This window comes from Rhizobium gallicum bv. gallicum R602sp (assembly GCF_000816845.1).
Lineage (GTDB): Bacteria > Pseudomonadota > Alphaproteobacteria > Rhizobiales > Rhizobiaceae > Rhizobium > Rhizobium gallicum.
Genome location: NZ_CP006880.1, coordinates 1,777,108 through 1,832,568, shown reverse-complemented (window position 1 = coordinate 1,832,568; position 55,461 = coordinate 1,777,108). Strand labels below are relative to the sequence as shown.

Genomic DNA, 55,461 nt, shown 5'->3' with positions numbered 1-55,461 from the left:
GAGCTCTTTCTCCGGTATTTGTCGATAAGGCACAAATTCCAGGTGGGCTCGTGCAGGTCGGGACAGACAGGCCATACCTGACGGCGGACGGGGAAGGCCCTGCCCGGAAGCTGCGGCTCAAGCCGTTCCTGTTGGCCAAGGCAGCTGTCAGCCATTCGCAGTTCGCCGATTTCATTGCGGCCACGGGTTATATCACCGAGGCCGAGCAGTTGGGTTGGTCCTATGTGTTTTATCGGCACGTCGCTCCCAAGCTTGCGACCTCAGGCGTCGTCGGCGCTGAATGGTGGCGGCGGGTCGAGGGCGCATGCTGGCGCGCGCCATTTGGGCCCTGTTCCAATCTCGAGGCATTCAAGGATCATCCTGTCGTTCACATCTCATGGCGGGACGCGGCCCAATTTGCCGCTTGGGTGGGCGGACGGCTTCCGAGCGAAGCCGAATGGGAACACGCAGCCAAGGGCGGACTTAGCGGCGCGATCTACCCGTGGGGCGACCGCCATCCGGATGATGACTTTACCCCCTGTAATATCTGGCAGGGGCGGTTTCCGGAATTCGATAGCGGGGTAGACGGTTACGAGGGGCTCGCACCCTCGGTCTCGTTCGAGCCCAACGGATTTGGACTGTATAATATGGCCGGGAACTGCTGGGAATGGACCGCGGACGCGTTTCGCGTGAGGTCCTTGCGCAAGACCTCGCAGTCTCTAAACGCCACGGCTTTGCAGGAAAGCCGCCGCGTTCTCAAAGGCGGCTCCTACCTCTGCCATGCATCCTATTGCCACCGATACCGCATCGCTGCTCGCATGGGCAGCACCGGTGACTCGACGACCGGACATATTGGCTTCCGGGTCGCTTTTGACATTTGATCGGGACTTCGATTGACTTGAAAAGCCCGGTAGGTTAATCCATTAACCTACCGGTTTCATCGGGCCTTGAGGAGGGATCCGGTGATGAATGCGCCGGTTTCTGAGTTGTCTTTGGGAGAAGACCCATGAAACTTGCCGATCGATTGAGCCGTTGCATTGCCGTTGCGTTGTGCCTGTATGGAGTTGGAGGCGCTGCTCGGGCCGAAACGCTTAAGGTTTATTGGAACGCTGGCCATGCCTACCAAGCCTATGCCGACGTCATCAAAAAATTCGAGTCAGACCACCCCGGCTGGACGGTCGAATGGGGTCGCTTCCAATGGCCGGACATGCGCACCAAGCTGGTGGCCGACCTTTCGGTTGGAAATGCGCCGGACCTCGTTGCCGAACCTGGTGGCTGGGTACCCGAATTCGCTTTGCAGGGCATGATTACGCCGCTCAACGACTTTGTCGCAAAAGACGGCAAAGACTTGGGTTATCCACAGGACTGGCAGGATTTCTCGGTCGACCGGAACACGATCGACGGCAAGTACTATGGCATCCAATTACACCTGACCTGTGCGACGCTGGTCTATAATGTGGACATGTTGAAGGAAGCCGGCTTCCACAAGCCGCCGACCAATTGGCAGGAATTCCGCAAGGTCGCGATTGCAACCAGCAAGCGTGGAAAATTCGGATTTGCTCCCAACCAGGTTGCAACATACTACACGCCATGGATTTACCAGAATGGCGGCGCTTTATATGACTCGGCGGCTAACAAGGTCGCTTTCGACAGCCCGCAGTCCGCACAGGCGATCCAGTTTGTGGCCGACCTCATCCACAAGGACAAAGCCGCACCTTTGCCGGTGGCGGGTGCCGACTACGAAGGCCCGCAGAAGCTCTTTACGGCTGGCCGGGCTGCGATGATCCTAACGGGTCCATGGGACGTCAGCCCGATCAAAACGGGCAATCCCAAACTGAACTGGGACGTCGCACCGTCGCTGACGGAAAAGCAGCAGGCGACGATGTCCGGTGGCGTGAGCCTTTTCATCCCCAAGACGGCCAAGCATCCAGCCGAAGCGTGGGACCTGCTCAAACGGTTCGTTACGCTTGAGACGGAACTTGCAGCCTCGTTGCCCAACGGCATGACCATGCCGCGCAAATCCTGGGCTGCGGATCCGAAAGTCAAGGCAGATCCTGTGCTCGGAAAATTCAGCCAATGCCTGCCTTACGCCGTAGATTCATCCGCCAAGCTTTCGCTGACCGGCAAGAATGCTGCCGTACAGGATCTTTTCAAGGCGGCCATCCAGGACATCCTCTATAACGACAAGCCTGCGCAGGAGGTTCTCTCCGACTATGCGGGCCGGGCAAACGCCGCACTCGGGCATAAGTAACAAAGAGCAGCGGCTGCGCGTTTTGGCGTCGTCACTGCCGTCCGCAATCATTGTTCTGACGGAGGTCGTCGGCATGAGGCTGCTTAACAGCCGCAAGGCCCGGGAGGCCGGATTCGCCTACATCGTTCTGCTGCCTGCAATCGCATACTTCCTGGTCTATTTCTTCTATCCGATCGGGGTGGAGCTCTGGGCCAGCTTCTTTCGCGGGCAGCCGCTCATCGGCCAATCTGAATTTGCAGGCTTTGAGAATTATCGCCAGGCTCTGATGGACCCCCGTGTGCGCGCTGCCTTCGGCCGCACCATCGTGTTCGCGACTCTGGGAACATTCTGCACCTTGGTGCCGGCGCTCTTTCTGGCGGCCATTCTCAGCGGCCCAATCAAGGCCGCTACGACCATTCGCGCCATCATCTTCTTCCCCTATATAATCTCCTTCGTGATCGTTGCCCTGATGTGGAAGAGCCTGCTCGATCCCTATACCGGCATGCTGAACGTCTTGCTCTCTTTTCTGGACCTTCCCACGCAGAACTGGCTGAGCACACCATCGACAGCCCTTCCGACAATCATCGCGATCACCGTATGGAAGGACATCGGCTACGCGATGCTGATCTACATCGCCGCCATCCAGGGCATTCCCAAGGAGCTCTACGAGGCTGCCGAGGTCGATGGCGCCTCGCCCGCTCAACGGTTCAGGCGAATTACAATTCCGTTGCTGATGCCGACGACACTCTTTCTTGCCGTTATCAGCATGATCGCACACCTTCAGGATCTTTCTGCACCCTATCTGCTAACGGGCGGCGGTCCAGCAGAGGCGACCCGTCTTTACGCATTGCATGTCTACGAGGTGGCATTCCTGGAGCTAAACATCGGATACGCATCGGCGCTCTCGTTCCTGATGTTCATTGCGATCCTGGCAATCACGTTCGTGCAATTTCGATTCCTGAACCGGGAGGTGGTCTACTGATGTCGACCGGCTCCTCCCACCGCGCCCCACTTGCCGTCTTTGCCGTCTACGGCACCCTCGGGTTCTTTGTCATCCTTGCGCTCTTTCCATTCTTGTACATGATCTCTCTATCGCTGCAGACTGACGCCGATCTCTTCAGCGGCGTGCCGATGCTGGTCCCCTCGGTGCTGCAGTTTTCGAACTACGTGGCAATCTGGGAGAAGGCGCCGTTTGCCCGGTTCATACTCAACAGTTTCATCATCGCCGGCGGCATAACTGCGCTCCACCTCTTCTTCGATCCGCTCGTCGGCTACGTGTTTGCAAAGATGGAGTTTCCGGGAAAGCGGGCAATGTTTGCAGCACTGCTCTCCACGCTGATGCTGCCCTTCTTCATCCGGATGATCCCGCTTTACATTCTGACCGCAAAAATGGGCTGGCTGAATACCTATCAGGGTCTCATCATGCCGTTCGCCATGAGCGCCTACGGAATTTTCCTCATGCGGCAATTTATCCGGCCAATTCCGAGCGACCTTCTTGATGCTGCGCGTCTCGACGGTGCCTCGGAGTGGCGCATTTATCGATCGGTTGTCTTGCCGCAGCTTGGCGCACCGATGGCAACGCTTGGCCTGCTGACCTTCGTGTTCCAGTTCAATGAATTTCTCTGGCCCTTGGTGGTTGTAAGCTCGGTCGAGATGCGGCCGATTACGACAGGGCTGACGTTGTTCAATTCGGAGTTCTTCACACAATGGAATCTGACGGCAACGGGCGGGGTGATCCTGTTTCTCCCCAGCCTCCTGCTGTTTGTGTTCATGCAACGCTATTTCGTGCGCTCGGTGATGATGTCCGGAATGAAATAAGCCATGGAAAGGTAGATAATGAGTGCTTCTCCCAACGTCATCGTCTTTTTCACCGACCAACAACGCTGGGATACGGTCGGGCTTCACGGTCATCCAATGAAGCTGACGCCAAATTTCGACCGCCTTGCCGAAGCCGGGATGTTCGTGCCGAATTCTTTCACCTGCCAGCCGGTGTGCGGACCGGCGCGCTCGGCGCTGCAGACGGGCCTTTACCCCACGACGACGGGATGCTTCCGCAACAGCATTCCCTTGCCGAGTGGCCAGAAGACGCTCGCACACTGGTTCCGCCAAGGGGGCTACGAGACCGGCTATATCGGCAAATGGCATCTTTCAGGCAGCGAGCCGGTGCCTGCGTCTGAACGCGGCGGCTACCAATATTGGCTGGCGTCCAACATTCTCGAATTCACGTCATATGCCTACGATACAGTCGTCTTCAACGGCAAGGACGAGCGCGTCAGGCTTCCCGGCTACCGTGTCGACGCCCTGACTGACGCAGCGATCCGCTTTGTGGCGGCCGACCGTGAAAAGCCATACTTTCTTTTCCTGTCCTTCATCGAGCCGCACCAGCAGAATGAATTCGACAGCTATCCTGCGCCGATCGGCTACGAGGAGCGGATTCGAAAACAAATGGAATTGCCGCCTGATCTTGCGGCCCTTGGCGGATCCTCGAGTGAGCACTATGCGGGCTATCTCGGAATGATCCAGCGCCTGGACGAGGCGCTTGGACGACTGACGGATGCATTGACAAGCCTCGGCCAGCTCGAAAACACGATCATTCTCTTCACCTCGGACCACGGCTGTCATTTCAAGACACGCAACAACGAATACAAGCGCTCGTGTCACGAGGCGTCGATACGGGTGCCGACTTTCTTTCATGGGCCCGGGTTCATGGGGCGGGGAGGCCATCAGGGTCTGGTCAGCCTGATCGACCTGCCGCCAACACTTCTTGCGGCGGCCGGATTGCAGGTGCCCGCTTTAATGCAGGGAAGGTCAATCCTCGATCAACAGGGTGCTGGCGAAGAAGACGTGCTTGTGCAGATCAGCGAGCATCATGTGGGCAGGGCACTGCGGACGCGAAGATGGAAATACGAGGTCACCGCACCGGATCTCAGCGGTTGGAACGACATGGCGAGCGCCCACTATGTCGAGACACATCTCTACGACCTTGAAAACGACCCTTACGAGCTGGAAGATCTCTGTGGCCGGGATGGCTATGAGGATATAAGGAAGCGGCTGCGCGAGCGGCTTCTGAAGCGCATCGTTGCGGCCGGCGAGAGATGTCCTAGGATTACGGCGACTTGAATGAGCAGTGAAAACATGCGTGACGGCGAAAGGCTGGCGGCCAGAACCGAACGATCCGCGACCGTTGCCGACGTTGCTCGACTTGCCGACGTATCCACGGCCGCCGTTTCCTTCTATTTCAGCAGCCGCCAGGAACATTTAAAGCGCGTTGGACCGGAAGCACGCGAGCGCATCCGCGCCGCCGTCGAAGAACTGGGGTACATCCAGAACAAAACCGCCCGCCATTTGCGTCGCCAGCAGAGTGAACGCATTTGCATTGTCCTGCCGAAGCTCGGAATACCCTATGCCGACAAGATGGTTCACGATCTCGGATCGGTGGCTGCGCAGCAGGGATTGCTGCCGATTGTCTTGACGGGCTCCACGATCGGTGCAGTCCAGAAGATCCTGGGGGAGGTTGAAGCGGGTCTTGCCGATGGTGTGATCGCTGAAGTCGGTTTTCTCACCGAAGAGCAGGTCGAGCAGACATTTGCGCCATTCAATCGACCCTGTCTCGTCATCCATCCCACAGCACAACCGCGATCCTATTCTGTTCTTAACAGCGGCTTGATCGACGCGCTTGAGTGTGCTTTCGACGATCTTCTGCACAAAGGACATCGCGATTTCGCCTACATTCAAAACGCCGAAATGCAGCACAATCCGCGAATTTCTGCGCTGAAGGCGCGTGCGGTGAGGGCAGGTCTGTCAGTGCTGATTACCACAATGGTGGGCGCAGATGCGCGTGAGGCTACCGCTGGGTGCGCGCGAAATATCGCTGAAATGGCAAAGCGGCCGACAGCGGTCTTGCTCGACTCCGACTACACGGCTGTGACACTGATCGAGGAGTTTGCTCGCCTCGGCATTCAGGTGCCCAGCGAAATTGCCGTCGTAGGGTGTGGCAATGCCGAGGAGGGCTTTTACTGCAATCCCCGCTTGACGACCATCGGCCCGGAATGGCTTTCGCTACTTGAAGCTGGCCAGCACCTCATTGACAGTCTCTCCGCGCAGAAGCCCTTGGAAGCGAAGGCGTTCTATACACCTTGGCGGTTCATCGTGCGAGAGAGCGCGTGACTGGGGCGGTTGCGGGGCCGGCTCCGATCGCGCAGATCCATTCCTCGTCCTTGCGTAAATTTTCTCCGCAGTGCTGACAGCGCGGCTGAGCTTGACCGGTCGATATTGCAAAGATCTTGGTCTTACCCGTCTGGCGGCCGACGAGCGCTCAGGGCTTCTGCTGGCTGTCCCTTTCCAAAACGTTTTGGCTTGATCTCCAAAACGTTTTGGTTCATATTGACCCTGTATCTGGGAGGTACGCAGTGTCCAATTTAAAACAGTTGGCCCAGTCGCTCGGCCTGTCGATCACCACGGTATCGCGCGCCCTTGACGGCTATCCGGACGTCTCGCCGGCAACCCGCGAACGCGTACGGGAAGCGGCAGCGCTCACGGGTTATCGCCCCAATGCTTCTGCACGACGCCTTCGCAAACAGCGCGCCGAACTTGTCGCCGTGACACTCCCGAGCGATCCGGGCCATATCGGCCCGCCGCACTTTCTCGATATGCTCTCCGGCTGCGCAGAACATCTTGCGACCGCCGGCCTTAACCTCGTGATTGCCCCTGTGCCGCGCGGCGAGAGCGAGCTCGACATGTGCCGCCGTTTCGTCGACGGGCAAAGGGTCGACGCCATGCTGCTCGTTCGCACGAAACGCAGGGACGAGCGCGTGGAATTTCTGCAGGCGCGGGGCGTTCCGTTCGTCACCAATGGACGGACCGAGTCGGCGTTGCCGCATCCCTATCTCGACGGCGACGGCTTTGCCGGGTTTCAAGCGGCAAGCCTTCGCTTTCATGCCGATGGTCATCGGCGGATCGCTCACATTGCCGGCCCCCAGGATTATTATTTTGCCCATGTCCGCTGCATGGGCTGGCAGGCAGCCATGGAAGAAAGCGGCCTTTCGAGCGAACTTTGCGCCGAAGGCGCGCCGACCGAGCAGGGTGGATACCTGGCGGCGCTGGAATTGCTGCGCCATCCACGCCGGCCAACCGCGATCGTCTGCGCGACAGACGAAATGGCGATCGGCGCCCTGCGGGCGCTCCGTGAGATTGAGGGCGGGGAGACGATCAGCATCGTCGGCCATGACGATCTTCCCACCGGTGCCTATACCAGCCCACCGCTTTCCACCATGCGCATGGCGGGCGAGAACCTGGGCCGCAGCTTTGCCTCGCTGCTGCTTCGCGCCATCGCCGGCGAGCCTTCGGAAGAACTTCAGGAACTGCACCCGATCGAATTCGTCGACCGCGGGAGCCATCGGCGTGCACTGCCAAATGCATAGAGAAGAACCAAAGAGGAGGAGAAAATGAAACATCTAGCGTCACTTGGAATTCTGGCATCGACCGTCCTTTTGGCCGCAACGCCGGTGCTTGCCGACACGGTGTTCCTGTCCACGCAACTTCGTCCGATCGCAGAAGCGACAGTGGTTCGCGAAGAACTGCTCAAGGGCGTCCAGAGCCCGGTCGACTACGTAGTCGAGGAGCCGCCGCAATTTGCGGTCCGCATGGAGGCCGAGCGCCAGGCCGGAACGCACACGATCAGCCTTGTCGGCGCCTTGCACGGCGAACTGTCGCCGCTTGCCGACAAGGACGGCCTTGAGCCGCTCGACGACGTCGCCAAGGCGCTCGCCTCGAAAGGCATGCCGCAGCCTCTGCTTGATCTCGGCAAGCTCGGAAAGTCCAGCCAGCAATATATCCCCTGGATGCAGGCGACCTATGTCATGGCCGCCAGGAAGGACGCCCTGCAATATCTTCCCCAGGGCGCGGATGTGAACAAGCTCACCTACGATCAACTGATCGAATGGGGAAAGAAGATGCAGGAAGCCACCGGCCAGCCGCAGATCGGCTTTCCGGCCGGGCCGAAGGGGCTGATGTCCCGCTTTTTCCAGGGTTACTTCTATCCCTCCTTCACAGGCGGCGTCGTGCGGCCCTTCCAAAGTGCTGATGCTGCAGCCGGGTGGGAGAAGCTGAAGGAGCTCTGGTCGGTCGTCAATCCGAACTCCACCAACTACGACTTCATGCAGGAGCCGCTGCTTGCCGGCGAAGTCATGGTCGCCTGGGATCACGTCGCCCGCCTCAAGGAGGCGATCTCCTCCGAGCCTGATCAATATGTCGTCTTCCCGGCTCCCGCCGGGCCGAAAGGCCGCGGTTACATGCCCGTTGTCGCCGGCCTCGCCGTTCCGAAGGGGGCACCTGACAAGGCAGGCGCGATCGCCATCATCGAACACCTGACGATGCCCGATACGCAATTGCTGACAGCGCAGAAGGTGGGGTTCTTTCCGACGCTCGACGCCAAGCTTCCTTCCGATATCGATCCTGGAGTAGGCTTGCTCGCGGCTGCCGTCAACGCAACCCAGACCGCGCCGGACGCGCTGATTTCGCTGCTTCCCGTCGGCCTCGGCGACAAGGGCGGCGAGTTCAACAAGGTCTATATGGACAGCTTCCAGCGGATCATCCTGCAGAACGAAGCCGTCGGCGACGTCCTGAAGGCGCAAGGCGCAACGCTTGCAAAGCTGATGGCCGATACGAAGGCCCCGTGCTGGGCGCCGGACGCCAAGAGCGACGGAGCCTGCCCGGTCGAATAAGCCTTTCGGCCCGGGCGCCTAGGCCCGGGCCGCTTCCCGAAAAGCCACGAAGTCAAAGCCAATGCCGAACAACCGCACGTGGATCCCCTATCTGCTGATCTTGCCCTCGGTGGCGTTCCTGGCGCTGCTGTTCGTCGTGCCGCTTGTGCAGACGATCTGGCTTGCCGTCTCCGACAATGGCACGCCCTCGCTTACCAATGTCCAGCGTATGGTGGGCGATCTCAATTTTACGCGCTCGGTACAAAACACGTTTCTTCTGACGCTTGCCGTTGTGCCGGTGCAGATCGTCATTGCGCTCGCCATGGGAACGATGGTCGCGAAAGTGGCAGCCGGCCGGGAAACGATCCTGTGGATCTGGACCATTCCGCTCGGCATTTCGGATCTCGCAGCCGGTCTCGTCTGGTTGTCGATCCTGCAGAACAGCGGTTATCTCAATTCCTTCCTTTACGGCCTCGGCATCATAGAACGGCAGGCGAGCTGGCTTTCCTACCAGACGCCGTTTCCACTTTTTCTCGGCATAGCCGCCGCCGAGATATGGCGGGGAACGGCCATCGTCATGGTCGTCATCGTTGCCGGCCTCAACCAGGTGCCGAAGGAATACCGGGAAGCGGCAGAAATCTTCGGCGCAGGTCCGTGGACGCGCTTCTTCCGCATCACCTTGCCGCTCATCCGGCCGGCGCTGCAGTCGGCGCTCATCCTGCGCACTGTTTTGGCCTTCGAGGTTTTTGCCGTCGTCTATGCCCTTGGCGGCCGCAATTTCCCGGTGCTCGTCGGCGAGGCCTACAATTGGCAGAACCAGAACCAAAACTATGGCGTTGCCGCAGCCTACGCGGTTCTCATCATGCTCGTCTCGCTTGCGGCCACCATGTTCTATCTGAAGGCCATCAAGGTCGATCCGGAGCGTCTTCCATGAGCACGGCCCGCGCCGCAAACTTCGTCTCGTCCCGCCGCATTCTGCTCTGGAGCGGGATCGCCGTCCTTTGCGCCTGGGTTCTCGCACCGATCTATCTGGTCGCGCTCGGCGCCTTCGGCGGACGCAGCGCCGTCTACCTCTGGCCGAAGACCGGTCTGCCGACAGGCCTTTCCTTAGAGCCCTTTCTGCTTTTCCTGAGGACAGAAGGCGTTCTCGGCTCCTTCCTGAACTCACTCGGAGCTGCAGCGATCACGGTTGCCCTGTCCCTGCTTCTCGGAGCGCCCGCCGGCTATGCGCTGGCACGCTATAATTTTCACGGCAAGGATTCCTTTCGGCTGATGGTCCTTTTGACCCGCGCCTTTCCTTTGGCAATCCTTGCTCTGCCGCTCACCGTTTCCTTCATCCGTCTCGGCCTCTACGATACGGTAACGGGCGTCGGGCTCGTTCATACCGTCCTTGCCCTTCCCTTCGCCGTGCTGGTGACGCAAGGCATCTTTCTTGGCGTTCCGAGAGAACTCGAGGAAGCGGCATGGGTCTTCGGGTGCTCGCGTATCCAGGCATTCTTCAAGATCGTCGCTCCTCTCGCCCTTCCAGGTATCGCCGCGACCGCCGTCTTTGCCTTCGTCATCTCCTGGAACGAGGTTTTCGCCGCGTCCGTGCTCACCGTCAGAAATCGGACGTTAACGGCCTATCTGCTGACCGTGCTGGCGGAAAGCCCCATGCATTACCGCTTTGCGGGCGGCCTCATGCTCATCCTGCCATCCGTGGTCTTCATCTTCGCGGTCAGGCGCTACCTTTTCGCGATCTGGGGCATTTCATCCAAGTAACGGGTCATCCAAGTAACGGGAACAGTTTCATGGCCAACATCATCATCGACCGCATCCGGAAGAACTTCGGGACCTTCCAGGCGCTGAAGGAGGTCTCGCTGACAGTCAACGACGGGGAATTCGTTTCCCTTCTCGGCCCCTCTGGCTGCGGAAAGACGACGCTGCTACGCATCATCGCCGGTCTTGAATCCGAAAGTGCCGGCGACATTCGGATCGGAGACCGCTCGGTAGTCGGGCTTCAGCCGAAGGACCGCGGCCTTGCCATGGTCTTCCAGAACTACGCCGTCTTCCCGCATATGACCGTCTTTGAAAATGTCGCCTTCGGCCTCAGGATGCAAAAGGCCGATGAGGCGCGCGTCAGCCAGCAGGTGAAAAAAGCGGCAGCTCTTCTGCATATAGAGCCCTATCTCGACCGCTATCCGAACAAGCTGTCGGGCGGCCAACGCCAGCGCGTAGCCGTGGCTCGGGCGCTCGCTGTCGAGCCGAAGGTCCTGTTGATGGATGAGCCGCTTTCCAATCTCGATGCGCTGCTGCGCCTGGAAATGCGTACGGAACTAAAGACGGTCCTGCAGTCTTCCGGCACGACGACGATCTATGTGACGCACGACCAGACCGAGGCGATGGGCCTTTCGGACAGGATCGCCGTCATGCACGACGGCCAGATCGAGCAGGTTGGCCATCCCGTCGACATCTACAACCATCCCGCCACGCGGTTCGTCGGCGGCTTCATCGGCAATCCGCCGATGAATTTCATCCGCATGCCCGTGACCGACGGGCACGTGATCGCGGGCAGCGAGCGCTTTTCGGTGCCGCCGCAATCCGGGCCCGAGATCATCCTCGGGCTGCGCGGCGAAGCCGTGGTGCTTGCGCCGCCGTCAGAGGGATTTCAAATGCGCGTTCGCGTCGCCGAGCCAATGGGTTCGCATCTTCTTTTGACGGGATTGATCGAAAACCAACCCGTTCGCGTCATTCTGCCCGCCGCCGAAAAGGTTGCAAGCGGCGACGTCATCGGCCTGAAACCTGATCCCGCGCGCATTTCTTGGCTCGCACCCGATAGCGGCAAGGCCTACCTGGCGGCTGCTGCCTGACAAATATCTGGAGTAAATGGAATGACGAAATACATCGATGAAGCCAAGGCGATCTTGGCGGCGAATGACCGCGGCGGCTACACGGTACCGACCGATCGGCTTTATCCTTTTCAGTGGAACTGGGATTCGGCCTTCGTCGCCATGGGGTTTGCCGCCTACGACATCGACCGCGCCTATCGTGAACTCGAACGGCTGGCCGAGGGACAATGGACCGATGGCATGATCCCCCATATCGTGTTCCATCAGCCGAGCGACAGCTATTTCCCCGGCCCCGACGTCTGGCGCACGAACCATGTCATTCCGACCTCCGGTATCACGCAGCCACCGGTCTTCGCTATGGCTCTTCGCAAGATTTACGAAACAGCGGTCGCCACCGGCTCGGTCGAAAACAAGCGAACCCTTACGCTCTACGAAGCCGCCTTGAAGTGGCACCGGTGGTGGTACAGCGCGCGTGATCCGGAAGGCACCGGTCTCGTCGCCTTGCTGCATCCTTGGGAAAGCGGCAGCGACAACTCGCCTGCCTGGGACGTCGCCCTTGCGCGTGTTGCGACGACAACCGAAACGCCGGTTGTGCGAAAAGATATAGGGCATGTGAACCCGCAAATGCGCCCGCGCGACGAGGACTATGGCCGCTTCATCCATCTCCTGGATACCTATGCGGCCTGCGGCTGGGACCCCGTCGAGCAATGGCAACAGGCCGAGTTCAAGATCGCTGATATCCAGACCAGCGCGATCCTGCTGAAGGCCGGTGAAGATCTGCATTATCTGGCAGCTGTCCTCGGGCGCGCAGGCGAAGCCGATGAGATTGCAGTGCTGAATGAGCGCACACGGCAGGCCCTGAAGGCGCAGTGGCGTTCTCATCTTTCGCGTTTCGTCTCGCGGGATCTGCTGGCCGGCGAGGATGTCGTCGCAGCCACGCAGGCCGGCTTCATTCCGCTTCTTGCGCTCGACCTTGACGAGGCGACAGCCGACGCTGCAGCCGCCGAAATGCGAAGATGGTGCAAGGGTATGAAAGTCGTCTTCCCGACGACCGAGCCTCTTTCCGCGAGTTTCGAGGCCAAGCGCTATTGGCGCGGTCCGGCCTGGGCGATCATCAACTGGCTCCTGATCGAGGGATTACACCGCAACGGCCACGCAGGATTTGCAGCGGAACTGCGCCAATCGACGATCAGCGCAATCGAGACCGAAGGCTTTGCCGAATATTTCGATCCGAAAACCGGGGAAGGATGCGGTGGGCTCGGATTCTCATGGACGGCAGCGGCTTACATTGCTCTTGAAAAGGCCGATAGTTCCGCAATTCAGTAGGAGCCAGCACCAAAACCGCGATATCCCGTGCCCGGCTGGAGGAGGCCGACATGGTCCGTGGTCGCGGATTGCACACGAAGCTGGAACCAAGCCGCTCTCGGCTTTGTCGATGCTCTTCAAGCTGCTTATGATCTGATGGCCAGCCATCCGGAGGCCGGTCATTGCGGTATGCATATGAGTTGGGATTTCCTGACCTGCGGAGCGTTTCGATGAAGGCCATCGCTATCTCATCCTTTGTCATGACCAGCCAGATCATGTCGACCTATGGCATGTGCTTCATGCCAAACCCAGTGGATGCAGGCACCGGATAGTCATTGAATTCGAACGTTCCGCACCTGTGGACTTTGAAAGATGGTGGGAGATCGGCCGTCGCCTATCCTTGGGCTTAGGCGCCTGCTGTCTTCATCCGGCGGTAGTCCTCCATCAGACAGCTCAACGTCTGGTGCTGCAGTATATCAGGAGCCCAATGCCGCCGAGCCCGAAGAGCGCGCCAATAATTGAGGTCCCCGAATAGGTCGTGATGGAACTGCCAATGGCGAAGACGAGTGCGCTCACGCCTGCGCTGAGAAAAATGTTGACGGATATCAGGGCGCTGCCAAGACCTGGCCTCTCTGCAATGAGGTCCTGGAGGTAGGTGATGGGGATGCTGATCAGCGCTGCAGCGCCAATACCGCTGATGACTGTCAGGGCGTAAGCGTGCCAGGGCTGTGAAGCAAGCCCGAGCAGCAACAGGTAGGCGGCATATATGATGGTGCCGGTCACCAGTGCTGCGACCTGACCCATCTGCCTGAGAAGTCGCGCCCAGACGATGATGAAAATGATCTCGAGGAAGGCAACGATGCCGACGAGAATGCCGACATCGGCTACCGTCCCGTGAACCGCGCCGGTGACGATCAAGGGCAGGATCGCCCCGTTGACATGGAGCGTGCTCGTAATGAGCGCAACGGCAATCAAGGGCGTGAAGATTCTCGGCGAGACCACTTCTGCGAGGGCAGCAAGATGAGAGAGATGATGCGTTGCTGCTTTGTCCGTGCCCTTCTGGCGCGGCAGGACCGCGCTGATCAGGGCAAAACAGAATATGCAGGAGAGACAGGCGAAAAGATAGGCGGGCAGCATGCTCATCGACGTGGAAAGCAGCGCACCTGTCATGCCAGGTACCAGCACCCACGACAGCGAGATCATTGCCCGGACGCCTGAGTTGACGGTGTTGACCTCGTTTTTGGGCATTCCCGCGGTGGCGGCCCGGACATGGGCAAAAAGCAGGGAGTTGAGCGAACCATAGATCGGTAGCAACAGAAGCGAGCAGGCGATGAAGCTCGTTTGGGTCGGAACGAAATATATCGCGCCATAGCCGAAAATACCGAAACTGGCAGCCACCAGCATCATCGAACGATATTCGCCGAGACGGTCGGCAAGGTTGCCGAGGAGGATGCTCACGAGGACATTGACCGCCGCGGCCGCAAAGATGAGGGCTGAATAAAGACCGTTGCTCAATCCCAGCTCGCGAATACCGACGACGGATTGATACGGTGATGTTGTCGCCCCCGCAAACCCGAACAAAAAGATGGCAATCATGCTGACGCGGATTGCCGGATTGCGAAAGACATCGGGAAGAAGGCGGTTCATGCGGATATCAACGAAGGGAACGATCTGGTGGTCACACGGCGCGCGTTCTGGCAATGCGCCGCCCGCCACGCGATTTGATGATGCGAAATGTCAATCCCACCGGCGCGTCGAAAAGTGCGCCTGCGGCTGGCAATCGAAATTGCGGTCGAACGGGAGGATCGCCTGCGCCGGCTGCTCTCACCTGGCAGAGTGCGTGGTTTGAACCGGCCGGAGGGCTGGCGGCCATGGGGAGAGGGGCCAGGAAGGCTGAAGCAGACGACGGTGGCATCGCTAGGAGCCGTGCTGCCACCAGACGAGGCTGAAAGGTCCCCCGGGAACCTTATATCCTCGTTCCGCAAGATGCAGATCCCTACGGGATGGTGGCCGTCATTCCGGGCCTCAAAATAGAACATAATCAGTCCTGCCAGCGCGCTGAAAGACGCGCCTGCGGTTGGTATACGAATTCGCGGTCGAACGGGAAGATCGGCCGGGTTCGGCGATGGCTCGCTAGACTTTCGATGTCCTGGTTCACGACGCCCTCCGTCAGTGCCATGAGATTCGGATTGGCAATCGGGGCAAGCTCGGGCGAAAGATAGCCCGATTTCACGACAAGCAGCCGAACCGATCTGGGATCGAGCCCAAGGCGCGCGAAATCCGCGATGCTGTGATAGGGGCGCCTGCGGGCAGCAAGAACCACCGTGACGCCGCGGGTCCGGATCACCGCCTGGCGTTCGGCCTCGCAGCCTGGATCGTCGAGTAGGATCACCTCAGCCTCGATACGAACGGGCAAGCTCGCCGGATCGAGACTACCGCCGACTGACAGAGGCACGATCGCTCCCCTGCCGGCGGCAAAGCAGGCCTCGACGGCCGGCCGGTCGGTGACGCCGGCAAAGAGCGTGTTTTCGAACTTGCGGGAAAGAACCGCGCTTAGGACATCGGCCCGGTCGCCCACACCGCCGCCGGTCGGATTGTCCGCCGAATCCGCAAGCACGACCGGCGCAGTCTTCGTATCTGCTGCGATATCGAGCATGTCGTCAAGCGGACCGGTTACCGGCCCGAAACGAAAATCCTTTCGGGCATTCCAATAGGAAAGTGCGATCTCCTCCGCGGCTTTTGCGGCAGCAGCTTTGTCCGACGCCGTCACCACAGCGCAGGCCGTCGCCCGCGGCTCGTCGGCCCAGACATAACCGATCATCAGATTGGCATCGAGAACGCCGTCGCGGCGGTCGAAGTCCGCAAGCCGTCGGTAGAGGCCCTTTGCCGGCTCATCCTCAGTCGAAGTCCGCTCGCCCGGCCACAGGACAGGCACCGGCGCCCAGGCCACGCCCGGCCGGTTCCCGCTCGTCAGCGCGTCGACGAGCATCGACCAGGCGCGCACCATGGTCTCGCGGACATCAATATGCGGCGCCGTGCGGTAGGCCGCGAAAATATCGAGCTGGTCGACGATCTTCTGGCTGACATTGCCATGCAGATCGTAGCTCGCAGCGACGATGCAGTCCGGACCGACGACGGCGCGGGCCGCCGATATCCAGTCGCCTTCGGCGTCATCCATGCCCTCGACGTTCATTGCGCCGTGCATGGCGAGATAGAGACCGTCAAGCGGCGTGGACGCCTGCAGCCGGTCGACGAACTCCGTCTTGAACTCCTCGTAGGCGGCACGCGACACCGGTCCGCCCGGAATGGCACGCGCATGGAGAAGCGGGAGGTGGTCGACCCCTTGCGCGTTCAGAAAGTTGAAATAGTCGGAACCGAGGAGATCTGCTCCGCGCATGACGCGAAAATCCTCGATCGCCATCAGCACCGGCGAGTATGTGCTGCATTCCGTGTGAATTCCGCCGACCGCAATCCGCATCGCTACCGTCCTGGCGTTTCGGGCCTAGAGTGCCGGGCTCAGGGGGACGATGGCCGCAAAGCGGTTCCAGTCCTTCTTGGCCTTCGGGGTCCATGCCGCTTCGGCGATCGCCGGAAGGCGCGGAAAGACCAGGCGGTTGAAGTAGCCGCGCGACAGGAAGTGTTCCGACCAGATGCAGGCCTGTACGCCCTTCATCTTGTCCTTGAGATCCTCGGGGAACTCGCCTTCCGCTTCATAGGCATAGGTATGTGCCGGTGGCACCGTGCCTGCCCAGCTCGCTCCCGGCTCCTGGAAGGCTTCTGCCTGGACCATGTCCAGATAATAAGCCTGTCCCGGCGTCATGACGACGTCGTAGCCCTCCCTTGCGAGATCGATGCCGACCTGCGGATTTTCCCAGGCCATCAGCAGCGTGTCTTTCGCCGCGACCCCGCCGCCATGGGCCACCTCGTTCCAGCCGGCAAGCTTGCGTCCGCGCGCCGTCAGCATGTCCTTGATCCGTTTCAGGAAATAGGACTGCAGGCCGAACGTGCCGGAAATGCCTTCCTCGGCCATCAGCTCCTTTGCCAGCGGAGAGGCAAGCCATGAACCGTTCGCCACTTCGTCACCGCCCACATGAATGTAGGAGGAGGGGAAGAGCTCGACCATCTCGTCGAAGACCTTTTCCAGGAATTCGTAGGTGAGGGGCACGGCCGGGTTCAAGGCGTTGTTCGGATAGCCCTGAACGGAATGATAGCTGTCGGGTGCCTCCTGGCCATCGGTGAGTTCCGGGAGGGCGGCCAGCGTTGCGGCATTGTGACCGGGAATATCGATCTCCGGCACGACTTCGACATTCAGTGCCTGGGCATGGGCGACGATGTCGCGGATATCGCCCTGCGAATAGAAGCCGCCGACCGGCTCAGCGCCATTGCCGAGCTGCGGCAGCAGCGGCTCGTTTGGACCGCGCAGGACGCCGGTGGTGGTCAGCTGCGGATAGGCCCTGATTTCCAACCGCCATGCCTCGTCGTCGGTCAGATGCCAATGAAAGATATTGAGCTTGAACCAGGCAAGGATATCGATCAGCCGCTTGACGTCGGCAACCGGATAAAACTGACGTGACACGTCGAGATGGCAGCCGCGCCAGCCGTAACGCGGCTTGTCGGAGATGCTGCCGGAGATCGGAAAGCGGAACCTGCCTTTTGTCGTGCGCGCCCCGTTGAGCAACTGCGCAAGCGAGGTCAGGCCATACTGGAGCCCGGCCGCATCGCGATAGGAAAGCGTGACCTTGTCAGAGGCAAAGGTTAGCCGGTAACTCTCCGCATCGAGCGAGGCCTGGCGGTCGAAGACCAGTGCCCGGCCCTGCGGCGATGGCGCCAGGCTGAAGACGGAATGGTCGCTCTCAAAGAGCCGGCGCGAAAGGGAAATCACCGTCGAGATCGAAAGCAGCTCGTCGGAGCGTGCGCCCTGCGGATAAAGCACGACCGGAAAGCTGTCGCCCGGCTTGGCATCGATCTCTGCCGGCCAGGGCTGGAGCGCGAAGGGAAGATCAAGGTGGCCCTCCGGCAGCAACGCCGGCGGCGGCTCGCTCAGACTGCCTTCAAGAAGCAGATCGGAGACAGCCACCTCGACATGCGTGCCGTCGACCAGTGTCAGGTAGGCGGATTTTGCCCCATCCGTGCAATGCTGCGCCTTGCGATGAAGGCCGGCAACCGTGAAGATCCAGCTCTGGCCGGGCGCAAGAAGGAACCCCGGAGGCGGCGAGAATTCGTGGAAGTTCGCGTTCCGGCGCAGGAACTGGGCGTTCTCGCAGGCTTCAGGGTCGCTCACCCGCGTCAAGGATGTATAGACGAGCTTGAAGCCGGAAAGCGGGCTTTCGGAGAGGTTTAAGAGCGTGAAGGTGAACTGGCCGTTTGGCCCGCCCTTTGGGGTCCAGCTGTTTTCCAAGCGATAGTAAACCGGTTTCATGTCCTGTTCCTCTCTTTTGTTTATGGATTTCAGTAATGGTCTGATTGCGAGAAGGTGCGGGCGAGCTCCGCCTGGCCCGCCGTCAGGCCGCAATCCACGGGCAAACAAACCCCGCTGATGGCTGCCGCCTGCGATCCGGCTAAAAAGGCAACGGCATTGGCCACATCCTTCGGGTCGACAACCCGCTGGAGCGGATACCATCGCCGCGCCTCCTCGAAGACGTTGGGATTGGCAGCCGCGCGCGCTTCCCAGGCCCGGGTTCTGACCGTGCCGGGGGCGACCGCATTGGAGCGGATGCCGAACTTGCCGTATTCGACGGCCACCAACCGCGTGAAGTGGATAAGCCCCGCCTTCGCCGCGCTATAGGCCGGATGCCCGAAAACGTTCATGCCGTTGACGGAGGCGATGTTGATGACCGATCCTTTCGAGGCCTTCAGCATGTCCTCGACGGCGCGAAAGCATAAGAATGCAGCTTCGAGGTTGAGGGCATTATCCATGCGCCAGATGGAAGGCGTGGTATCATGAAGGCTGACAGCACGTGCCGCGCCGGCATTGTTGACGAGCGTCTGCAACTGTCCAAGTTCGGCGCAGCGGCTTGCAAGATGAGAAACGCTCTCCTCGCTGGTGACGTCGCACCCGACGGCAACGAAACGGTTTTGCGGACAAAGCGTGGCGGCAACGGCTGCGGCCGCCTCCCGGTCGATGTCGGCAAGCAGGACGATGTCATGGTCATCGGCGAGCCTCGCGGCGATTGCAGCGCCGATGTCTCCAGCAGCTCCCGTCACGATAGCGACCGATTGCGTCATGCTTCATCCCTTCCTTTTGCACGTCCTCAGTCTCCGAGGAGCTGACGGTCGTCGCCGTCGCGGTGGGCGACCAATTGTTGCTTGATACGTCTTAGTGTTACCGCCGCCTTCGGCTGGATGGCATAGGCGACAAGGCTCGCGATGATGTCGACGGTTGCGATATAGGCGATGCGGGTCGAGGTGGGACGGAATATATTGTTTCCTTCCGGCAGATCGATCGGCACGACGATCTCTGCCGCCGCTGCCACCGGACTTCCGCTCTGCGTCAGTGCAATCGTCGTGACTTTGGCTTCGCGCGCCAGCCCGAAAGCGCGAACGAGCTCGGCATTGCGCCCCGAAAAGGACGAGCCGATCAGCACGTCGCCCGCGCGCGCTGCCGCCGCCATCATCAGCTGCATGCTGTGGTCCGAACTTGCCGTGATGCGCAGCCCTAGGCGGAAGAGGCGGTTCTGGAATTCGTCGGCGATCATCGAGGAGTTTCCACCCGAACCGAAGGCATAGATCATATCCGCCTTGGCGATCCGGTCGGCGGCGCGTTCGATTGCGGCGATGTCAAGCGAACGGTGCAGGAGGAACAGCGCGTTCTGGGCCTTGGTGATGATGTCCTGCGCAACGTCGGCGGGATCGCTGCTTTTGGACTCGGGCTTCAGATAGCGGACGCCGATATGCGCCGTGCGGGCGAGTTGAACCTTGAAGTCAGAGAAGCTTTCGCAGCCGAGACGGCGGCAGAAGCGCGTGACGGTCGGCGGCGAGACCTCGGCCTTCTCCGCAAGCTCGATGATGGAGGCGTTCACGGCAAATTCGAAATCGTTGACGATGATTTCGGCAATCCGGTTCTCCGATGGAGAAAGGCGGCCCTTGTCTTCCTGCAATGTGGAAAAGATATCCAACCAGTCCTCCCGGTGATGGCGCCCTTACTGATCTTTCTTCTTATAGGCGACGCAGTCTATCTCCACCTTGCAATCCACCATCATTGAAGATTGCACGCAGGCGCGTGCCGGGGGATGCCCGCCGAAATATTCCTGATAGATCCTGTTGAACGTCCAAAAATCGCGGGGGTCGTCGAGCCAGACGCCGACGCGCACGACATCCGCGACGCCGTAGCCGGCCTCTTTGAGGATCGCCAGCACATTGGCAATTGCCTTATGCGTCTGGGCGATGATGTTGCCCTCGACGATCTCGCCGTTTTCCATTGCAACCTGACCGGAAACATAAAGCCAGCCATCGGCTTCGACGGCGCGCGCAAATGGCAAAGACTTGCCGCCGGCGCCGGTTTGAACAGTGCCATAGCGCTTGATGGACATTCCGGATCCTTGCAAATTATTTTCTTGATAAGTTGACAAGTGACCATAGAAAGCAGAATTTGGCCAGCGAAAAACGCGATTTATGAAAAGAATTTAAATAAAGGGCGAGCATGCGCGATCCTTTCAAGAATCCCTTCCCATCGTCCGACACAGCCCGGCATTCCATCTGGGAGATGCTCGTTCCGCGCGATATCGACGCGTTTTTGGCTGCCGATTGGTCCATGGTTGAAAACGACTTCGTGGAAGATGGTTTCATCGGGATCGATGGTCGCAAGCAGGTGAGTCCGGACAAATGGCGTCTTGCCTTTCCGACGCTTGCCGCCTATCGCGACGAATGGCTTCGGCAGGCCAAGGGATTTGGCAGGGAACGCCTGGCGGAGGACGCGCGCACCGCGATCTTTTCGACGACGACGCTGGAATCTATCGAGATCGAAGGCGACATGGCCCTGGTGCGCAAGAAATTTGATGGCGGCATTGCCAAGGCCGACGGCAGCCGCGATGTCATGCAGTGGCAGACGCTCTATTACTGCCGGCTTCACGAGGGGTGCTGGAAGATCTGCGGGTTCACCGGCTATCTGCCGAATCCTATGGGTTGAAGCGGTGTCGACAACATAAAGGCCAATCTCTTGCGCATTTTCACGGCGGCTCTGGCGACCGAGACCAACACCTTCTCACCGATTTGTGTCGACCGGCGGGCTTTCGAGGCTTCGCTTTACGCACCGCCGGGACAGCATCCTGAAACGCCGACACTTTGCACCGCGCCGATCACCGTCGGCAGGCGTGTCGCCGCGGCAAAGGGCTGGGAGCTGATTGAAGGAACGGCAACCTGGGCGGATCCGGCCGGGCTCGTCAACCGTTCCACCTATGAAGATTTGCGCGACGAGATACTGGCTCAGCTTAACGCCGCAATGCCAGTTGACGCGGTGGTCCTCGGGCTGCACGGAGCCATGGTGGCGGCGGGCTACGAAGATACCGAAGGCGACATCCTTGCGCGCATCCGGGAGATCGTGGGACCCGATATTCTCGTCTGCGCCGAACTCGACCCGCACAGCCATCTGACCGCCAGGCGCGTGGCGGCCCTCGACTTCGCCGTCTACTTCAAGGAATTCCCGCACACGGATTTCGTCGACCGCGCCGAAGATCTGTGGCGCATCGCCGTCGATACGCTTGAAGGCAGGGTCAAGCCTGCCGTTTCCGTCTTCGATTGCCGCATGATCGACGTCTTTCCCACGTCGCGCGAACCTATGCGCTCCTTCGTGGACAAGATCATCAAGATCGAAAGCGACGACCCGGATGTCCTGTCGATTTCCGTGATCCATGGCTTCATGGTCGGCGACGTTCCCGAAATGGGAACGAAAATGCTGGTGGTGACGGATGGCAAGCCGGAAAAGGGGGCAGCGCTTGCCCGCGACCTGGGGCTTGAGCTGTTCTCCAAGCGCGGAACCTTCATGGCACCTCAGATAGATGAGAAGGAGGCGGTCGCGCGTGCTCTGGCCGCCACCACCTGGCCGGTCGTCATCGCCGATGTGTGGGACAATCCGGGCGGCGGTACGGCAGGCGATGCCACGGTCATCCTCGAAGAAATGCTGACCCATGAGGCGAAGGATACGGCGATCGGCACGATCTGGGACCCGATGGCGGTGCAGATCTGTTTTGCGGCAGGGGAGGGCGCTGAGATTCCGCTTCGCTTCGGCGCGAAATCGGCGCCCGGCACCGGAAATCCGATCGATGGCACCGTGACGGTCGTCAAGCTTGTGAAGGATGCCGAGATGCAGTTCGGCGAGAGCCTGGCACCCTTCGGCGATGCCGCTCATGTGGTTATGAACGGCATCGACATCATCTTGAACTCGACGCGTGCCCAGAGCTTTGATGCCAGCCTCTTTACGGTCATGGGCATTGACCCGACGAAGAAGAAGATCCTGGTCATCAAATCTACGAACCACTTCTTCGCGTCGTTTTCGAAGATCGCGGCCGAAATCCTCTATTGTTCCGCGGGGACGCCTTATCCTAACAATCCGGCCAAGACGCCCTATCGCCGGGCACCGAGAAATATCTGGCCGATGGTCGCCGATCCTCATGGAAATGAATGCGGAGCCGCGTAGATGCAGGAAAACCGGTTGGGGACGGCGCATGCCCTACGGTGTCCTCACCGAACTTCGCGATGCCGAAAGAAGGGATTGAGCCTTTCAATCAGAGATCGAGACGTCCACAGGACGGGCGTGGCGAGGCATGCTACTGCCCGATAGGTCACGATGAACGGGTGCCTGCCACTATGCAACGCTTGCGTCAATCCGCGGACGTCAGCGTTGCCCACCCGAAGTGTCGACCTTCTCTGCGAGCCAGATTTTGATGAGCGACTGATAGGGTACGTCGCGTCTGCCGGCCGCGACCTTTATCCGTTCAAGAAGCGCGTTCGGTAGCCGCAGCGAGATTGATGTCGAGGATGGCTTCAGGTTCGGCAAGCGCACGCGCTCCGCCTTGTCCCAGTCGATATGATCGTCGGAATCCTGACTTTCCCAGAAGGCCCGTTCTTCCGCTTCCGTCTTGAATTCCGGAGTTGGCTTAAGCGTCTTGCTCATAATAGCTCCGCTCCTTGCGGCTCATGTCCCGGGCCGAGATCACCCGTATCTTCGTAGCGTTCTGCCGAAGCGTGAAGGTGACATGAAGCAGCCTTCCGTCGTCGGTGCGCCCAAGAGCGTGGATGCGTTGCTCTTCGGCGCTATGCCTTGCGTCGGGAACCGTCAGCAGTGGCTCGTTGAAAAACATCTGCTCCGCTTCTGCCTGGCCCACGCTGTGCTTTTCAGCGCTCTTGCGGGCGTTTCCCGCGTCCCAGTCGAAGCCCGTTATCCGCTCCCAATCAATCATCGATGTATATTGCCATAATATACACTGATTTCAAGGGCGAGACAGCGAAGGCAAAAGCGCACGAGAAGGAGAGAGAGCCGCTCGATTACCACGCACGGGTGCTCAACACGACGAGGGTGATATAGCGATATGCCATAAGGGGACCCGCGGTCCTCCTCCGATTACCCAAAATGCCGATTCCAGGTTCTGGTACGTGACGAGGGTCTTCGTTTTTCGTCTTTTAGACCCCGAGATGAATCTCATTAAGCGTCCCCTCGACCCTTCGTAAGAGAACTCTGATGTGGCGTAACGCGTGGGTGGGGCCACCTCAGTCGCTGAGGCGAAAGAACGATCGTCTTCGCCTCCGCGACCGAAGGTCTCGCCACCATTATAAGCACGGGTCTGTACGTGTCGTGCCGCCCTGGATGAACGTTCAAACGACCCAATAGCAGCGCGAGAGAGCGGCGATCAGTCCCTCGGGCTTTCATGGCTTCCAAAGCAGCTGCGGAGAAGGCGGGGTTCGAGCCAGGAATAGGCCTTTGTGGAAGGGTGCGATCAGACCAAGGTCCGACGTCTAGTCGCGAAGGAGCTGCTACAGTGCAGCTGCACGCAAGGCGCGCTGCCGCCACGTTTAGATCAGGGAGGCTCATGTCCCACGGTATCATCAGCGAAATTCGCGATGCGCGGAAGGAACTGTTGAGCCTTTCAATCAACGATCGCGAGCATCTTGTTCGCCGGATTGTGGATGAACTGCACGCGGTTCGCACTAGCGACTTTTCCGACAGCCCGTTCGCCAACAGCACGGGCCTCGACCACCTTGTTGCACGCACTTACGACACGATCCCGGAGATAGCGCGGATGGACGACAAGAATTTTGGAATGGTCCTCGACCAGTTCGTTGAGCTGCTCGAGACGATTACGAGCATCGTTCGTCTGCCGCCGACAGTGCTGCACTAAGGGCGAAGTGTTAGGGCAGCTAATGACGGGAACGTCATTTTCATAAGGGCGCGCGTTATGCTGACGGAGTTCTCATGGACGCATACATTAACCACTATGTCGAACTTAGCAGCCGCCTTCGCTCGGCGCAGGCCTTTTGCGAATTTCTGGCATCCGGCGGAAGGGTATGGGACCAGCTGGATGGCGCAGCCTGGCGCGATGTTACGGCCGAGGCTGAAAAGCGCGAGCTTCAAAAGGTCAGGGCACTGGAGACGCTCCGGCGCCAGCTTTACCCTGATGTTGCCGCTGAGGACAATTCGCCCTTTCGCCATTGATGCCGGAGCCTCGCTGGCGGACGCGGGTTCAATCCAGGCGACACGATATCCATTTTAGGCCTCTGAGCGACCTCGCGTCCTAGTTCTGGGCGGCCCTGCGAGCAGCAGAAGCTGAGGCGCCCAAGTCCCTAAGCGTCACGGCGAGCGCACCACTTGATGATGCAGAGCCTGTTGCACAAAGACACGGCTCGGCGCCGTCTCTGCGGGATCACCGAGCACCATGAGCGCAAGAACGACAGCTGCGATGGCCGCTGCGATCACCGCGAGTGGAAATCCCATATCACTAGCCCTTGTTTCGTCGCATAAGATGGTCTTCTCTTGCCCCGGCGGACCTTGCCGCCGGGGAAGTCGGTCCTAGTCAGACGATGATGTAGACGATCTTGAACGTCGAGGGTTCGACGATGATGATCCTGCCATCTGCCAGGATGAAGAAGCGATAGCCTTCATATTGCGGGACGATCTTGACGATCCGCGGCGGCAGCGGCTCAAGTCGGATCGTCTTTGGTATTGCTGTGCCAACCTCAACCGCGAAGTCGACTTCGCGAACCGGCTCGACATTGACTTCCTTCACGACCTGCTGGATTTCAGTCTTCTGTTCGACAGAGATGTTGACTTCGGTTTCAGTCTTAGTGGAAGTGGATTGATCGGACGTTCCCGTCGTCGTGCTTCCACCCGTCGTGCCAGTGTCGCCCGATCCTGTGGCGTCAGACGGCTTATCGGATGTGGCTTTTCCATCAGGCGAAGTTGTTTCTCCGGAGCTCTTCGTCGAGCTCTTTTCGCTCTCGCTGCCGGATGCAGGCGCCTGCTGCGAAGTGGATCCGTCGGCAGGTTTCGTTGTGTCTTGCTGTTGAGTGGTAGGCTGATCGGTACCTTGCGATGAGCCGGATGTACCCGTTCCTCCGCTATCGGGTTTGACCGTTGTGGCGTCGCCCGTTCCTGCGGACGGGGCTTCTTGACCCGAGCCGTTGCTTGGCGCTTCTGCGCCTGACGGCTGCTGCGATGTGCCGGATTGCGGCTGCTCGCCTTGCGTCGTGCCCTTCTTGGGCAATATAGGAGTTGCATCCTGCGCGGCTGCAGAAAGCAGACCAACTGGCGACGCGCCGAGCGCGAGCGAGGCGATCAAGACAGGTAGTATCTTGCGGTTCATAGCTAAACTCCATAGCCGAGGACGTACTGCGCCAGAGGGCGTCGCAGCACGACGTCCTTGTGGTGTCGTTTGAGTTGGCAGGTTGGACCCGGCATGCCGGGTCCAACCTTGTCGTCAGTTGACGATCTGGATGACCTTGCGCGAGGAAGGCTCGACGATCACACGCTGGTCGTTGACCACAGCGTAGGCGTATGTCGGGTCATCGGGCACCGGAGTGACGACAACGGCCTCAGGAAGAGGCTGTCCGACGACCACCTTCTCCTTTATGACGACGGTGCCCGACGGAGGAGGCGCTTCGCGCACATAGGTTACGACCTTCGGCGGCGGCGGATCGAGTAGAGTCCCGACGACCGCACCTGCCGCGCCCCCGATTGCGGCACCGGCCGGACCGCCGACGATTGCGCCTGTGGCTGCACCGCCAACCGCGCCGTTAACCGTCGATGATCCTGCAAAGGCAGCACCCGACATGAGGGCGATCGCAGTGGTAGAGACGAGAATCTTGGTGAACATTTTCTTCTCCATTTCCGTGGCTGTCTTGGCAGCCTCACAGGTGAGCAAACGACAACACAATGGAGCGGTTCCCTCCGTCAGACCATTGGCCTGAAGCACTTAAGACTTTGGTCTCATTGAGTTCGTGTGGTAGCTGGTTGGTCTCCCTCACCTGCGATCAAGTTCAGCGGACAAGCACCTTATTGGTGGCAGGGAAAATCTTTTCAGACCAAAGAAAATCTTCATGGCGAAGGTTTCATCAAGACGTTCGAGCGATAGGTTTCGGGTGTGTAGCGACGGGGTAAGTCCAGCTACTCCTGCTTTCGACGGGCCACGCCTGGGTCGTTGTTGCCCCGTCGACGTTGCTTGTCGCTCCCGAGACAGGGCATGATCTGCAATCTGAGAAGTCGTGCGACGCTTTTCTTCATGCTCGCGATGCTTGCACAATTCGTGAAGCCGTCGCCGTATCTCCCGCGCTGCAATTTTCATCATGGAGGCGCGATGAAAGTAACGGTCGACTGCCAATGTTTGCCGCGGTGGCTCACTCGGAGGTCCTTCAGTGGCTGGTTGTCGCCCAACAGGTCATTCGAATATAACAGCAGCGCGTTGCGGGCATCATCATGGTCGCGCTGAAGCCAGGGAGTGGCAAGCTCAGCATGGTTAGTTCTTCAACAGCCTGAGACTCAACAATAAAACCCGCTGAAGCGCGGGCAATGCATTTCACGAAATATACTGCGACAAGGGCTCGTCCAACGACAGGTCGAAGGCGAGCCCAAGCCATCAGCTGAGTTCCAAGGGAGTTACGCCCGCAGCACTGCAGATCACGCAGATTCAGCGACTGGTAGGACGATGAAACGCGATCGTCATAAACGTCCAGGGAAGAGACCGCTCGTGATCGCCTGATCCAGACCGCCTTCTACAGGTCGATCAGCGCGATGCCAAGGTCTTCGCGCTTTCTGCGGCGGAATCCGACTGCGCTTTCGCGGATGATGATCTCGAGCGTAGGATGCACGGTGCCCTTGATAAAATGGCCGCCCCGGGTGCCTCCGTCTGACAGGCCGAGAACCACATGCATGTGGAGGCTGGCCTTGCCGTCGTCACCGATGGCAATGTCTCCAATGGCACTTAGGACCTCGGTCTGTTCCTCAACCGGGATCTCCTTGTAGTTCTTCGTCGCGAACTCGAAGAAGCCGAGCGTGGCGCTACGGAAGGCCCCGATGGCGGTTAGCGACGCGCCGCCGACCTTTTGCTCCTCGGCAAAGCGCGTGATTGCTTCGAACGCCTCTTCGCCGTCGTCCAGGACCAGCACAAAGTTGCGCTCGCGCCACGGATCACTTTCGGCAAGTTCCTTGCTCTTCATTTGGGTCCTCCTTGGAAGAATGGGAGTTTCATCAATGTCGGTCGTCACGAACACGCTCCGCATCACGCTCCTCTACGAGCTGCACAGGGATCTATGCCTCAAGGATGTCGAGGTCTCGGCGGTGGCTGAAGCATTCTACCCCTGTATACGGGTCGCGATATCGGTAACCGTCGACACCTACTGGCTATATTCTGGCGTTCCATATGAACGCCAGTGAACAGCTTCATAAATGAAAGAGGGACGTCAACGCCCGGTCCCTTCTTCTCCGACGGCCACCGACCTGCGCCGACAAGCGTCGATCAGCTCGTCCGCGCTTATCGGCTGCGTGGGAAGCTTTGCTCCTGACGCAGCCCGTCCATGTCCTGGCTCTGACGAAGTTCGCGGTCGGCAGGACCCTGTCCTTCGGCGACCGTTCGCTGATGACCGGTAGGAAGGATGTCGTCGCGCAGATGTTCGTCCACGGGAACTTCCTCATCGAGCTCATAGGCTCGCACGCGCGAAGTCGTAGACTCACCGCTTCTCATGTAGTGACCCGCACCCGCCGCAGACCCCGCGGCGGCGTCGGCTTCGAACACATCGTCGCGAGAGCCGGAGACCTGCTGGTCGCGGTTCGCTTCTCCGAGACGGTTCCGATCATATCTCGCCTCGACATATGTCTCGTTCGGCTTCAGGACGTTCCAGCCTTCGCTGCGCCAAAGGTCGGCGCGTTCGTCCATGTCGATTGCTCCTTCATCGTCGAGTATGTCGTGGGCCGTGTCGTAGGTGGCCTCGTCCACCGAAGCGGACACCAGGAAGCCACCGCGTCGAAGTCCTTCAGCATAGACGGCACGGTCTTCGTCCGGAAGGAGCCAGTCTCCGAGTTGAGGCCAGAAGCCCCCACGATCGTCGCTTTCGACTTTAGCCTTCTCGGCATCGGCTTCGTATCCCGGCATCAGCCGGACGTCGGTGACGCCCGCCTCTTTGAGGCGCTCGACGGCATCCTCCGCTTCGCGTCGTGAGTCAAAGAACGCAGTCAGCATGCTCTTTGCCGGTTCGCCCGAGACCGCGGGGGCGCTGTCGTTGTAAAGATTGCTCATGTGGTCCTCCGATTGCTGCTCTTCCCTGCGAACGGTCCGAGCCCGACAATGTTCCGGGCGACGCAGTCCAAGCCGTACGCTACACGCCCGCCACCTTCACTTTCCGAAGCCTGAAGAAATACCGGCACGGGTCGTCGCGCACGCACATCATTCCGACCACTTCGTCATGACTTACAAGCCGGAAGTGGTCGACGATGGGCTGCTTGTCGTAGATCAGCGCCGCGCTTTCGACTTGTTCAAGTGTTTGGAGCGATATCGAAGCTGTCGTACCTTTTGCGCGCAACGCCTGCTGAAGGTGCAAAAACAGCTTCCGAGCAACAGCCGTTCGTCCCAACGGTGCCGCCTTGATCGCGAGCCCAATGGGGATATAGGCGGGATCAATCGCCACAAGCCGTCCGGGGCGCCGTTGGAAGAGCAAAGCGTCCGCCCGCATGTCGGCATGGAAGCGCTTTCCGAACCAGTGCAAGTTCTCGAGGACGCCGTCCAGCGGGTGACCCGACGGAAGGCCGACGCCTTTCCAAAGTCCGATCATGTCCTTTGGTTGGACAGGGTCCAATGACCGCAACCAGGAAGTCATTTCCTGCTGCTGGTCGCCTCGCATGGGATCTCGTTCTCGGCAGCTCATCTCGATCAAATGAGAAGAAAGTCCGGAAGTTCCGCATTCATGGAGTCTCGCGCACTTCCTGGTGAAACGCCCACGCAACGGCCCAGTGGGAAAGGGCGGTCGCGCACCGATCGCGCTTCGACTTGTCTGATATTCCGGGTTGTCCGACCGCGACACTGACTTCAATCTGCCCCAGCCACCGGAACCATTGGACGTCGGTTAAACCTGCTGCCCCGGGAGAGAATGCTACAAATAGGCGACATCTGAACGCCTCGCGACGGTTTCGCCAAAAGGGAAACGTATGTTTTGGATCACAACGGGCGCATCCTTCGGCATCATCGATGGAACGGAGGCCATGCAGCGGTTCTGACGCAATAGGGAATGGCAATAATTCGCCGATATCATCACCCTGATGCTGCTGATCTTCTGGCCGAGCGTAATTTCGAACGCCCGTCTCGCTAAGGCCGGGCGGCTGTTTTTTCAGTGCTTCGTTCTGTGCATGCCGTCAGTTGCCGACCCACTTTCATCGACGCACTTCCAAGAACCGTCTTTATTCTTCTTCCATTTACTCCCTTCCTCCAGAGCGGCCATGAGTTTCACTACCAGTTCGGGATCGTCACCTTCTGGCACCATCCCAACTCTCATTTCAAATTTCGGTTTCTCCGTAATATCGACCCAGAACTTGTGCCCCTCGAACTCAAGGACAGTTTGGCCTGCTGGCAGTTTTGTTATCAGAGACACAAGTGTTTCCTCCCTTTCATTTAAGGCTTCGCTAATACTGCCATAAAATTGCCGGTTGGAGGAGTCTGACCTTCTTTTGTGCAATGAGACCCGAACCGTCGGAATGCGGGAATTTGGTCGCGTTCTTGCGTCGATCTGATCCGATAAAATATTCTGATCTCAATCACTTATCCAGGAAGGTTAGGACTCTAGCCGAGGCACTTGCGCGACACGCTATTCCACCCGCATCCACCTGCATGGGGCATTTCTTTGATCTGGGATGGGCGTATTGCCAACCAGCATAACGGCTCGATGGCATGTGCAACCAATGTTGATCATGTCAACAAGGCATGCAGTGCGATGGCGGCAACAAAAGTGATAACAACGAGCCAGGCAATCTGCATGGCTTGGCGATTGGCTTTTTCGAACACGCGAAATCGTGCCCCTCGCTTCGGGCGAAGGCGATGTGGCCGAACGGGAGCGGCGCTGGAGCGGACGCTCTTCTTCTTTCCTGACGTCTCGGCCTCCCTTGAACAAATTGCGACCAACCTGCTTCTAATGCCGCAGAGGACGCGTAGTTCCCCGAAGACGACGATCTCGGCCGCCGATCTTGCAGGATCATCCCGGCTCGATGAAGCCAAACCTTTGTTTGATTGAACCGATAGCTGCGGCAAAAATCCCCCGCTCGATTGGCGAGCAGCATGGAGACGCCTGTTGGATTGCAGGCCGACGGCTCATGCCGACGATAGCCATTCAGTCAGTATCTGCGGGTTGGAAACTGGAACTACGCCATGCGCCGGATTGATGTGCCCATCTGGGGTTTAATGCCAGACGGGCATCTCGATTAACGCGTCGCAAGCAGCTCCCGAAGTTGATGGGGCTTATCGACGCCGAACTCAAACCACATCACCAACTCCCTTGCAGCCTCTTGGGCCTCCAAGTTCAAAATGTCGTAGTGACGACTGTCGCACCATTCCTTGAGCAAACCGTCCAGCATGTCTAGATCCTTTGAAGACAGCACGCGTTTCTTCAAGGCCACTTTGTGTGACATTCTATTTCCTCCCAAAAATAGTACTTTTACCTGCTGTTGACCCCAGCGCGTATGACTTTAGTCTAATGTTTCTTTCTCGAAAATACACTCCGGCATACTTTGACGTTTTGACCGTGTAACTGTCTGTTTGGGCGCAGGAATTTTTTACCGAGTAGCATGACGGCCGACGTAATCTCATCGATGCGGCCCAGCCTGGCGACGGCGTGCTGCGGCTTTACATTCCTTTACATTTGCCCAGAACACTCGAAACGTTGCCCTGTTAGCGTTCCATCATTGCAGCAGGTGCTGCGCAGTGAAGGAGACTAACGATGGAAAACGAGAACAAGAATTTGGCGAGCCCGACTTTCGGCGAACCAGCCTCGAAAGGATGGGGGCGACGCGCCGCGATTGGCGGCGTGGTAGCCGTCGCTGTAGTCGGCGCGGCCGGTTTTGCAGCCGCGAGGAGCGATGTTTTCAGCTTCGGCATGGGCGGCCACATGATGCACGCACATATGGGAGGTGGCGGCTTTATGGAACACCGAATAGGCTCCGTGCTTGACGAAATCGAGGTGACATCCGAGCAGGAAGACAAGATTTGGGAGATCGTCGACAAGGCGCGTGATGAGATCGGGCCGACTTTCCGGGACTTCCGCGAGACGCGTGAGCAGGTTGTCGAGCTCCTCGGTGCTCCGACCATTGACCGGGCCGCCGCGGAGAAGCTGCGCAGTGAGCGCGTCGCGGCCATCGACGCGGCCTCGCGCAAAATGACGACTGCTCTGCTCGACGCCGCCGCAGTTTTGACGCCGGAGCAGCGCGTTAAGCTCGTCGAGCATTTGAAAGAGCGCAGGGGCCGCGGCCGGTGGTAAGGCTAAGTGGGCCGAGCGGACTGAACGGAGGGCAAAGTAATGGCGCAACGGGTCTTGATTGTTGACGACGATACGCGCCTCTCCGCTATGCTCGCCGACTATCTCTCCGGCAACGGTTACACCGTCCACGCCGCGGCGACGGCCGCGGCGGGCCTCACCGACCTTGGCCGCATTATGCCGGATGTCGTGATTCTCGATGTCATGCTGCCAGACCTTGACGGCTTCGAGACCTGCCGGCGCATGCGCGTGGTATCGGACGTGCCGATCTTGATGCTGACGGCCAAAGGTGAAGAAACGGACCGTATCGTCGGGCTGGAGCTTGGGGCCGACGACTACCTGCCCAAGCCTTTCAATCCGCGCGAATTGCTGGCGCGCCTGAAGGCGATCCTGCGCCGCCGCAACGGGAGCGCAGCGGTTTCGCGCGTCCTGCGCTTCGGACGGTTGGAGATCGATGCGGGATCCCGCTCGGTCAGGATCGATGGCGATGAATGTGTCCTGACCAGCTATCAGTTCGACTTGCTTGTGGCGCTTGCCGAAAATGCCGGGCGCACGCTGTCGCGCGAACGGTTGATGGACACGGTCAAGGGCGAGGAGTTGGATGCGTTCGACCGCTCGATCGACGTCCATATATCGCGCATCAGGGCGGCGATCGAAAGCAATCCCAAGCATCCGAGGCGCATTATCACCGTACGCGGCGCCGGCTATGTCTTCGCCCGTTTCCAGGACGAAGAGAGATAGCGATGCGCAGCCGGCTTTTCCTGAAAATCTACCTGACGCTGCTGGCGAGCCTTGCAGCGGTCGCGCTCGCCAGTGCGGCCTTCGTGTGGCTGGGGCAGGGAGAGGAGGAGTCCAGCTGGCAGAGCCAACGCGCGCGGTTCGTCGCCGCACTGATTCCGCCCGACATGGACCTGCAGTCGATTAAGGCGACGCTGGAGCGGTTTTCACGCGCATTCGACGCCGACATTGCAGTTTACGATCCGCGCGGTAGGCTGATCGCGAGCGCCGGCCAGCCGCTCCCGCCCGACGTTCGCGAGGGTCGCTGGCGCCACGCCAGAGGCAGCTTTCACACCATGGTGACGGAGTTGCCTGACGGGCGCGTGGTGGCAGCGCGCATGGCGCGGCCGTTCCGTCCGTCCGCCCGCAATCCGCTAACCTATTTGGCGTTGATCGCCGGCGTCATTGGGCTTGCCGCCTATCCGGTGGTGCGCCACCTCACCAGCCGATTGGAGCGGCTACGCAGGGGCGTGGATGCCTGGGGGAGGGGTGACTTCGTGGCGCGTGTACCAGCGGACGGCAGCGATGAGGTCGCGGCGGTCGCGAAGAGTTTCAACACGGCCGCCGATCATGTCGAGCGATTGATCACGTCGAACCGCGCTCTGCTCGCCAATGCCAGCCACGAATTGCGCTCGCCGCTTGCGCGCCTTCGCATGGCGATCGATCTCTATGAGCAGGCGCCGGACGAGAACCGCAAGGAGGAGATCGTGCGCAATCTGGCCGAACTGGACACGCTCGTCGAGGAGATTCTGCTGGCGAGCAGGCTCGACCATGTCCAAAAGCTCGATGCGCCCGAGTCGATCGACCTCTTGGCTCTTGTCTCGGAAGAAGGGGCGCGCCACGGCGTCGAGGTCTTTGGCACGCCCGCGGCTGTCATGGGCGATGCGCGCCTGCTCGGCAGGCTCGTGCGCAATCTCATGCAGAACGCGTTGCGCCACGGCGTCCCTCCCGTCACGGCCAGTGTTGCGCAGGTAGACAGTACGGTGGAACTCGAAATCCGTGACGAGGGTCCGGGCATACCGGATAGTGAGAATGTCCGCGTTTTCGAGCCGTTTTACCGGCCCTCGGGACGAAGCGAGGTCACGGGCGGCTGGGGCTTGGGATTGGCGCTGGTGCGCCAGATCGCCGAACGCCATGGCGGTGCGGTCCGTTACGAATCCCCCTCGGGCGGCGGCGCCTGCTTCGTCGTGACACTTCCAGCGCATCGGGCCGCCCCAACGATCGGTTGATGTTGTCCGCAATGCCGCGTGGCAGTATCGAGTGGGCTGCCCCGTTGCGCCGGCAAACGTGGCTCACACACCGTCCTTGACGCGCTCCCAGGCGTTTTTCAGATGCCGTCCAAGCGCCTCCGACAATGCCGGCTGATTGCGCTGTTCCAGGGCGACGATCATCTCTTCATGCTCGGCAACGGCGGCAGCCCATTTCTCAGGACCTTCATGACCGACGAAACGGATGCGCTTCAGCCTCGTTTGCAACGTCGTATGCATGTTCGAGAGCGTTGCGTTGTGCGCCATCTGGACGATTGCCGTATGGATCGCCTGGTTGAGCTTGTAGTAGTTCAGCCGGTCGCCCGACCTGTATTTGTCCAGCATCTCATCGTGAAGGGCGCGAACATGGGCGATTTCCTCGGCGGAGCCGACCTCGCATGCGAGCCGTCCGGCGAGCTCCTCCATTGATTGCAATACCGTCAGCATGTCCTCCACATCCTTAGCACTGAAGCGCTTCACGACTGCTCCGCGACTGGGGACGAGCTCGACGAGCCCTTCGCTCGCCAGATACTTGATTGCCTCACGCAACGGGGTCCTTGAAACGCCAAGCTGCTCACCGAGCTGGCCTTCATGGATACGGCTTCCTGGTGCGAGATTCCCCTCGATGATCATGTCGCGCAGGTGGTTCACAAGCGTGTCGTGCAAGGCTGTTCGCTGCAGCGGCGCAACGCTGCTGACATCACCCGCACCCACGTTGACTGAGTTCATCCGGATCACGCTGATTCTCCATTTTGAGGGCGCTCGCTGAAGCCACCTAATGAAACTCCGCAGAGATCAAGTCAATAAAATATTCTGCATACAGCATGCAGTACTCTTGATATTGAATGCCAAACCGGTGTATCTGCTTCCTCGAGGAGAAACATGTGGAGAGGTTCATGATCAAAGACGGCGCAACCGAAACGCGTCCAGTAATCGCCCTTGCGATGGGTGATCCGGCCGGCATCAGTCCCGAACTCACCGCGCGCATCATCGCCCTTCCCGAAATCCGCGAGGCGGCGCATCTGGTCGTGATCGGTGACCGTCGTATTCTCGAAGACGGAGCAAAAGAAGCCGGCCTCGACTTGAACCTTGCCAGCGCGCCGCTCGACAGTTTCGAGCAGGCGGGTAAGGATCGCCACGTCTTCATCGACCTTGCTCATCTCAATCCTGCCGACGTGGTACGCGGCGAGGCGACACTTGCAGGCGGCACTTTCGCCACGACGAACTTCCGCACGGCGCTGAAGCTTGCTGACAGCGGCCGAGCGCACGCAGTCTGCTTTACCCCCTTCAACAAGAAGGCGATGCGTTACGCTTATTCGGGCTACGACGACGAAATCCGTTTCGTTGCCGACGTCATCGGTTTCACTGGCAAGGCGCGTGAATTCAATGTTCTCGAGCGCGTCTGGAACGCCCGCGTGACTTCGCACATACCACTGGCGGAGGTTGCGTCGGCTCTATCGGTGGAGGGGATTGTCGCCGAGCTGGCGCTGACGCAGGCATGTTTGAAGAGCGCTGGTCACGAAAATCCGAGGATCATCGTCGCGGGCCTCAATCCGCATGCTGGTGATGGCGGCAACTTCGGGACGGAAGAGATCGAGATCATCGAACCAGCCGTGGCAGCCGCGCAAAAAGCCGGCCTCGACGTCGCGGGCCCGTTCCCCGCCGATACCGTCTTTCTACGCGCACTCAAGGAAGAGTTTCACGCCGTCCTGACCATGTATCACGATCAGGGGCAGATCGCGATGAAGCTGATCGGTTTCGACAAGGGTGTGACCATGATAGGTGGCCTGCCGTTCCCGCTGTGCACGCCCGCCCACGGCACGGCCTATGACATCGCTGGAAAGGGCATCGCCGATGTAGGCGCCAGCCGCGAGGCGTTGCTTCTGGCAGCGCGCATGGCAAGGAGGGCTGCAGCACTGTCTGCTGCGGCCTGACTTCAAAAATCTGCAGCATCGCCCGGCATGGAGGAGGGTTCGTGCCGGATGAGTTCAAAGGAGGAGTAACAATGAAGAAGCCTTTTTCCATTGCATGCACTATCCTGGCGGCGCTAAGCGCGGCTCCCCAGGCATTCGCATTCGAGCCGAACCGCCCGGTCGAGTTCGTCGTCGCCTCGGGCGCCGGCGGCGGCACCGACAATTTCGCGCGCACCATCCAGTCCATCATTACGAAGTACAAGTTGATGGATCAGTCGATGGTCGTCCTGAACAAGGGTGGCGGCAGCGGCGCGGAAGCTTTCCTCTATGCAAGGCAGAACAAGGGCGACGCGAACAAGCTCTATTTCGGAACGAACAACGCCTATCTGCTGCCCCATGTGGCGAAGATGGCCTACTCGACCGAGGATCTGGCGCCCGTTGCAGCCCTTGCGTTTGACGAATTCCTGATCTGGGTAAAGTCCGATTCGCCATATGGAAAGCCTACGGACCTTGTTGAGGCCGCCAAGGCAAAGCCTGGAACGGTTGCCTTTGCCGGCAGCCAGTCCAAGGATACGGACGAGACGCTTGTCGCCCTGATTGAACAGCAGACTGGGGCGAGCTTCAAGTATGTGCCGTTCAACGGCGGCGGCGAAGTCGGCGTGCAGCTGGCGGGTGGTCACGTGGCTGCAAACGTCAACAACCCGAACGAGAATGTCGGCCAATGGCAAGCTGGCGCCGTGAAACCTCTCTGTGTCTTCTCGTCCACGCAAATGGCAAAAAGCGAGCCGATCCATGACGGCAAGGGCTGGCAGGATATTCCGACCTGCATCGAGGCCGGGATTCCGATCGAATCCTACAAGATGCCGCGCACTGTCTGGGCTGCAGCCGATGTTCCGGAGGATGCACTCGCCTACTACACCGAGGTTCTTCGCAAGGTGAGCGAAACGTCCGAATGGAAAGAGTATGTGCGCAAGACGTCGCAGACCGGTGATTTCCTGACCGGCAAGGCGCTCGGCGAATTCATCGCGACCAGCGAGACGAATGCCGTCAAGGTCTTCAAGACCGAAGGCTGGCTCGTCCAGTGAGACGATCGGTCCGGCGGGCGCCGCCGGACCGGTTCTTTCTCATAGGGAGGATAGCAAATGCACGTTAAACGCATCCACATGGAGCTGGTCGCCGCGACAGTGACCGCAGGCATCGGACTTCTTGCTGCGACGGGCTCGCTCGATCTTGGAGTAGGTTGGGAAAGCTCTGGCCCGCAACCTGGTTATTTTCCCTTTTATGTCGGGCTGATTGTGATCCTGGCGAGCGTCGCCTCCGCCGCGCAGACGCTATTTGCGCTCCGACGGCACGGAGAAAAGCGCAGTGAGATCTTCCTGGAGGCTGAACAGGTCAGCCGTCTGGCATCCTTTTTCTTGCCGATGGCGGTTTTCGTGGTCGTTGCCATCCAGCTTGGCCTTTACCTCGGCAGCGCGCTCTATCTCTTCTACGTCTCGTGGAGACAGGGCAAATATCATTTCCTTGCAGCCGTTTCCCTTGGTCTGGGATTTGCCGTGGCACTTTATCTGATTTTCGAGATCGTCTTCCAGATCCCGCTGCACAAGGGTCCGCTCGAAAACATGTTCGGCGTTTACTGAACGACAGGGAGGATTCGATGGGAAATTTTGGGCTGCTGCTGGACGGATTCCAGATCGCTTTGACGCCCTACCACATCATGCTCATGGTGGTGGGGGTGATGCTTGGTTTGATCGTCGGCGTACTGCCGGGCCTTGGCGCGCCGAATGGCGTGTCGTTGCTCATTCCGCTGACGTTCTCGATGGATCCGGTGTCGGCCATCATCCTGCTCGCGTCGATGTACTGGGGTGCCCTGTTCGGGGGATCGACTACCTCCATCCTCTTCAACATTCCCGGTGAGCCGAGTTCGGTCGCCACGACGTTTGATGGCTATCCGATGGCCCGCGCAGGCCAGCCCACGCGCGCGCTGACACTTGCCTTCATGTCGGCGGGCATCGGTGCGCTTGTCGGGGTCGTCGTCATTACGCTTCTATCTTCGTGGGCAGCAAGCTTCGCCTTGCGTTTCGGCGCACCGGAATATTTCGCCGTCTATTTCCTTGCCTTCTGCGCTTTCGTCGGGATGGGCAGTGCTGCTCCGTTGAAAACGGTGGTTTCGTTGGGACTTGGTCTTCTCTTCTCGACAGTTGGCATGGATACCGTCACCGGATCGCTTCGTCTGACATTCGGGCTTGACGTGCTCATTGGTGGCATCAGCTTCCTTGTGGTCGTCATCGGACTTTTCGGGATTGGAGAAATCCTCGCGACGGTCCAGGACGGCCACAAATTTCGCGGCCTCTCGTCAAGGATCGATCTGCGCGACGTGCTCCGCACGATCGCTGAACTGCCCAGATACCTCACCACAGTCATCCGCTCCTGCGCGGTCGGGATCTGGATGGGCATCACCCCGGGTGGGCCAACTGCTGCGTCATTCATGAGCTATGGCATCGCGCGGCAATGCTCCAAGCCGGGCCAGGCCTTTGGCAGCGGGCGTGCGGAAGGTATCGTCGCTCCAGAAACGGCCGATCATTCGGCGGGAACGTGCGCGATGCTGCCGATGCTGGCGCTCGGCTTGCCGAGTTCGGCGACAGCTGCCGTCATGATGGGAGGACTGATGATCTGGGGCCTCACGCCCGGACCGATGCTCTTCACAACCAAGCCCGATTTCGTCTGGGGCTTGATCGCCAGCATGTATATATCGAACATCGTCGGCGTAATTTTGGTCCTTGCCACGGTGCCGATGTTCGCAGCGCTCATGCGCATTCCGTTTTCGATCATCGGGCCAGTCATCGTGGCGATCTGCTTCGTCGGCGCTTATACTGTCGCCAGCGAGACGTTCGACCTCTGGCTGGTGCTCGTCTTCGGCGTCGCAGGCTTCGTCTTCAACAAGCTTGAATTCCCGATTGCGCCGCTGGTGCTTGCCATGGTGCTTGGCCATAAGGCTGAAAATGCCTTCCATCAATCGATGATCATCTCGGACGGCTCCCTTAGCGTCTTCTTCTCTAATCCGCTTGTCGGGACCATCACCACGCTGGCGCTGGCGCTCGTCGTCGTTCCCCAGGCCGTCAAACTGCTCTCCCGGTTGCGGCGGCGGGGTGCGGCAGGCTCGGCCCACTAGAGCCGGCCGCCGCCTTTTCTTTCGAGGTTGGAGTCATCATGAACTACCATAGCTACTTCCCCAAAGGCGCCGCCCCTGTTGAATGCTGCATCGTCGGCACCGGTGCGTTCGGGCGCAGCTTCCTCGCTCAGAGCCGCAGAACGCCGCTCGTCAGCACGCGTGTGGCGGTCGATCTTTCCGCGAAAACTGCAGTGGCCGCACTGCGTTCGATTGGGGTGCCTGCCGATGAAATCGCCCTTTGCCGGACAAAAGAGGAAGCCGCGGCTGCCTGGGCCGAGCATCGGTTCATAGCAACGGACGACCTCGAGACAGTCCTCGCTCTCCCGTTTACCGTGGTTGTCGAGGCGACTGGCCATCCCGAAGCCGGCGCGCGGCATGCGCGCCTGGCCATCGATGCCAGCAAGCATGTGGCGCTCGTGTCAAAGGAGGTCGACAGCGTGGTAGGCCCTGGTCTCGCCGCGCGGGCTCGCCGCAACAATGTGCTGGTAACCCCTGTCGATGGCGACCAGCCAAGCCTTCTGATAGGGCTGATCAGTTGGGCTCAGGTTCTCGGTCTAAATATCATCGCTGCCGGCAAATCCAGCGAATACGACTTCGTCTTTGATCCGGCCGAAAACATCCTGACCTGCAACGGCACGTCGCTCTATGCACCGCAGTTTGCCGCATGGCTCGAGCTGGGCACCCTTGCGACCCCGGATGTCGCCGCGGGCAGGGCGCAGGCAGCAGCGGCGCTGCCGCAGAGGACGGTGCCTGATCTTTGCGAGCTGACCCTTGTTGCCAATGCGACCGGCTTCACGGTGGATCGGTTGGATCTGCACGCCCCCATCGCACGCATCGGCGAAGTGGCGGACTTCTTCTCACCGGTGGAGGAGGGTGGTCTGCTCACTGGCAAATCAACTCTAGACGTGTTTCATTGCCTCCGGCTCCCTGGCGAAGTCAGCTTCGCCGGTGGTGTCTTCGTTACAGTCGAATGCAACGATGCGGAGACATGGGCAATGCTTGCTGAAAAGGGCCACGTGGTCAACCGGTCGGGCCGTACCGCAATGCTCTATCTGCCGCGCCACCTCCTGGGAGTCGAGGCGGCAAGCAGCATCCTGGAAGTCGGCCTCAAGGGCGTGTCGAGCGGGGCCGAGGCGCCGAAGCCGGTTATTGACCTCATCGCGCATGCCGATGCCGACCTGTCGGCTGGAACGCTACTTGCGGCAAGCGGTCATCATCATTCGATCGCCAATGTTTCGGGCAGAATGGTGCCGGCGCAGGCGATGTCGGCCGAAAGTCCGGTGCCTTTTTATCTCGCCGCCAACCGCAGGCTGGTTCGGCCGGTATCGGCGGGACATCCGATCCTATGTAGTGACATCGAAATCGATGGAAGTTCCGAGCTGTTGAAGCTGCGACAGGAGCAAGACCGCACATTTTCGAATGACAACGGCGCGGTCGCAGTCGGTTAAAAGCCTACTTATCTTCGATCTCAGAAGGCCATATTTTGGCGCCATGCAAGACACTCAGGATACGAGTCCTGGCATCACCGCATAGGCCGCAATATAAGGCGTGCGCGAAATAACAAGTTCGCGTGTTCCAGCAATCCGGCCGGGGCGTCCGCTTTCAGAAAACTCAAGGAGACGACGCGCGGCGCGAACGACCTCTTTATCGACATGAACCGCCGCGCGCGGGTTTCTGCTTCGATATAGCTGAAGATACTGTCGCGATCATCAAGAGCGTTATTGCGACCAGACTTGTCTCATCAGTCTCGCTTGCCTTAAGCAGTGGCGCTGACCGGTGTGTACTGAAATGCTTATCGGCGTCGGCGTCTTCGATGTCGGCTCGCCTATCCTCGAGGGCTTGCAGTACTTTAGCACGGAACCAGGAATCGTGATCTGTAAGGCATCGAATCATAGATGATGAAATAGTCGTCTTCGATCAGGGATGACATTTGCGCTTCTTTTCAGCTCAACAGTTGATGCTTGGCTACGGTCATGACTTCGCGCGTCAGGTCAACCAGCCGTTCCGACGCTAGACGGTTCATTTGCCAGTACAGAGGAACGTCCAGTGGCGTTTGCGGGATCAGTTCCACCAGACGCCCGGAGTCCAAGTGCACGCGCACGAGCGGGGCCGGGTTCATGCCCCATCCCATGCCGGAAAGACTGGCTTCGATAAAAGCCTGCGTCGAAGGTAGCCAATGGGTCGCAGGGCTAAGGTCTTCTCCGAGCACCTGACGTATCCACCGGCTCTGGAGCCTGTCCTTTTGATTGAAGGTCAAGGCGGGCGCATTGCCGATAGCCTCTGCCGTAACGCCCTGCGGGAAATGCCGGGAAACAAAATCGGGGCTCGCCGTTGCGTGATAGCGGAGCGCGCCGAGAAACATGTGCCGGCAGCCCTGAACCGGCTTTTCCAGGCTGGAGACGGCAGCGATCACCTGCCCGCGCCGTAGCCATTCGGCGGTATGGTCCTCGTCATCGATCGCAATATTGAAGAGGTACGCAGAGCGTCTGGCGAAACTGGACATGGCCGTAAGGAACCATGTTCCAAGACTGTCGGCATTCGTCGCAATGTGCAGCGTCACCCTAGGCTCGGGTTTGGCCGGATCGACAAGGGCGGGTAGATGCTTGAACAGGTCTGCTTCGAGCATGCCGACATTCTCCATGTGCCGGCAGAGCCATTCTCCCTTCTCCGTTGCAGTGCACGGGGTGCCCCGCACGACCAGAACGATGCCAAGACGTTCCTCAAGCTGTTTCACCCGCTGCGAGACGGCCGAGGGCGTGACGTTGAGAATGCCGGCGGCCTTTTCGAAGCTGCCTGTTTGAACGACCGCGGATACGGCGCGGAGAGCGGAATAGTCGATCATGAGTTAGTTTTGCTTAATCGGAGTTAGCAACATTAACTATCCTAAGTCGTCGGGATACGATAGCGGAAAGTCTCGATATTTCGGGAGCATTTCAAGGTGAACTTTCCGGTTTTTGGAACCGGCCTCATGATGGGGCTTAGTCTGATTGTCGCGATTGGCGCGCAGAACGCGTTCGTGCTGCGCCAGGGCCTGCGCAACGAGCATGTATTCGCCGTCTGCCTCGCTTGTGGTTTGTCGGACGCTGTGCTCATCACGCTGGGCGTAACCAGTTTCCGGCAGATCAGCGCATGGCTACCCTGGCTCGATCCGGCAATGCGCTATGGAGGAGCGGCGTTCTTAATCTGGTACGGCGGCAAAAGCCTCTATTCCGCCTTTCGCTCGTCGGGAGCGCTGGCGGTGCAGGAGGCGGGTCTATCGAATTTTCGAGCGACTCTTGCGACCTGTCTTGCCCTTACCTGGCTCAACCCGCACGTCTACCTTGATACGGTCATGCTGCTTGGTACCATCTCGACCCGGTTTCCGGGATACGAGGTATCGTTCGCGTCGGGAGCCGCAACCGGCTCGTTTCTGTTCTTCTTTTCGCTTGGCTACGGTGCGACCTGGCTACGGCCGATCTTCTCGAAGCCGGCATCGTGGCGAATCCTGGAAACCCTCATTACTTTTACGATGTGGATGATTGCCTTCAACCTATTGAGGGAGATGTAGCCACGGATCTGCCGGGATGTCCGCAGGGGTCGAAAGTGCACGATCCGCCATCCCGCTTTTGGCGACGTCATAAAAAATTCGATCGTGGCGCCCAAAAGACAGAGACAGGCGCCTGGTTTGCACGTTACGTTTCGACCGACCTTCCGTAACAACCAACAGCATGATTGGGCCTCAGATTGACTGCCGAACTCCACCATCTCCTGATTGTCTACACAGCCTATGTGATCGCAGCCGGAAGCCCCGGCCCCAGCAATATGCGGATCATGGGGGTGGCGATGCATAACGGGCGGCGTGCAGCCCTCATACTCGCTGCCGGCGTGGTCAGCGGTTCGATCTTCTGGGGTGCGATGGCTGCAACAGGTGTCTCAGCAATCTTGACCCGCTATGCGGAAGCGCTGATCGTACTGAAAATCTTCGGCGGTCTTTATCTTCTTTATCTCGCCTTCAAGGCGGGTAAAGCGGCACTTGCTTCGAGCGATCAGGCTGTGTCGCATACGGGGCGAAATGGTGCCGCGGTGTCGGGAGCAGAACTCTACCGGCGCGGCTTACTTATGCACCTTAGCAATCCGAAATCGATCCTTGCGTGGATCGCCTTGGTGACGCTGGGTCTTGGCCCAAACTCGTCATGGCACACGCTTGCGACGATCCTTGGCGGTTGCGCGGTGTTGAGCGTGACCATCTTTTGCGGCTATGCGGTCATTTTCTCGACCGCACCCATGGTTCGCCTGTACAGTCGCGCGAGGCGCTGGATCGAAGGAGTACTGGCCTTGTTTTTCGGTGTTGCCGGTCTCCGGCTGTTATTGGCGCGCACGTAAGTATGGGGAAAGCATCATGAAGCTCTTCACTGGCCTCTCGGCTTTCTCAATCACGCCCACGGATGCCTCCGGACGTGTCGACACGGCCGCGCTCGCACGCCTCCTCGAACGCATTTCCGCGGCCCGCGCCGACTCGATCGGATTGCTGGGAAGCACCGGCGGTTACGCTTTTCTTTCGAGACACGAGCGACAGCGTGCCGTCGAGTCGGCAATGGCGTGCGTTGGCGGGAAGATACCTGTCATCGTCGGTGTCGGCGCGCTGAGAACCGACGAGGCGCAGGCCCATGCCCGTGATGCCAGGAAGGCGGGAGCGAATGGTCTTCTGTTGGCTCCCATGTCCTATACTCCCCTGACGGACGAGGAGGTCTTTCAGCATATTCTGGCCGTTGCGGAAGCGGGTGAACTGCCCTTGTGCATCTACAACAACCCGAGCACCACCCGCTTCACCTTCACCGACGATCTGATCGTCCGTCTGGCGAGCGCACCGAACATTGTCGCCGTGAAAATGCCGCTTCCCACCCATGGGAATGTTAAGGCTGAAATTACGCGTTTGCGAAGGCGCACGCCGGATGGCTTCGCAATCGGCTATAGCGGCGATTGGGGCGCAGCCGACGCACTGCTGGCGGGCTGCGACGCCTGGTACAGCGTGATCGCTGGCTTGTTGCCTTCCGAAGCCGTTGCTCTGACGAGAGCAGCCCAAGCAGGAGACGCCCGCGAGGTCGAACGCCTCGATCAGGCCTTTCAACCCTTGTGGAGCCTGTTCAAGGAGTTTGGCAGTTTCCGCGTAATGTACGCGATAGCTGACGCCCTTGGCCTTTGTCGCGCCGCGCCACCACGGCCAATACTGCCTTTGCCGCCAACAGACATGCCAAGAGTGAAAGACGCACTCGATCGTATCTTGATCTGACCGCACATAGGCGCATTTGGGAGCTGGCCAAGGCGTGATGGTTCCGCAGCCGGAAGGAGCCTCATCTGGACCGAGGATTTGATTATGTTGGCCTTTGAAGACGTTGAAAACGTACTTGGGCTTTCCTGCCAAGGGAGGTGGCTCTTCGGTCGCCATTCGGGTTGATATCGCGCATCGAGGGCGGGCTGCCGATTGCTGCACTGGAGCGGCTGGCCCATCTGCTTGCGCAATACGACCGTCAGTTCAAATATCGCTCTATTGGGGCCGCCGATTGTTTGGCGCGTAATTTCGGACGCGGGACGCAGTGGCTCCGGACAGGTGTTTCGTGTGGTGACCGGGAGTGTGTCAAAAAAGCTGTCTTAAGGTCACTGATCCGGCTGTCCGTCCGAAGCTGTTTCGCCTCATCATAGCAGCCGGCCGCTTGCGTTACCGACTTTGTATTTCGTCGCATGTTCTAACGATCCGGCGATCTGACCGAGCCGCATTCCGTGTAAGGCGCGATGCAACTGCAGAATCGAGAACCCCCGTGGCGTTGCCGGCCAGCGGCGTTGCCGCGGGTCTGTATCCAAGCCCGCGACTTTCGCGCATGGCACTGCGAGGGGAGTGGGCTGCTTAGCCGAGTTGCGCCCGGCTGGGTGCCGACGCCCATAGGATCTGACGGGCGCCGGCAATTTCACCGTCGGCAGACAGTTGCATTCGGCTGCGGCACGCTGCGTCAGACGAACCCAGGCACGACGAAGACCAACCAGGCAACCAGCGGCCCGATGATCGCGATCAGGGCGCTGTAAATCAGCAGTTGACGCAGCACCTTCTCGCGTTTGTCATCCGGGGCGTTGGCAACGACGAGTGCGCCGTTGGTGGAAAACGGGCTGGTATCAACGATGGTCGTCGAGATCGCGATTGCCGCTACCACGCCGACGGCGCTGATATGACCTTGCAGCAGGAATGGCACCGCCAAGGGAATGATGGCGCCAAGGAGCGCTGTCGAGGATGCAAAGGCCGAGACGATGGCGCCCGTGAAGCAGAGCAGCAGCGCAACCAGGAGCGGCATGCCGAGACTTGAAATGCCCTGCGCGACATAGTCGACCGTGCCGGCTTTTTCCATGACGCCGACATAGGTAATGATGCCGGCAATCAGCAGCACGGTCGACCAGCTTACCTTGTCTATTGCCGCCTTTTGAGTTTTCGGTGACAGCAGCGCGAGAGCAACTGCGACAGTCATGGCGACCAGCCCTACATTGAACTTGAAGACCAGGGCACCGATGCCGAGAGCCGTCAAGCCGATCAAGGTGGATATCCGCTCGCTGGTGAGGCGGAATGTTGCAGCTGTGTCGGCGGCCGTGCCGTAGGCATGCTCTCTGATCGGCTTTGCGGGCGTGCCCCCATGGCCTCTGATCGATGCCGATACGCCTTCAGGGTGCAGTTCGGGCAAGGGGCCGAACAATACCGATTGCTGCTTCATTACTCGCGCACCGCCAAAAACGAAGAACACCAGTACGGCAATCGCCAGATTGAAGAAGAAGCTGGAGAGGAATAGCGATGTCGGAGCCAAGGGCAGGCCCGCCTTCGCGACGATCTGATTGGTAATGCCGCCATAGACACTGATCGGCGAAAAGCCGCCGGCCTGTGCGCCGTGGATGACCATCAGGCCCATCATCACCGGGTGAATCCTGTATTGCACGGCAAAGCTCAGCGCCACTGGCGCAAGGATGGCCACGGCTGCCGGCCCCAGCGCTCCAAAGCCGGTAATGACCGCAGCGACCAGGAACATCACCCAGGGGATCCATGCGACATGCCCTCGGACCAGGCGGACGGCGCATTCAACAAGCCAGTCGATGGTGCCGTTGATCTGCGCGATCGCAAAAAGGTAGGTCACGGCGACCAGAGTGAGGAATAGATCGCTCGGAAAGCCTGCGAAGATATCGTTGGCTTTCATACCGATTATCAGCGTGCCGAGCAGGAACGTGCAGGCGAAAGCAAGTGCGCCCATGTTGATTGGCTGGATCGTTGCGACGACAAACATGCCGATCAACAAGAGTATGGATAGTATTTCGACGCTCATGATTCCCCTCCCTCCGGCGCTCTCGCGCCGGCAGCTTTTCGTTTGCAACAATTGAAAATGTCTGCGCGCCGTCCTCCCAGAAGGCGCGCAGGCGGATCAGGTTTTTGCGTAAAGGTCGGCGTATCTCTGCCGAAGAACGTTCTTCTGCACCTTGCCCATGGCATTGCGCGGCAAATCCTCGGCGAAGATGATGCGCTTCGGCTGCTTGTACCGTGCGAGCCGGTCGTGGAGCGCATGAAGAATGGCGCCTTCGTCAAGCGCCGTATTGGGTTTGCGCACAACGATGGCCGTGACGCCCTCTCCGAAATCGGGATGAGGAATTCCGATGACGGCACTTTCGGCGACGCCATCGAGTTGGTCGATCTCGCCTTCGACCTCCTTGGGGTAGATGTTGTATCCGCCGGAAATCACCAGGTCCTTGCTACGGCCGACAATGTGGACATAGCCGTCCGTGTCGATCTTGCCGAGGTCGCCGGTGATGAAGAACCCGTCGGAGTTGAATTCGGCTAACGTCTTTTCCGGCATTCGCCAGTAGCCCTTGAAGACGTTCGGCCCCTTGATTTCGATCATCCCGGTTTCATCGTGCCGCAGCACGGCGCCGGTGGCCGGATCCGTAACGCGCACTGTCACTCCAGGAAGCGGCAAGCCGACCGTTCCGGCGATCCGCGCTCCGTCATAGGGATTGGACGTGTTCATGTTGGTTTCGGTCATCCCGTAGCGCTCAAGGATGGCATGACCGGTGCGCTTTTCGAACTCGACATGCGTTTCGGCAAGCAGGGGCGCCGAACCAGAAACGAAGAGGCGCATATTCGCGACCGCCTGCTTGTCGAGGCGGCGGCTCTGCAGGAGGCGCACGTAAAAGGTCGGGACACCCATCAGCATGGTCGCCTGCGGCATCAGCGCCACGACCTCGTCCGCATCGAATTTCGACAGCAGGAACATCGAGGCACCGGCAAGCAAAGTGACGTTGGTGGCCACGAACAGCCCGTGCGTGTGGAAGATGGGCAATGCGTGGATCAGACGATCGCCGGATGTAACGTGCCAGCAATCGCGCAAGGTCGTGGCGTTTGAAAGGAGATTTTCATGCGTGAGCATCGCCCCCTTGGAGCGGCCCGTGGTTCCTGAGGTGTAAAGGATCGCCGCCAGATCATCTGCCGAACATGACGCATCCACGAAATCAAGCGGTTCGTCCCGTGCTAGATCGAGCAACGAGCCTGCACCGTCTGCGTCAAGCGTTTCGACGATTGCGCCATGCGCCACCGCAATTGTTGCGACCGCCTCACGCTGAGCCGGCGAGACCACAACCAGGCGCGGTTCGGCATCGCCAATGAAGTAGTCGAGTTCGGCGAGCGTGTAGGCTGTATTCAGTGGCAGATAGACAGCGCCACAGCGAAGGCAGGCCAGGTAGAGGATCAGGGCTTCAGCGCTCTTTTCCACCTGCACCGCAACACGATCGCCGGGGCGAATTCCGAGGGCGTCGATCGCACTGGCGATGCGGCCAGAAAGGTCCAGCGCCTCGTCGTAGGTCCAGATCCGTCCGCCATTGATGCGGATGAATGGGGCATTTCCGGGTGCGGCGGCCCGTATGGCGTCGAAAAGATGGTTGCTCATGTCGCCCTCCTCCAATTGCTGTTTCACGATTCGCGCGAAAGTCCGCGAAGCCTGACGACCTTTGTGGCGTCCCCGTTCCGGCCGAGGAAATTTTTGACAGCCGGTGAGGCTGCAACTTCACCACGTTGCGCAAGTGCCTCGTGATTGGCTACGATGTCGTCGAGCTTGTAGAGATAGTTGACCATCAGACCGTGCGCCTGTGCCATCGCCCTGGCCGAGTGGTCGCCGAGAAAATTCAGTCTTTCCAGCCGCGCCCCGTTGCCCAGATGGAAACGGGCGACGGGATCAAGCGGGCGACCCTGCGGCGTGCGTTCGATCAAAAAATAGCGCGCCGCAAGCGGCAGCAACACGCGCTCCACCTCAGCCGCCTTCGCCGCGTCGTCTGCCCATCTCGGATCGTCAAGTAGCGCCAGGGCCTTGCGATCGGCATCCGACGGCAGCGGGCCGGCTGTCGAGGCACGCGCTTTGGCGAGCCAGCGGGCAAAGCCTGGAACGGGCGAGAGCGTCACAAAATTCTTCAATCCGGGCAGGTCTCGCCGCAGGTCCTCGACGACCTGCTTGATCAGAAAGTTGCCGAAGGAGATTCCGCGGAGGCCGTCCTGGCAATTGGAGATCGAATAGAAGACAGCCGTCGTCGCCTCGTCGGCGTTGATCTGCTCTCTGCCTTCGTCGAGCACGTCCGCGATGGTGTTTGGTACCGACCGCGTGAGTGCCACCTCGACGAAGACAAGCGGTTCGTCTGCGAGGCGAGGATGGAAAAAGGCAAAGCAGCGACGGTCGGCTGGCGCCAGGCGGCGGCGCAACTCCTCCCAACTGGCGATCTCGTGCACGGCTTCGTATTTGATGATCTTTTCGAGAATGTGAGCCGGCGTCGACCAGTCGATTGGCCGAAGTGTGAGAAAGCCGCGATTGAACCAGGAGCCGAAGAGGTGGGCAAAGTCAGTGTCGATGGCGCGATATTCGTCCGCTTGCGCGGCTAAAGCGAGAAGTTGCTGACGCATCTGGACCAGCTTGGCCGTACCATTGGGCGCTTGGTTCAATCGGCGCAGGAGTTCCTGGCGCCGTGGTTCAGCTGCCTGATGAAGCGCCGTGATCGTCTCGGAGTTCTTTTCCGCATTATACGTTTCGATTGCCTCATCGAGTTTGGCCGTGTCTGGCCCGAACCTGTCATAGAGCATTTGCAGAAACTGCCGCACGCCGTCGGCTTCAAGTTTACTCCACCGATCGAGGATCTCGGCAGCAATGGCCATCCCGGACGCCTCGCCGCGGCTCGACATCAGCATTTCGCAGAGGGTTTCAAAATCGACTTTTGTCGCATCCGCGGGCGTGCGCGAATCCGCAAACAAAAGCTTGCGTCCGCGATCCGTGATGTTTTGCAGCATGTCGCTGAAAAATGAGGTTCCAGGCATGCCATTCTCCTCCCTGCTTCGCGGCGGTAAAGGCGTCCGGATCGCCCCGTTCTCATTTCCGAGGCATCGCGGTATAGTATTTAAACTGGCGCATATCGCGTACAATGTCAATCATTGTGTATACAAGAAGCTGATTTTGGTATTATCAAGGTGGAACGCATGTCTGAAAACGTTGGCAGGTGGCTTCGAGACGAGATTGAAAACTCTATTCTTTCCAATGAGTTCGCGCCCGGCGAACGGCTGGACGAAATGGTGTTGGCCACCCGGTTCGGTGTATCTCGGACACCCGTCCGCGAAGCGCTGATGCAGCTCAATGCGATTGGGCTTGTCGAGATTCGCCCGCGCCGCGGGGCGGTCGTCATCGATCCGGCGCCGCACAGAATTTTCGAGATGTTTGAGGTCATGGCAGAGCTCGAAGGTCTGGCTGGATCGCTCGCTGCCCGCCGGCTGGATGACGAATCTCGCGCGGCAATCACGGCTGCCCATAGGCGCTGTGAGCTGTCGGCCGGGGCCGGCGACAGCGACGCCTATTATTACGACAACGAGGAATTCCATAAGGCCATCTACGCAGCAAGCCGCAGCGAGTTCCTTGAGGAGCAGTGCCTGCAACTGCATCGGCGTCTGCGGCCTTATCGGCGGCTTCAGCTACGTGTACGAAACCGCTTGTCGACGTCCTTTTCCGAACATTGCACCATTGTCGATGCAATTTTTTCCGGAAACTGCGAGGAGGCTCGCCGTCTATTGCGGGCACATGTCGGAATACAAGGCGAGAGGTTCAGTGATCTGGTCGCCAGCATGACGGCACGGTGACACAGGTCGAAGGCAGCAAGCTGGCGCCACCGGTATTTCTGTGCGTTCTGGAATCCCTGCGCAGCCTGAAAAGGCATGGGACGCAGTTTCGTCGGCCATTTCGTCTGGCATGGGTCAAATGTCGGCCAAGAGGGGCCGCGCCGTCCGGCGCGGCCCGTTCAATGAGGAGTGACGATCGCCGAGGCCAGTTGTCGAAGGTTAAGGGTGCCGATGGCCGCTCCCGTCGAATCCATTACGGCGGCGTCCTCATCGGCGCGTCGATCGGTCAATATCCTCATTGCATCTTCGATTGTCGTTCCCGATGCTATGTTCGTGCCGTTCGGCCGGTGTCCCGGTTCGGCCGGCGTCATAATCGCATCCACGTGGATCACCCGTCCCCGATTGACCTCCTTCACGAAGTTGGCGATGTATTCGTCGGCCGGTCTAAGGACGATGTCCTGGCTGGTGCCTTGCTGAATGACCTCGCCGTCCCGAAGAATGGCTATCTGGTCACCCAGGCGGAGGGCCTCATCGAGATCGTGAGTGATGAATACGATCGTCTTTTTGATCTCCTTTTGCAGGTCAAGCAGGACGGTCTGCATGTCCATTCTGATCAGCGGATCGAGTGCCGAGTATGCTTCGTCCATCAGCAGGACCGGCGCGTCGTTGGCGAGCGCGCGGGCAAGGCCGACGCGTTGCTGCATGCCACCTGAAAGCTGATTGGGATATTTCTGTTCGAATCCGTTCAGTCCGACGCGCTCGATCCATCGCATGGCGGTCTCGACGCCTTTGGCGCGAGGGACACCTTGGACTTCCAATCCGTAGATCGCGTTTTCAAGCACGTTGCGATGCGGAAGCAGCGCGAATTTCTGAAACACCATTGCCGTCTGGTGGCGACGAAACTCCTGCAATTGCGCGGCGTTCATCTTGACTACGTCGACACCCTTCACCAGGATCTCGCCTGCAGTCGGATCGATCAAACGGTTGATATGCCTGATCAACGTGGACTTTCCGGAGCCCGACAGGCCCATGATCACCTGAACGCAACCAGCCGGCATCTCGATGTTAATATCTTTCAGACCAAGCACGTGTCCGTGCCTTTCGTTCAGTTCGGCTTTGCTGAGACCGTTCCGGACGGCGTCGACATAGGCCGCGCCGTTAGGCCCGAAGATCTTGTAAAGGTTGCGTATTTTAATCCCTTCGAAGCGTTCATCAGCCATGGACCACCTCCCGGTGCTTCTGCAGGCGGTGTCCGTATGCCTGGCTGACCCGGTCGAAGATGATTGCGATGCCGACGATGGCGAGTCCATTGAAGATCCCCAGTGTAAAATACTGATTGGCGATGGCCTTGAGAACAGGCTGACCTAGGCCCTGCACCCCGATCATCGAGGCGATAACCACCATGGCAAGCGCCATCATGATCGTCTGGTTGATTCCGGCCATAATCGTCGGCAGCGCCAGGGGGAGTTGAACATTTCTGAGCTTTTGCCAGCTTGAGGAGCCAAAAGCATCGGCCGCTTCCAGCACATCCTTGTCAACGAGGCGGATGCCAAGGTTGGTCAATCGGATCATCGGAGGTATCGCATAGATCACGACTGCGATAAGTCCTGGCACGCGTCCGATGCCAAGCAGCATCACCACAGGTATCAGGTAGACGAAGCTGGGCATCGTCTGCATCACGTCAAGGAGTGGATTGACCACTCTCTGGACCCGGTCCGACCGCGACATGAGGATTCCAATCGGGATTCCGATAGCGATGGACAAGATGGTGCAGACCAGGATCATCGAGATGGTCCGCATGGTGTCGTCCCACATGTCGAGGTAGCCGATTGCCAGCAATGTCAGAAGACAGCCCAAGACCACCTTGACGCTTCGGCTGCCGGCCCACGCGATGGCTAAAATCATCAGCGTAATAATCGGCCATGGCGTCTGCGTCATGAAACGCTCTGCGGCCATCAGGAAGTGCTGCAGCGGCGAGAACATGTTTTCGATACCTTCACCGTAAGCGCGGGTAAATGATCTAAATCCGTCGTCTATCGCCTTCTTGAGATTGCGAAGAGCGTCATCATCCATGTGCGGGAATTTGTAAAACCATTCCATGCGGTTCCCCTTTTCTTAAAAAGAGCCGGCCAAATTCTTCTTATTTTCGGCGTTTACGTGTGCGGTGCGCATGGATACGCACCGCACACAGGACTTACAGAGAAGCTTCGATCTTCTCTGCTGCTTCAGGCGAGACCCACTTGGTCCACAGGTCCTTGTTTTCTTTCAGGAAGTGTTTCGCACCATCTTCGCCGGACGCTTGATTTTCAGTCATCCAGGCCATCAGCTTGCCGACCGTGTCATTGCTCCAGGAGCGCTTTTCGAGGTAGGTCATGACCTCAGGACCGACCTTTTGCGAAAATGGTTTCGCCACCAGGGTTACGACCTTGTCGACAGGCCAGGCGTTCGGCTTCGGATCAGGGCAATCGGCCACGGTGTTGCAGCGCTTCCATTCGGCCGCATCATGGGGCACACCGGCATCCAGCTTTACCATCTCATACTTGCCCAGTAGCGCAGTGGGCGCCCAATAATACGTCGCAAAGCCCTGCTGGCGCTCATAGGCTTTTGCAATCGCCCCATCGAGGCCGGCGGCCGAACCAGTGTCAACAAGGGTGAAGCCCGCCTTGTCAGCGTCGAAAGCCTTGTAGAGCTGCGAGGTGACGATCGTTCCTCCCCAACCCTGGGGACCGTTGAAAATCGCGCCCTTCTTCGAATCCTCCGCATCGGGGACAAGTTCGGGATGTTTCAGCATGTCGGGGATCGTCTTGAGGTCGGGATGAGCCTCGGCAAGATATTTGGGAATCCACCAGCCTTGAACGCCGCCATCGGGAAGAGGGGAGCCGACTTGAATGATCTGACCGTCTTCCGTTCCTTTCTTCACGACATCCGGCAGAAGATCGATCCAAGCTTCGGGCGCGATATCCGGCTGGCCCTTCTCTGCCATCGAAGTGATGGTCGGAACCGTGTCGCCAACGGTGATGTCGGCGCTACATCCATAGCCTTCATTCAGAATAATCTTGTCGAGGTTTGAAAGAACCTCTGCGCTTTGCCAGTTCATGCTGGCGATCGTCACGCTTCCACATTCTGCGGCGCTGACAAGCGATGTTCCGCCGAGAAGGCCGAACATCAGGCATGTTGATGCAAGGAGTTTGTCCATTATCGTTCCCTTTGTTGAGCGGCGCTTTTTGAAGCGGGGCGCTGCGTTAGCCCGCTCATGCGGTCGTCAGGAGGCGCCTCCCATACTCACCGATTTTTTAAATGCCGCCGAAAGTCCTTCCGAAACGGTGGCTTCCAGGCCAAAAGCGCGCATCGCCTCGATCGCCGCTGCGGTCGTACCCCGATAGTCGAGAAACGAATTGACGACGTTGTTCGGACAGTCATCTTGATGCTCAAGCAAAGCCCCGGCCCCTATCAGCACCGTGTTCACGGCGCGCCGTGCGATATCTGTGGGAAGGCCGTGGTCGACGGCATCTTTCATCATGGCGGCGGCGAACAGCGCCGGAAACGCAGGCCCCGACCCGGACAAGCCAGTCAAATAGTCAATATCGCTTTCGCCATTTACCTCATCTTCGACGCCAAACGCACGAAAGATACGACGTGCGATGCTTCGATCGGCCTCGTCCATGTCACCTGATGCAATCCAGGGCGTATAGGATCTGCCAACTTCTGCCGCGGCGTTGGGTAGGGCGCGGACAACGCGGCCCGTTTGATGATTTGCCGCAAGCTGGTCCAGGCGGATGCCCGCCATAACAGAGATGACGAGTTTGCCGTGGGCGTCGACCGACAGAGACGGCCAATCGGCCGGACGGACAGAAACGATGATCACGTCCGATCGATCCGCAAGCTCCTGGTTGTTTTGCGTGCAGTGAACGTTCGGAAAAGACGCGGGCCTCGCATGCCGATAGGAGAGCGTGAGTCCTGCGTGGTCAACAACGCCCTTGTTGAGTATCGCGCAGGCAAGGGCTTTCCCAAGCCACCCTCCGCCACCGATCACGCCGATCCTGAGTGAGTCCTGCATCCGCTTCATCTCATTTCGGTTTATGGCCATGCCTGGCAAAGAAGCGGTCTAGCTCTCTTTGCTGGGGTATCTGGCCGGTGTAGATCGCGATATATTCGGGAATACGCTTCATTCGCACCGCGATCTCTTCGCGGGACTGCATCGAGATGTAGCCGATCTGAACGAGATAGGTCGTCCGGGCCCGGACGTCGGCTGTTGTTTCCTCGAATCCAAAGCGCATGAACATTCGCTTGAGCGCCTCAAGCCGAACTTGATCTGCCTTTTGGACCTCGAAAAGAATCTCTTCCGATTGCAGCGCCCAACTGCGCACTGCAAATTCGAACTTGGAGTCAAACAAATTCTGATCGAGCCAGCAATCAAAAACGTTCAGCATGGCCTCGGCAAGTGATTCTGCGTAGGCTTCGCTCTGCTTTATTATATTTCCGGTGTTTTTTTCTCGCCAGCGCGCAATCAGGCCGGCAAGCAATTCTTCGCGATCCTTGAAGAACCAGTAGAAGCTCGTCCGAGAAAGGTTGAGTTTCTTGGCCAAGGGAAGAATTTTCACTGAATCAACGCCCGACTCCAGCAGAGATTCGTAGGCCGCTTCCAGCCATCCCTCCTGCGATCCGCGCCAACCGGTATCGTTCAAAGCCTGCTCCATGATTGACCTCCTAACAAAAAATGAAACCCGACACAAGAAAAATGTACACATATGTCGACAACAATGACCTTAGTGTTTTGTATGTTGACACGTATGTACATTTCCGCATAGCGTCTAGCACAACCGTCCTAGTCCGGAGCCCGACAGATGTCGAACGATCCTCTCCTTCAGCCTTATCAGCTCAAGCACCTGAAGCTTCGCAACCGCATCATCGTAACGTCGCACGAGCCAGCATACCCTGCCGATGGTATGCCCAAGGAGCGCTATCTCGCCTACACCGTAGAAAGGGCAAAGGGCGGCGTCGCCATGACGATGACGGCCGGCTCTGCGGCTGTTTCGAAAGACAGTCCGCCCGTCTTCAACAACCTGCTCGCCTACAAGGACGAGATCGTGCCGTGGCTGAAGGCAATGACCGATGCGGTCCATGAGGAAGGGGCGGCGATCATGATCCAGCTCACGCACCTCGGCCGTCGGACGCGCTGGGACAAGGGCGACTGGCTCCCCGTTGTCGCACCGTCGCATCAGCGCGAGGCCTCACACCG

At 59.2% G+C, this 55,461-nt stretch carries 57 protein-coding genes and 2 pseudogenes (2 of these 59 cut by a window edge); 32 read left to right on the top strand and 27 right to left on the bottom strand.

Going from position 1 to position 55,461, the window contains the following annotated elements:
* The 13 genes and pseudogenes from RGR602_RS31670 to RGR602_RS37850 form a co-directional block, all read left to right on the top strand.
* On the top strand, window positions 1–860 hold the 3' portion of the coding sequence (locus RGR602_RS31670; RefSeq protein ID WP_223844096.1) for a formylglycine-generating enzyme family protein. The gene continues 7 nt to the left of window position 1, outside the view; the window shows 860 of its 867 coding nt (coding positions 8–867); its start codon lies off the left edge, out of view; it ends in the stop codon at window positions 858–860.
* 125 nt (window positions 861–985) lie between these two features.
* A complete protein-coding gene (locus RGR602_RS31665; protein ID WP_040115905.1) occupies window positions 986–2,230 on the top strand; it encodes an ABC transporter substrate-binding protein in 1,245 nt (414 codons plus the stop codon).
* Between the two features lie 73 nt (window positions 2,231–2,303).
* A complete protein-coding gene (locus RGR602_RS31660) occupies window positions 2,304–3,191 on the top strand; it encodes a carbohydrate ABC transporter permease (RefSeq protein WP_040116657.1) in 888 nt (295 codons plus the stop codon).
* Window positions 3,191–4,027, top strand: coding sequence for a carbohydrate ABC transporter permease (locus RGR602_RS31655; protein WP_040115904.1), 837 nt, complete (start codon window positions 3,191–3,193; stop codon window positions 4,025–4,027). Before RGR602_RS31660 ends, RGR602_RS31655 begins: the two co-directional genes overlap by 1 nt.
* 18 nt (window positions 4,028–4,045) lie before the next feature.
* Window positions 4,046–5,329, top strand: coding sequence for a sulfatase-like hydrolase/transferase (locus RGR602_RS31650; protein WP_040115903.1), 1,284 nt, complete (start codon window positions 4,046–4,048; stop codon window positions 5,327–5,329).
* Window positions 5,330–6,376, top strand: a complete 1,047-nt coding sequence (locus RGR602_RS31645; RefSeq protein ID WP_052451851.1) for a LacI family DNA-binding transcriptional regulator — start codon at window positions 5,330–5,332, stop codon at window positions 6,374–6,376. It abuts the gene before it with no gap.
* 242 nt (window positions 6,377–6,618) lie between these two features.
* Window positions 6,619–7,629 carry a LacI family DNA-binding transcriptional regulator gene (locus RGR602_RS31640; RefSeq protein WP_040115902.1) on the top strand — a complete coding sequence of 337 codons (1,011 nt, stop codon included), beginning with the start codon at window positions 6,619–6,621 and terminating at the stop codon, window positions 7,627–7,629.
* A 24-nt stretch (window positions 7,630–7,653) separates the two neighbouring features.
* Window positions 7,654–8,931, top strand: coding sequence for an ABC transporter substrate-binding protein (locus tag RGR602_RS31635; protein WP_040115901.1), 1,278 nt, complete (start codon window positions 7,654–7,656; stop codon window positions 8,929–8,931).
* Between the two features lie 61 nt (window positions 8,932–8,992).
* Window positions 8,993–9,844, top strand: a complete 852-nt coding sequence (locus RGR602_RS31630; RefSeq protein ID WP_040115900.1) for a carbohydrate ABC transporter permease — start codon at window positions 8,993–8,995, stop codon at window positions 9,842–9,844.
* Entirely contained in the window at window positions 9,841–10,671 is an 831-nt protein-coding gene (locus RGR602_RS31625) for a carbohydrate ABC transporter permease (RefSeq protein WP_040115899.1), read from the top strand. Before RGR602_RS31630 ends, RGR602_RS31625 begins: the two co-directional genes overlap by 4 nt.
* 29 nt (window positions 10,672–10,700) lie before the next feature.
* Window positions 10,701–11,759, top strand: coding sequence for an ABC transporter ATP-binding protein (locus RGR602_RS31620; protein WP_040115898.1), 1,059 nt, complete (start codon window positions 10,701–10,703; stop codon window positions 11,757–11,759).
* A 21-nt stretch (window positions 11,760–11,780) separates the two neighbouring features.
* The gene (locus RGR602_RS31615; RefSeq protein ID WP_040115897.1) at window positions 11,781–13,064 is read left to right on the top strand and encodes an MGH1-like glycoside hydrolase domain-containing protein; all 1,284 of its coding nucleotides are present in this window, start codon (window positions 11,781–11,783) and stop codon (window positions 13,062–13,064) included.
* A 27-nt stretch (window positions 13,065–13,091) separates the two neighbouring features.
* Window positions 13,092–13,382: pseudogene (locus RGR602_RS37850) on the top strand (type II toxin-antitoxin system RelE/ParE family toxin).
* A gap of 114 nt (window positions 13,383–13,496) precedes the next feature.
* Here RGR602_RS37850 and RGR602_RS31610 read toward each other — a convergent pair.
* From RGR602_RS31610 to RGR602_RS31585, 6 genes are all read right to left on the bottom strand, one after another.
* Complete coding sequence (locus RGR602_RS31610) at window positions 13,497–14,690, bottom strand: MFS transporter (RefSeq protein WP_040116655.1); 1,194 nt, start codon at window positions 14,688–14,690, stop codon at window positions 13,497–13,499.
* Between the two features lie 394 nt (window positions 14,691–15,084).
* Entirely contained in the window at window positions 15,085–16,521 is a 1,437-nt protein-coding gene (locus RGR602_RS31605) for a M81 family metallopeptidase (protein WP_040115896.1), read from the bottom strand.
* Window positions 16,522–16,545: 24 nt separating this feature from the next.
* Entirely contained in the window at window positions 16,546–18,462 is a 1,917-nt protein-coding gene (locus tag RGR602_RS31600) for a beta-N-acetylhexosaminidase (RefSeq protein WP_040115895.1), read from the bottom strand.
* A gap of 29 nt (window positions 18,463–18,491) precedes the next feature.
* Window positions 18,492–19,268, bottom strand: coding sequence for an SDR family oxidoreductase (locus RGR602_RS31595; protein WP_040115894.1), 777 nt, complete (start codon window positions 19,266–19,268; stop codon window positions 18,492–18,494).
* A gap of 26 nt (window positions 19,269–19,294) precedes the next feature.
* On the bottom strand, window positions 19,295–20,158 hold the full coding sequence (locus RGR602_RS31590; protein WP_040115893.1) for a MurR/RpiR family transcriptional regulator: 864 nt from the start codon (window positions 20,156–20,158) through the stop codon (window positions 19,295–19,297).
* A gap of 24 nt (window positions 20,159–20,182) precedes the next feature.
* The gene (locus RGR602_RS31585; RefSeq protein ID WP_040115892.1) at window positions 20,183–20,572 is read right to left on the bottom strand and encodes a RidA family protein; all 390 of its coding nucleotides are present in this window, start codon (window positions 20,570–20,572) and stop codon (window positions 20,183–20,185) included.
* Between the two features lie 110 nt (window positions 20,573–20,682).
* Between RGR602_RS31585 and RGR602_RS31580 the strand changes: the two genes are divergently transcribed.
* Complete coding sequence (locus tag RGR602_RS31580) at window positions 20,683–21,168, top strand: hypothetical protein (RefSeq protein WP_040115891.1); 486 nt, start codon at window positions 20,683–20,685, stop codon at window positions 21,166–21,168.
* Between the two features lie 30 nt (window positions 21,169–21,198).
* A complete protein-coding gene (locus RGR602_RS31575; protein ID WP_040115890.1) occupies window positions 21,199–22,674 on the top strand; it encodes a M81 family metallopeptidase in 1,476 nt (491 codons plus the stop codon).
* A gap of 198 nt (window positions 22,675–22,872) precedes the next feature.
* On the opposite strand, the gene RGR602_RS31570 is transcribed toward RGR602_RS31575, so the two are convergent.
* Window positions 22,873–23,151 (bottom strand): BrnA antitoxin family protein, encoded by a 279-nt coding sequence (locus RGR602_RS31570; RefSeq protein ID WP_040115889.1) that lies wholly within the window; start codon window positions 23,149–23,151, stop codon window positions 22,873–22,875.
* Window positions 23,135–23,437: a BrnT family toxin gene (locus tag RGR602_RS31565; protein ID WP_040115888.1), complete on the bottom strand. Its 303-nt coding sequence runs from the start codon at window positions 23,435–23,437 to the stop codon at window positions 23,135–23,137. The genes RGR602_RS31570 and RGR602_RS31565 overlap by 17 nt, the downstream gene beginning before the upstream one ends.
* Before the next feature lie 627 nt (window positions 23,438–24,064).
* Between RGR602_RS31565 and RGR602_RS31560 the strand changes: the two genes are divergently transcribed.
* Window positions 24,065–24,373, top strand: coding sequence for a hypothetical protein (locus RGR602_RS31560; protein ID WP_040115887.1), 309 nt, complete (start codon window positions 24,065–24,067; stop codon window positions 24,371–24,373).
* Between the two features lie 74 nt (window positions 24,374–24,447).
* Window positions 24,448–24,687 (top strand): hypothetical protein, encoded by a 240-nt coding sequence (locus tag RGR602_RS31555; RefSeq protein ID WP_040115886.1) that lies wholly within the window; start codon window positions 24,448–24,450, stop codon window positions 24,685–24,687.
* 135 nt (window positions 24,688–24,822) lie between these two features.
* Here RGR602_RS31555 and RGR602_RS37845 read toward each other — a convergent pair whose 3' ends face one another.
* From RGR602_RS37845 to RGR602_RS31540, 4 genes are all read right to left on the bottom strand, one after another.
* A complete protein-coding gene (locus tag RGR602_RS37845; RefSeq protein WP_166677481.1) occupies window positions 24,823–24,966 on the bottom strand; it encodes a hypothetical protein in 144 nt (47 codons plus the stop codon).
* A 79-nt stretch (window positions 24,967–25,045) separates the two neighbouring features.
* A complete protein-coding gene (locus tag RGR602_RS31550; RefSeq protein WP_040115885.1) occupies window positions 25,046–25,834 on the bottom strand; it encodes a DUF1236 domain-containing protein in 789 nt (262 codons plus the stop codon).
* A 114-nt stretch (window positions 25,835–25,948) separates the two neighbouring features.
* Window positions 25,949–26,344: a DUF1236 domain-containing protein gene (locus tag RGR602_RS31545; RefSeq protein WP_040115884.1), complete on the bottom strand. Its 396-nt coding sequence runs from the start codon at window positions 26,342–26,344 to the stop codon at window positions 25,949–25,951.
* Between the two features lie 895 nt (window positions 26,345–27,239).
* Entirely contained in the window at window positions 27,240–27,683 is a 444-nt protein-coding gene (locus tag RGR602_RS31540) for a PPC domain-containing DNA-binding protein (protein WP_040115883.1), read from the bottom strand.
* A 34-nt stretch (window positions 27,684–27,717) separates the two neighbouring features.
* Between RGR602_RS31540 and RGR602_RS31535 the strand changes: the two genes are divergently transcribed.
* Entirely contained in the window at window positions 27,718–27,900 is a 183-nt protein-coding gene (locus RGR602_RS31535) for a hypothetical protein (RefSeq protein WP_040115882.1), read from the top strand.
* 97 nt (window positions 27,901–27,997) lie between these two features.
* Here the strand turns inward: RGR602_RS31535 and RGR602_RS31530 are convergent, their stop codons facing one another.
* The 3 genes from RGR602_RS31530 to RGR602_RS31520 all read right to left on the bottom strand — a co-directional run bounded on the left by RGR602_RS31530 (window position 27,998) and on the right by RGR602_RS31520 (window position 30,104).
* Window positions 27,998–28,759: a hypothetical protein gene (locus RGR602_RS31530; RefSeq protein ID WP_040115881.1), complete on the bottom strand. Its 762-nt coding sequence runs from the start codon at window positions 28,757–28,759 to the stop codon at window positions 27,998–28,000.
* 79 nt (window positions 28,760–28,838) lie between these two features.
* Window positions 28,839–29,384: a GXWXG domain-containing protein gene (locus RGR602_RS31525; protein ID WP_040115880.1), complete on the bottom strand. Its 546-nt coding sequence runs from the start codon at window positions 29,382–29,384 to the stop codon at window positions 28,839–28,841.
* Window positions 29,385–29,843: 459 nt separating this feature from the next.
* The gene (locus RGR602_RS31520; RefSeq protein WP_040115879.1) at window positions 29,844–30,104 is read right to left on the bottom strand and encodes a hypothetical protein; all 261 of its coding nucleotides are present in this window, start codon (window positions 30,102–30,104) and stop codon (window positions 29,844–29,846) included.
* A 201-nt stretch (window positions 30,105–30,305) separates the two neighbouring features.
* On the opposite strand from RGR602_RS31520, the gene RGR602_RS37840 reads away from it, so the two are divergent.
* Window positions 30,306–30,740 carry a hypothetical protein gene (locus tag RGR602_RS37840; protein ID WP_170250916.1) on the top strand — a complete coding sequence of 145 codons (435 nt, stop codon included), beginning with the start codon at window positions 30,306–30,308 and terminating at the stop codon, window positions 30,738–30,740.
* A gap of 187 nt (window positions 30,741–30,927) precedes the next feature.
* Here RGR602_RS37840 and RGR602_RS31515 read toward each other — a convergent pair whose 3' ends face one another.
* On the bottom strand, window positions 30,928–31,134 hold the full coding sequence (locus RGR602_RS31515; RefSeq protein ID WP_052451849.1) for a hypothetical protein: 207 nt from the start codon (window positions 31,132–31,134) through the stop codon (window positions 30,928–30,930).
* Window positions 31,135–31,442: 308 nt separating this feature from the next.
* On the opposite strand from RGR602_RS31515, the gene RGR602_RS31510 reads away from it, so the two are divergent.
* From RGR602_RS31510 to RGR602_RS31500, 3 genes are read left to right on the top strand one after another with little or no spacing between them, the layout of a single operon-like run.
* Complete coding sequence (locus RGR602_RS31510) at window positions 31,443–31,979, top strand: Spy/CpxP family protein refolding chaperone (protein WP_040115878.1); 537 nt, start codon at window positions 31,443–31,445, stop codon at window positions 31,977–31,979.
* 39 nt (window positions 31,980–32,018) lie between these two features.
* Window positions 32,019–32,717, top strand: a complete 699-nt coding sequence (locus RGR602_RS31505; RefSeq protein WP_040115877.1) for a response regulator — start codon at window positions 32,019–32,021, stop codon at window positions 32,715–32,717.
* 2 nt (window positions 32,718–32,719) lie between these two features.
* The gene (locus RGR602_RS31500; protein WP_040115876.1) at window positions 32,720–33,982 is read left to right on the top strand and encodes a sensor histidine kinase; all 1,263 of its coding nucleotides are present in this window, start codon (window positions 32,720–32,722) and stop codon (window positions 33,980–33,982) included.
* Window positions 33,983–34,045: 63 nt separating this feature from the next.
* Here RGR602_RS31500 and RGR602_RS31495 read toward each other — a convergent pair whose 3' ends face one another.
* Entirely contained in the window at window positions 34,046–34,729 is a 684-nt protein-coding gene (locus tag RGR602_RS31495; RefSeq protein ID WP_040115875.1) for a GntR family transcriptional regulator, read from the bottom strand.
* 167 nt (window positions 34,730–34,896) lie between these two features.
* On the opposite strand from RGR602_RS31495, the gene RGR602_RS31490 reads away from it, so the two are divergent.
* From RGR602_RS31490 to RGR602_RS31470, 5 genes are all read left to right on the top strand, one after another.
* A complete protein-coding gene (locus tag RGR602_RS31490) occupies window positions 34,897–35,934 on the top strand; it encodes a 4-hydroxythreonine-4-phosphate dehydrogenase PdxA (protein WP_040115874.1) in 1,038 nt (345 codons plus the stop codon).
* 71 nt (window positions 35,935–36,005) lie between these two features.
* Complete coding sequence (locus tag RGR602_RS31485; RefSeq protein ID WP_223844095.1) at window positions 36,006–36,998, top strand: Bug family tripartite tricarboxylate transporter substrate binding protein; 993 nt, start codon at window positions 36,006–36,008, stop codon at window positions 36,996–36,998.
* A gap of 57 nt (window positions 36,999–37,055) precedes the next feature.
* Window positions 37,056–37,550, top strand: coding sequence for a tripartite tricarboxylate transporter TctB family protein (locus RGR602_RS31480; protein ID WP_040115873.1), 495 nt, complete (start codon window positions 37,056–37,058; stop codon window positions 37,548–37,550).
* Window positions 37,551–37,567: 17 nt separating this feature from the next.
* Complete coding sequence (locus RGR602_RS31475) at window positions 37,568–39,082, top strand: tripartite tricarboxylate transporter permease (protein WP_040115872.1); 1,515 nt, start codon at window positions 37,568–37,570, stop codon at window positions 39,080–39,082.
* Between the two features lie 38 nt (window positions 39,083–39,120).
* Window positions 39,121–40,530, top strand: a complete 1,410-nt coding sequence (locus tag RGR602_RS31470; RefSeq protein WP_040115871.1) for an NAD(P)H-dependent oxidoreductase — start codon at window positions 39,121–39,123, stop codon at window positions 40,528–40,530.
* Window positions 40,531–40,534: 4 nt separating this feature from the next.
* On the opposite strand, the pseudogene RGR602_RS36660 reads toward RGR602_RS31470, so the two are convergent.
* A pseudogene (locus tag RGR602_RS36660) lies at window positions 40,535–40,824 on the bottom strand (type II toxin-antitoxin system RelE/ParE family toxin).
* A gap of 200 nt (window positions 40,825–41,024) precedes the next feature.
* Complete coding sequence (locus RGR602_RS31465; protein WP_040115870.1) at window positions 41,025–41,924, bottom strand: LysR family transcriptional regulator ArgP; 900 nt, start codon at window positions 41,922–41,924, stop codon at window positions 41,025–41,027.
* 96 nt (window positions 41,925–42,020) lie between these two features.
* On the opposite strand from RGR602_RS31465, the gene RGR602_RS31460 reads away from it, so the two are divergent.
* The 3 genes from RGR602_RS31460 (at window position 42,021) to RGR602_RS31450 (ending at window position 44,351) form a co-directional block, all read left to right on the top strand.
* A complete protein-coding gene (locus RGR602_RS31460) occupies window positions 42,021–42,629 on the top strand; it encodes a LysE/ArgO family amino acid transporter (RefSeq protein ID WP_040115869.1) in 609 nt (202 codons plus the stop codon).
* A gap of 176 nt (window positions 42,630–42,805) precedes the next feature.
* Window positions 42,806–43,444: a LysE family translocator gene (locus RGR602_RS31455; protein WP_040115868.1), complete on the top strand. Its 639-nt coding sequence runs from the start codon at window positions 42,806–42,808 to the stop codon at window positions 43,442–43,444.
* Window positions 43,445–43,460: 16 nt separating this feature from the next.
* Entirely contained in the window at window positions 43,461–44,351 is an 891-nt protein-coding gene (locus RGR602_RS31450) for a dihydrodipicolinate synthase family protein (RefSeq protein ID WP_040115867.1), read from the top strand.
* A 715-nt stretch (window positions 44,352–45,066) separates the two neighbouring features.
* On the opposite strand, the gene RGR602_RS31445 is transcribed toward RGR602_RS31450, so the two are convergent.
* The 3 genes from RGR602_RS31445 to RGR602_RS31435 form a co-directional block, all read right to left on the bottom strand.
* Window positions 45,067–46,413, bottom strand: coding sequence for an SLC13 family permease (locus tag RGR602_RS31445; protein WP_040115866.1), 1,347 nt, complete (start codon window positions 46,411–46,413; stop codon window positions 45,067–45,069).
* 96 nt (window positions 46,414–46,509) lie between these two features.
* On the bottom strand, window positions 46,510–48,024 hold the full coding sequence (locus tag RGR602_RS31440; protein ID WP_040115865.1) for a malonate--CoA ligase: 1,515 nt from the start codon (window positions 48,022–48,024) through the stop codon (window positions 46,510–46,512).
* 23 nt (window positions 48,025–48,047) lie between these two features.
* Complete coding sequence (locus RGR602_RS31435; protein WP_040115864.1) at window positions 48,048–49,433, bottom strand: malonyl-CoA decarboxylase; 1,386 nt, start codon at window positions 49,431–49,433, stop codon at window positions 48,048–48,050.
* A 159-nt stretch (window positions 49,434–49,592) separates the two neighbouring features.
* On the opposite strand from RGR602_RS31435, the gene RGR602_RS31430 reads away from it, so the two are divergent.
* A complete protein-coding gene (locus RGR602_RS31430; RefSeq protein WP_040115863.1) occupies window positions 49,593–50,243 on the top strand; it encodes a GntR family transcriptional regulator in 651 nt (216 codons plus the stop codon).
* A 158-nt stretch (window positions 50,244–50,401) separates the two neighbouring features.
* Here the strand turns inward: RGR602_RS31430 and RGR602_RS31425 are convergent, their stop codons facing one another.
* The 5 genes from RGR602_RS31425 to RGR602_RS31405 all read right to left on the bottom strand — a co-directional run bounded on the left by RGR602_RS31425 (window position 50,402) and on the right by RGR602_RS31405 (window position 54,919).
* On the bottom strand, window positions 50,402–51,442 hold the full coding sequence (locus RGR602_RS31425; protein WP_040115862.1) for a quaternary amine ABC transporter ATP-binding protein: 1,041 nt from the start codon (window positions 51,440–51,442) through the stop codon (window positions 50,402–50,404).
* Window positions 51,435–52,322, bottom strand: a complete 888-nt coding sequence (locus RGR602_RS31420; protein ID WP_040115861.1) for an ABC transporter permease — start codon at window positions 52,320–52,322, stop codon at window positions 51,435–51,437. Before RGR602_RS31420 ends, RGR602_RS31425 begins: the two co-directional genes overlap by 8 nt.
* A 94-nt stretch (window positions 52,323–52,416) precedes the next feature.
* Complete coding sequence (locus RGR602_RS31415) at window positions 52,417–53,418, bottom strand: ABC transporter substrate-binding protein (RefSeq protein WP_040115860.1); 1,002 nt, start codon at window positions 53,416–53,418, stop codon at window positions 52,417–52,419.
* A gap of 66 nt (window positions 53,419–53,484) precedes the next feature.
* Complete coding sequence (locus tag RGR602_RS31410) at window positions 53,485–54,279, bottom strand: pyrroline-5-carboxylate reductase family protein (protein ID WP_040116652.1); 795 nt, start codon at window positions 54,277–54,279, stop codon at window positions 53,485–53,487.
* A 10-nt stretch (window positions 54,280–54,289) separates the two neighbouring features.
* A complete protein-coding gene (locus tag RGR602_RS31405; RefSeq protein WP_040115859.1) occupies window positions 54,290–54,919 on the bottom strand; it encodes a TetR/AcrR family transcriptional regulator in 630 nt (209 codons plus the stop codon).
* Window positions 54,920–55,066: 147 nt separating this feature from the next.
* Between RGR602_RS31405 and RGR602_RS31400 the strand changes: the two genes are divergently transcribed.
* Window positions 55,067–55,461: the start of an NADH:flavin oxidoreductase gene (locus tag RGR602_RS31400; RefSeq protein WP_040115858.1), read on the top strand. Its footprint extends 1,642 nt past the window's final position; the window shows 395 of its 2,037 coding nt (coding positions 1–395); it begins with the start codon at window positions 55,067–55,069; the stop codon falls past the right edge of the window.

Bases quoted from the DNA above. Each gene is read 5' to 3' on its own strand.
- RGR602_RS31665 (WP_040115905.1), top strand. From the start codon at position 986: ATGAAACTTGCCGATCGATTGAGCCGTTGCATTGCCGTTGCGTTGTGC.
- RGR602_RS31660 (WP_040116657.1), top strand. From the start codon at position 2,304: ATGAGGCTGCTTAACAGCCGCAAGGCCCGGGAGGCCGGATTCGCCTAC.
- RGR602_RS31655 (WP_040115904.1), top strand. From the start codon at position 3,191: ATGTCGACCGGCTCCTCCCACCGCGCCCCACTTGCCGTCTTTGCCGTC.
- RGR602_RS31650 (WP_040115903.1), top strand. From the start codon at position 4,046: ATGAGTGCTTCTCCCAACGTCATCGTCTTTTTCACCGACCAACAACGC.
- RGR602_RS31645 (WP_052451851.1), top strand. From the start codon at position 5,330: ATGAGCAGTGAAAACATGCGTGACGGCGAAAGGCTGGCGGCCAGAACC.
- RGR602_RS31635 (WP_040115901.1), top strand. From the start codon at position 7,654: ATGAAACATCTAGCGTCACTTGGAATTCTGGCATCGACCGTCCTTTTG.
- RGR602_RS31630 (WP_040115900.1), top strand. From the start codon at position 8,993: ATGCCGAACAACCGCACGTGGATCCCCTATCTGCTGATCTTGCCCTCG.
- RGR602_RS31625 (WP_040115899.1), top strand. From the start codon at position 9,841: ATGAGCACGGCCCGCGCCGCAAACTTCGTCTCGTCCCGCCGCATTCTG.
- RGR602_RS31620 (WP_040115898.1), top strand. From the start codon at position 10,701: ATGGCCAACATCATCATCGACCGCATCCGGAAGAACTTCGGGACCTTC.
- RGR602_RS31615 (WP_040115897.1), top strand. From the start codon at position 11,781: ATGACGAAATACATCGATGAAGCCAAGGCGATCTTGGCGGCGAATGAC.
- RGR602_RS31610 (WP_040116655.1), bottom strand. From the start codon at position 14,690: ATGAACCGCCTTCTTCCCGATGTCTTTCGCAATCCGGCAATCCGCGTC.
- RGR602_RS31605 (WP_040115896.1), bottom strand. From the start codon at position 16,521: ATGCGGATTGCGGTCGGCGGAATTCACACGGAATGCAGCACATACTCG.
- RGR602_RS31600 (WP_040115895.1), bottom strand. From the start codon at position 18,462: ATGAAACCGGTTTACTATCGCTTGGAAAACAGCTGGACCCCAAAGGGC.
- RGR602_RS31595 (WP_040115894.1), bottom strand. From the start codon at position 19,268: ATGACGCAATCGGTCGCTATCGTGACGGGAGCTGCTGGAGACATCGGC.
- RGR602_RS31585 (WP_040115892.1), bottom strand. From the start codon at position 20,572: ATGTCCATCAAGCGCTATGGCACTGTTCAAACCGGCGCCGGCGGCAAG.
- RGR602_RS31580 (WP_040115891.1), top strand. From the start codon at position 20,683: ATGCGCGATCCTTTCAAGAATCCCTTCCCATCGTCCGACACAGCCCGG.
- RGR602_RS31570 (WP_040115889.1), bottom strand. From the start codon at position 23,151: ATGAGCAAGACGCTTAAGCCAACTCCGGAATTCAAGACGGAAGCGGAA.
- RGR602_RS31565 (WP_040115888.1), bottom strand. From the start codon at position 23,437: ATGATTGATTGGGAGCGGATAACGGGCTTCGACTGGGACGCGGGAAAC.
- RGR602_RS31560 (WP_040115887.1), top strand. From the start codon at position 24,065: ATGTCCCACGGTATCATCAGCGAAATTCGCGATGCGCGGAAGGAACTG.
- RGR602_RS31555 (WP_040115886.1), top strand. From the start codon at position 24,448: ATGGACGCATACATTAACCACTATGTCGAACTTAGCAGCCGCCTTCGC.
- RGR602_RS37845 (WP_166677481.1), bottom strand. From the start codon at position 24,966: ATGGGATTTCCACTCGCGGTGATCGCAGCGGCCATCGCAGCTGTCGTT.
- RGR602_RS31550 (WP_040115885.1), bottom strand. From the start codon at position 25,834: ATGAACCGCAAGATACTACCTGTCTTGATCGCCTCGCTCGCGCTCGGC.
- RGR602_RS31545 (WP_040115884.1), bottom strand. From the start codon at position 26,344: ATGTTCACCAAGATTCTCGTCTCTACCACTGCGATCGCCCTCATGTCG.
- RGR602_RS31540 (WP_040115883.1), bottom strand. From the start codon at position 27,683: ATGAAGAGCAAGGAACTTGCCGAAAGTGATCCGTGGCGCGAGCGCAAC.
- RGR602_RS31535 (WP_040115882.1), top strand. From the start codon at position 27,718: ATGTCGGTCGTCACGAACACGCTCCGCATCACGCTCCTCTACGAGCTG.
- RGR602_RS31530 (WP_040115881.1), bottom strand. From the start codon at position 28,759: ATGAGCAATCTTTACAACGACAGCGCCCCCGCGGTCTCGGGCGAACCG.
- RGR602_RS31525 (WP_040115880.1), bottom strand. From the start codon at position 29,384: ATGAGCTGCCGAGAACGAGATCCCATGCGAGGCGACCAGCAGCAGGAA.
- RGR602_RS31515 (WP_052451849.1), bottom strand. From the start codon at position 31,134: ATGTCACACAAAGTGGCCTTGAAGAAACGCGTGCTGTCTTCAAAGGAT.
- RGR602_RS31510 (WP_040115878.1), top strand. From the start codon at position 31,443: ATGGAAAACGAGAACAAGAATTTGGCGAGCCCGACTTTCGGCGAACCA.
- RGR602_RS31505 (WP_040115877.1), top strand. From the start codon at position 32,019: ATGGCGCAACGGGTCTTGATTGTTGACGACGATACGCGCCTCTCCGCT.
- RGR602_RS31500 (WP_040115876.1), top strand. From the start codon at position 32,720: ATGCGCAGCCGGCTTTTCCTGAAAATCTACCTGACGCTGCTGGCGAGC.
- RGR602_RS31495 (WP_040115875.1), bottom strand. From the start codon at position 34,729: ATGAACTCAGTCAACGTGGGTGCGGGTGATGTCAGCAGCGTTGCGCCG.
- RGR602_RS31490 (WP_040115874.1), top strand. From the start codon at position 34,897: ATGATCAAAGACGGCGCAACCGAAACGCGTCCAGTAATCGCCCTTGCG.
- RGR602_RS31485 (WP_223844095.1), top strand. From the start codon at position 36,006: ATGAAGAAGCCTTTTTCCATTGCATGCACTATCCTGGCGGCGCTAAGC.
- RGR602_RS31480 (WP_040115873.1), top strand. From the start codon at position 37,056: ATGCACGTTAAACGCATCCACATGGAGCTGGTCGCCGCGACAGTGACC.
- RGR602_RS31475 (WP_040115872.1), top strand. From the start codon at position 37,568: ATGGGAAATTTTGGGCTGCTGCTGGACGGATTCCAGATCGCTTTGACG.
- RGR602_RS31470 (WP_040115871.1), top strand. From the start codon at position 39,121: ATGAACTACCATAGCTACTTCCCCAAAGGCGCCGCCCCTGTTGAATGC.
- RGR602_RS31465 (WP_040115870.1), bottom strand. From the start codon at position 41,924: ATGATCGACTATTCCGCTCTCCGCGCCGTATCCGCGGTCGTTCAAACA.
- RGR602_RS31450 (WP_040115867.1), top strand. From the start codon at position 43,461: ATGAAGCTCTTCACTGGCCTCTCGGCTTTCTCAATCACGCCCACGGAT.
- RGR602_RS31445 (WP_040115866.1), bottom strand. From the start codon at position 46,413: ATGAGCGTCGAAATACTATCCATACTCTTGTTGATCGGCATGTTTGTC.
- RGR602_RS31440 (WP_040115865.1), bottom strand. From the start codon at position 48,024: ATGAGCAACCATCTTTTCGACGCCATACGGGCCGCCGCACCCGGAAAT.
- RGR602_RS31435 (WP_040115864.1), bottom strand. From the start codon at position 49,433: ATGCCTGGAACCTCATTTTTCAGCGACATGCTGCAAAACATCACGGAT.
- RGR602_RS31430 (WP_040115863.1), top strand. From the start codon at position 49,593: ATGTCTGAAAACGTTGGCAGGTGGCTTCGAGACGAGATTGAAAACTCT.
- RGR602_RS31425 (WP_040115862.1), bottom strand. From the start codon at position 51,442: ATGGCTGATGAACGCTTCGAAGGGATTAAAATACGCAACCTTTACAAG.
- RGR602_RS31420 (WP_040115861.1), bottom strand. From the start codon at position 52,322: ATGGAATGGTTTTACAAATTCCCGCACATGGATGATGACGCTCTTCGC.
- RGR602_RS31415 (WP_040115860.1), bottom strand. From the start codon at position 53,418: ATGGACAAACTCCTTGCATCAACATGCCTGATGTTCGGCCTTCTCGGC.
- RGR602_RS31410 (WP_040116652.1), bottom strand. From the start codon at position 54,279: ATGCAGGACTCACTCAGGATCGGCGTGATCGGTGGCGGAGGGTGGCTT.
- RGR602_RS31405 (WP_040115859.1), bottom strand. From the start codon at position 54,919: ATGGAGCAGGCTTTGAACGATACCGGTTGGCGCGGATCGCAGGAGGGA.